The 55355-nt window shown below is 69.9% G+C and carries 53 protein-coding genes, 1 tRNA gene, 1 other RNA gene and 1 pseudogene (1 of these 56 running past the window's edge); 32 read left to right on the forward strand and 24 right to left on the reverse strand.

Annotation, left to right across the window (positions count from 1 at the left end; all coding sequences use genetic code 11):
• The 3 genes from ACI3KX_RS03500 to ACI3KX_RS03510 form a co-directional block, all read left to right on the forward strand.
• Positions 1-945: ABC transporter ATP-binding protein (locus tag ACI3KX_RS03500; protein ID WP_404907746.1), on the forward strand; the 945-nt coding region annotated here is incomplete at its 5' end.
• Positions 921-2486 carry a hypothetical protein gene (locus tag ACI3KX_RS03505; protein WP_404907747.1) on the forward strand — a complete coding sequence of 522 codons (1566 nt, stop codon included), beginning with the start codon at positions 921-923 and terminating at the stop codon, positions 2484-2486. The genes ACI3KX_RS03500 and ACI3KX_RS03505, both read left to right, overlap by 25 nt.
• A gap of 75 nt (positions 2487-2561) precedes the next feature.
• Positions 2562-2828, forward strand: coding sequence for a DUF3039 domain-containing protein (locus ACI3KX_RS03510; protein ID WP_163617487.1), 267 nt, complete (start codon positions 2562-2564; stop codon positions 2826-2828).
• Here ACI3KX_RS03510 and ACI3KX_RS03515 read toward each other — a convergent pair.
• Positions 2814-4208, reverse strand: a complete 1395-nt coding sequence (locus tag ACI3KX_RS03515) for a nicotinate phosphoribosyltransferase (RefSeq protein WP_404907751.1) — start codon at positions 4206-4208, stop codon at positions 2814-2816. The genes ACI3KX_RS03510 and ACI3KX_RS03515 overlap by 15 nt on opposite strands.
• 41 nt (positions 4209-4249) lie before the next feature.
• Here ACI3KX_RS03515 and murI point away from each other — a divergent pair, with 41 nt between their 5' ends.
• From murI to ACI3KX_RS03535, 4 genes are all read left to right on the forward strand, one after another.
• A complete protein-coding gene (gene murI, locus ACI3KX_RS03520; RefSeq protein WP_363357102.1) occupies positions 4250-5077 on the forward strand; it encodes a glutamate racemase in 828 nt (275 codons plus the stop codon).
• Positions 5078-5103: 26 nt separating this feature from the next.
• A complete protein-coding gene (rph, locus tag ACI3KX_RS03525; RefSeq protein WP_404907752.1) occupies positions 5104-5859 on the forward strand; it encodes a ribonuclease PH in 756 nt (251 codons plus the stop codon).
• Positions 5860-5942: 83 nt separating this feature from the next.
• The gene (gene rdgB, locus ACI3KX_RS03530; RefSeq protein WP_404907894.1) at positions 5943-6545 is read left to right on the forward strand and encodes an RdgB/HAM1 family non-canonical purine NTP pyrophosphatase; all 603 of its coding nucleotides are present in this window, start codon (positions 5943-5945) and stop codon (positions 6543-6545) included.
• A 93-nt stretch (positions 6546-6638) separates the two neighbouring features.
• Positions 6639-7550, forward strand: coding sequence for a cation diffusion facilitator family transporter (locus tag ACI3KX_RS03535; protein WP_404907755.1), 912 nt, complete (start codon positions 6639-6641; stop codon positions 7548-7550).
• A 65-nt stretch (positions 7551-7615) separates the two neighbouring features.
• Here ACI3KX_RS03535 and ligD read toward each other — a convergent pair whose 3' ends face one another.
• Positions 7616-10459 (reverse strand): non-homologous end-joining DNA ligase, encoded by a 2844-nt coding sequence (gene ligD / locus ACI3KX_RS03540; protein WP_404907756.1) that lies wholly within the window; start codon positions 10457-10459, stop codon positions 7616-7618.
• A 71-nt stretch (positions 10460-10530) separates the two neighbouring features.
• Here ligD and ACI3KX_RS03545 point away from each other — a divergent pair, with 71 nt between their 5' ends.
• A complete protein-coding gene (locus ACI3KX_RS03545) occupies positions 10531-11457 on the forward strand; it encodes a Ku protein (protein WP_349427165.1) in 927 nt (308 codons plus the stop codon).
• Between the two features lie 27 nt (positions 11458-11484).
• On the opposite strand, the gene ACI3KX_RS03550 is transcribed toward ACI3KX_RS03545, so the two are convergent.
• From ACI3KX_RS03550 to ACI3KX_RS03560, 3 genes are all read right to left on the reverse strand, one after another.
• Positions 11485-12270 (reverse strand): VTT domain-containing protein, encoded by a 786-nt coding sequence (locus tag ACI3KX_RS03550; RefSeq protein WP_349427166.1) that lies wholly within the window; start codon positions 12268-12270, stop codon positions 11485-11487.
• Positions 12271-12314: 44 nt separating this feature from the next.
• Positions 12315-12396, reverse strand: a tRNA-Leu gene (locus tag ACI3KX_RS03555).
• A gap of 70 nt (positions 12397-12466) precedes the next feature.
• On the reverse strand, positions 12467-12673 hold the full coding sequence (locus ACI3KX_RS03560) for a PLDc N-terminal domain-containing protein (RefSeq protein ID WP_349427167.1): 207 nt from the start codon (positions 12671-12673) through the stop codon (positions 12467-12469).
• Between the two features lie 105 nt (positions 12674-12778).
• Here ACI3KX_RS03560 and ACI3KX_RS03565 point away from each other — a divergent pair, with 105 nt between their 5' ends.
• From ACI3KX_RS03565 to ACI3KX_RS03600, 8 genes are all read left to right on the forward strand, one after another.
• Complete coding sequence (locus ACI3KX_RS03565; protein ID WP_404907760.1) at positions 12779-13927, forward strand: CpaF family protein; 1149 nt, start codon at positions 12779-12781, stop codon at positions 13925-13927.
• The gene (locus ACI3KX_RS03570; protein WP_363357107.1) at positions 13924-14784 is read left to right on the forward strand and encodes a type II secretion system F family protein; all 861 of its coding nucleotides are present in this window, start codon (positions 13924-13926) and stop codon (positions 14782-14784) included. Before ACI3KX_RS03565 ends, ACI3KX_RS03570 begins: the two co-directional genes overlap by 4 nt.
• Positions 14781-15710 (forward strand): type II secretion system F family protein, encoded by a 930-nt coding sequence (locus tag ACI3KX_RS03575; RefSeq protein ID WP_404907762.1) that lies wholly within the window; start codon positions 14781-14783, stop codon positions 15708-15710. The genes ACI3KX_RS03570 and ACI3KX_RS03575 overlap by 4 nt, the downstream gene beginning before the upstream one ends.
• 31 nt (positions 15711-15741) lie before the next feature.
• The gene (locus ACI3KX_RS03580) at positions 15742-15930 is read left to right on the forward strand and encodes a hypothetical protein (RefSeq protein ID WP_349428945.1); all 189 of its coding nucleotides are present in this window, start codon (positions 15742-15744) and stop codon (positions 15928-15930) included.
• A 28-nt stretch (positions 15931-15958) separates the two neighbouring features.
• On the forward strand, positions 15959-16369 hold the full coding sequence (locus ACI3KX_RS03585) for a TadE/TadG family type IV pilus assembly protein (RefSeq protein WP_349428946.1): 411 nt from the start codon (positions 15959-15961) through the stop codon (positions 16367-16369).
• A gap of 52 nt (positions 16370-16421) precedes the next feature.
• On the forward strand, positions 16422-16892 hold the full coding sequence (locus ACI3KX_RS03590; RefSeq protein ID WP_404907764.1) for a TadE family protein: 471 nt from the start codon (positions 16422-16424) through the stop codon (positions 16890-16892).
• Entirely contained in the window at positions 16889-17335 is a 447-nt protein-coding gene (locus tag ACI3KX_RS03595) for a pilus assembly protein TadG-related protein (RefSeq protein WP_404907766.1), read from the forward strand. The genes ACI3KX_RS03590 and ACI3KX_RS03595 overlap by 4 nt, the downstream gene beginning before the upstream one ends.
• A 209-nt stretch (positions 17336-17544) precedes the next feature.
• The gene (locus tag ACI3KX_RS03600; protein WP_404907768.1) at positions 17545-18369 is read left to right on the forward strand and encodes a serine protein kinase RIO; all 825 of its coding nucleotides are present in this window, start codon (positions 17545-17547) and stop codon (positions 18367-18369) included.
• Between the two features lie 63 nt (positions 18370-18432).
• On the opposite strand, the gene ACI3KX_RS03605 is transcribed toward ACI3KX_RS03600, so the two are convergent.
• Positions 18433-22275: a S8 family serine peptidase gene (locus tag ACI3KX_RS03605; protein ID WP_404907770.1), complete on the reverse strand. Its 3843-nt coding sequence runs from the start codon at positions 22273-22275 to the stop codon at positions 18433-18435.
• Between the two features lie 121 nt (positions 22276-22396).
• On the opposite strand from ACI3KX_RS03605, the gene ACI3KX_RS03610 reads away from it, so the two are divergent.
• The gene (locus tag ACI3KX_RS03610) at positions 22397-23371 is read left to right on the forward strand and encodes a transcriptional regulator TrmB (protein ID WP_349427175.1); all 975 of its coding nucleotides are present in this window, start codon (positions 22397-22399) and stop codon (positions 23369-23371) included.
• Between the two features lie 21 nt (positions 23372-23392).
• Here ACI3KX_RS03610 and ACI3KX_RS03615 read toward each other — a convergent pair whose 3' ends face one another.
• Positions 23393-23725, reverse strand: coding sequence for a hypothetical protein (locus ACI3KX_RS03615; RefSeq protein WP_404907773.1), 333 nt, complete (start codon positions 23723-23725; stop codon positions 23393-23395).
• The gene (locus ACI3KX_RS03620; protein WP_363357113.1) at positions 23722-25053 is read right to left on the reverse strand and encodes an MFS transporter; all 1332 of its coding nucleotides are present in this window, start codon (positions 25051-25053) and stop codon (positions 23722-23724) included. Before ACI3KX_RS03620 ends, ACI3KX_RS03615 begins: the two co-directional genes overlap by 4 nt.
• A gap of 25 nt (positions 25054-25078) precedes the next feature.
• Between ACI3KX_RS03620 and prfB the strand changes: the two genes are divergently transcribed.
• From prfB to smpB, 4 genes are all read left to right on the forward strand, one after another.
• Positions 25079-26188, forward strand: a complete 1110-nt coding sequence (gene prfB, locus ACI3KX_RS03625; RefSeq protein WP_404907775.1) for a peptide chain release factor 2 — start codon at positions 25079-25081, stop codon at positions 26186-26188.
• A gap of 122 nt (positions 26189-26310) precedes the next feature.
• Positions 26311-27459 (forward strand): cell division ATP-binding protein FtsE, encoded by a 1149-nt coding sequence (ftsE, locus tag ACI3KX_RS03630; protein ID WP_363357114.1) that lies wholly within the window; start codon positions 26311-26313, stop codon positions 27457-27459.
• The gene (gene ftsX / locus ACI3KX_RS03635; RefSeq protein ID WP_349427179.1) at positions 27456-28370 is read left to right on the forward strand and encodes a permease-like cell division protein FtsX; all 915 of its coding nucleotides are present in this window, start codon (positions 27456-27458) and stop codon (positions 28368-28370) included. Before ftsE ends, ftsX begins: the two co-directional genes overlap by 4 nt.
• A 79-nt stretch (positions 28371-28449) precedes the next feature.
• On the forward strand, positions 28450-28926 hold the full coding sequence (smpB, locus tag ACI3KX_RS03640; RefSeq protein WP_045296901.1) for an SsrA-binding protein SmpB: 477 nt from the start codon (positions 28450-28452) through the stop codon (positions 28924-28926).
• Between the two features lie 8 nt (positions 28927-28934).
• On the opposite strand, the gene ACI3KX_RS03645 is transcribed toward smpB, so the two are convergent.
• The 3 genes from ACI3KX_RS03645 to ACI3KX_RS03655 form a co-directional block, all read right to left on the reverse strand.
• Positions 28935-30413: an MFS transporter gene (locus ACI3KX_RS03645; protein WP_404907780.1), complete on the reverse strand. Its 1479-nt coding sequence runs from the start codon at positions 30411-30413 to the stop codon at positions 28935-28937.
• Positions 30414-30492: 79 nt separating this feature from the next.
• On the reverse strand, positions 30493-31761 hold the full coding sequence (locus tag ACI3KX_RS03650; protein WP_404907782.1) for a M20/M25/M40 family metallo-hydrolase: 1269 nt from the start codon (positions 31759-31761) through the stop codon (positions 30493-30495).
• A 101-nt stretch (positions 31762-31862) separates the two neighbouring features.
• Positions 31863-32540 carry an SIMPL domain-containing protein gene (locus ACI3KX_RS03655; RefSeq protein ID WP_404907784.1) on the reverse strand — a complete coding sequence of 226 codons (678 nt, stop codon included), beginning with the start codon at positions 32538-32540 and terminating at the stop codon, positions 31863-31865.
• Positions 32541-32714: 174 nt separating this feature from the next.
• Between ACI3KX_RS03655 and ACI3KX_RS03660 the strand changes: the two are divergent.
• The 3 genes and pseudogenes from ACI3KX_RS03660 to ssrA all read left to right on the forward strand — a co-directional run.
• Positions 32715-33182: pseudogene (locus tag ACI3KX_RS03660) on the forward strand (SRPBCC family protein); the annotation flags it as partial.
• A 260-nt stretch (positions 33183-33442) separates the two neighbouring features.
• Complete coding sequence (locus tag ACI3KX_RS03665) at positions 33443-34921, forward strand: phytoene desaturase family protein (RefSeq protein WP_404907786.1); 1479 nt, start codon at positions 33443-33445, stop codon at positions 34919-34921.
• Between the two features lie 171 nt (positions 34922-35092).
• Positions 35093-35463, forward strand: a transfer-messenger RNA (tmRNA) gene (ssrA, locus tag ACI3KX_RS03670).
• 269 nt (positions 35464-35732) lie between these two features.
• Here ssrA and ACI3KX_RS03675 read toward each other — a convergent pair.
• On the reverse strand, positions 35733-35993 hold the full coding sequence (locus tag ACI3KX_RS03675) for a hypothetical protein (protein WP_404907788.1): 261 nt from the start codon (positions 35991-35993) through the stop codon (positions 35733-35735).
• Positions 35994-36631: 638 nt separating this feature from the next.
• Between ACI3KX_RS03675 and ACI3KX_RS03680 the strand changes: the two genes are divergently transcribed.
• Entirely contained in the window at positions 36632-37453 is an 822-nt protein-coding gene (locus ACI3KX_RS03680) for an aquaporin (protein WP_349427193.1), read from the forward strand.
• A 56-nt stretch (positions 37454-37509) separates the two neighbouring features.
• Here ACI3KX_RS03680 and ACI3KX_RS03685 read toward each other — a convergent pair whose 3' ends face one another.
• From ACI3KX_RS03685 to ACI3KX_RS03695, 3 genes are all read right to left on the reverse strand, one after another.
• Positions 37510-39180, reverse strand: a complete 1671-nt coding sequence (locus ACI3KX_RS03685) for an alkaline phosphatase D family protein (RefSeq protein ID WP_349427194.1) — start codon at positions 39178-39180, stop codon at positions 37510-37512.
• Between the two features lie 127 nt (positions 39181-39307).
• Positions 39308-40093, reverse strand: coding sequence for a PKD domain-containing protein (locus ACI3KX_RS03690; protein WP_363357122.1), 786 nt, complete (start codon positions 40091-40093; stop codon positions 39308-39310).
• A 195-nt stretch (positions 40094-40288) separates the two neighbouring features.
• On the reverse strand, positions 40289-41425 hold the full coding sequence (locus tag ACI3KX_RS03695) for an epoxide hydrolase family protein (protein WP_404907791.1): 1137 nt from the start codon (positions 41423-41425) through the stop codon (positions 40289-40291).
• Between the two features lie 63 nt (positions 41426-41488).
• Here ACI3KX_RS03695 and ACI3KX_RS03700 point away from each other — a divergent pair, with 63 nt between their 5' ends.
• The gene (locus ACI3KX_RS03700) at positions 41489-42457 is read left to right on the forward strand and encodes a helix-turn-helix transcriptional regulator (protein WP_404907793.1); all 969 of its coding nucleotides are present in this window, start codon (positions 41489-41491) and stop codon (positions 42455-42457) included.
• Between the two features lie 685 nt (positions 42458-43142).
• Positions 43143-43871: an alpha/beta hydrolase gene (locus ACI3KX_RS03705; protein WP_363357126.1), complete on the forward strand. Its 729-nt coding sequence runs from the start codon at positions 43143-43145 to the stop codon at positions 43869-43871.
• A gap of 45 nt (positions 43872-43916) precedes the next feature.
• Here ACI3KX_RS03705 and ACI3KX_RS03710 read toward each other — a convergent pair whose 3' ends face one another.
• The 4 genes from ACI3KX_RS03710 to ACI3KX_RS03725 are packed head-to-tail and all read right to left on the reverse strand — an operon-like array spanning position 43917 to position 47493.
• Positions 43917-44534, reverse strand: a complete 618-nt coding sequence (locus ACI3KX_RS03710; protein WP_349427199.1) for a response regulator transcription factor — start codon at positions 44532-44534, stop codon at positions 43917-43919.
• Positions 44531-45727 carry a sensor histidine kinase gene (locus tag ACI3KX_RS03715; RefSeq protein WP_404907796.1) on the reverse strand — a complete coding sequence of 399 codons (1197 nt, stop codon included), beginning with the start codon at positions 45725-45727 and terminating at the stop codon, positions 44531-44533. The genes ACI3KX_RS03710 and ACI3KX_RS03715 overlap by 4 nt, the downstream gene beginning before the upstream one ends.
• 15 nt (positions 45728-45742) lie before the next feature.
• Complete coding sequence (locus ACI3KX_RS03720) at positions 45743-46531, reverse strand: ABC transporter permease (RefSeq protein WP_404907798.1); 789 nt, start codon at positions 46529-46531, stop codon at positions 45743-45745.
• On the reverse strand, positions 46528-47493 hold the full coding sequence (locus tag ACI3KX_RS03725) for an ABC transporter ATP-binding protein (protein WP_404907800.1): 966 nt from the start codon (positions 47491-47493) through the stop codon (positions 46528-46530). The genes ACI3KX_RS03720 and ACI3KX_RS03725 overlap by 4 nt, the downstream gene beginning before the upstream one ends.
• 225 nt (positions 47494-47718) lie before the next feature.
• Between ACI3KX_RS03725 and ACI3KX_RS03730 the strand changes: the two genes are divergently transcribed.
• Positions 47719-48453 (forward strand): hemerythrin domain-containing protein, encoded by a 735-nt coding sequence (locus tag ACI3KX_RS03730; protein WP_349427203.1) that lies wholly within the window; start codon positions 47719-47721, stop codon positions 48451-48453.
• Between the two features lie 5 nt (positions 48454-48458).
• The gene (locus ACI3KX_RS03735; protein ID WP_404907897.1) at positions 48459-48989 is read left to right on the forward strand and encodes an SRPBCC family protein; all 531 of its coding nucleotides are present in this window, start codon (positions 48459-48461) and stop codon (positions 48987-48989) included.
• On the opposite strand, the gene ACI3KX_RS03740 is transcribed toward ACI3KX_RS03735, so the two are convergent.
• From ACI3KX_RS03740 to ACI3KX_RS03760, 5 genes are all read right to left on the reverse strand, one after another.
• The gene (locus ACI3KX_RS03740) at positions 48961-50160 is read right to left on the reverse strand and encodes a saccharopine dehydrogenase family protein (RefSeq protein ID WP_404907803.1); all 1200 of its coding nucleotides are present in this window, start codon (positions 50158-50160) and stop codon (positions 48961-48963) included. The two genes, ACI3KX_RS03735 and ACI3KX_RS03740, sit on opposite strands and share 29 nt — an antisense overlap.
• A 105-nt stretch (positions 50161-50265) precedes the next feature.
• Positions 50266-50787 carry a DUF1697 domain-containing protein gene (locus ACI3KX_RS03745; protein ID WP_404907804.1) on the reverse strand — a complete coding sequence of 174 codons (522 nt, stop codon included), beginning with the start codon at positions 50785-50787 and terminating at the stop codon, positions 50266-50268.
• Between the two features lie 101 nt (positions 50788-50888).
• Complete coding sequence (locus tag ACI3KX_RS03750) at positions 50889-51629, reverse strand: SDR family NAD(P)-dependent oxidoreductase (RefSeq protein WP_363357133.1); 741 nt, start codon at positions 51627-51629, stop codon at positions 50889-50891.
• A 17-nt stretch (positions 51630-51646) separates the two neighbouring features.
• Positions 51647-52579 (reverse strand): alpha/beta fold hydrolase, encoded by a 933-nt coding sequence (locus ACI3KX_RS03755; protein WP_404907806.1) that lies wholly within the window; start codon positions 52577-52579, stop codon positions 51647-51649.
• Positions 52580-52644: 65 nt separating this feature from the next.
• Entirely contained in the window at positions 52645-53385 is a 741-nt protein-coding gene (locus ACI3KX_RS03760) for an alpha/beta fold hydrolase (RefSeq protein WP_404907809.1), read from the reverse strand.
• 179 nt (positions 53386-53564) lie between these two features.
• Here ACI3KX_RS03760 and ACI3KX_RS03765 point away from each other — a divergent pair, with 179 nt between their 5' ends.
• The 3 genes in view from ACI3KX_RS03765 to ACI3KX_RS03775 are tightly spaced (at most 23 nt apart) and all read left to right on the forward strand, a layout consistent with a single transcriptional unit that may run on beyond the window.
• Positions 53565-54359, forward strand: coding sequence for an SDR family oxidoreductase (locus ACI3KX_RS03765; RefSeq protein WP_404907811.1), 795 nt, complete (start codon positions 53565-53567; stop codon positions 54357-54359).
• Positions 54360-54382: 23 nt separating this feature from the next.
• Complete coding sequence (locus ACI3KX_RS03770; protein WP_349427211.1) at positions 54383-55291, forward strand: RNA polymerase sigma-70 factor; 909 nt, start codon at positions 54383-54385, stop codon at positions 55289-55291.
• Positions 55288-55355 carry the beginning of a hypothetical protein gene (locus ACI3KX_RS03775; RefSeq protein ID WP_349427213.1) on the forward strand. Its footprint extends 352 nt past the window's final position, so 68 of the gene's 420 nt are visible here — the first part of the coding sequence; the start codon lies at positions 55288-55290; its stop codon lies off the right edge, out of view. The genes ACI3KX_RS03770 and ACI3KX_RS03775 overlap by 4 nt, the downstream gene beginning before the upstream one ends.

Below are 55355 nucleotides of genomic sequence, written 5' to 3' on the forward strand. Positions count from 1 at the left end.
GCCCCGGTGGCGATCGCGCCCGCGGCGCCTGCCCCCGTGGCTCCCGAGCCGGTGGCCGAGCCCGAGGTCGAGCCGACACGGACGCTGCTTCCCGCGCACGCCGCGGCGGACACCACGTCTGCCGTCGACGGGGCGCCGGCCGCGGCATCCGTCCTCCTCGACACGCCGCCAGTTCCCGCGGCCGCCGGCGATGCGCTCGTCCTCCGCGGCGTCACAAAGCGCTTCGGCAGCACCCACGCGGTCGACGGCATCGACCTCACCGTCCCCGCCGGCACGTTCTACGGCCTCGTGGGGCCGAACGGAGCAGGCAAGACCACCACGCTCTCGATGATCGCCGGTCTGCTCGAACCGGATCGCGGCACGATCCACATCGGCGGAGTGGATGCCGCGGCCAAGCCGCTGGCCGTCAAGCGACTGATGGGGGTGCTGCCGGATCGACTGCGCACGTTCGACCGGCTGACGGGGCGTCAGCTCCTCTACTACTACGGGGTGCTGCGGAAGCTGCCTCCCGCGGTCGTCGAGAGTCGCACGGCCGACCTCGCACGCGCATTCGACCTCGAGGACGCCCTCGGCCGCAGCGTGTCGGACTATTCCGCCGGCATGCTCAAGAAGGTCATGCTCGCCGGCGCACTCATCCACTCTCCGCGCCTGCTCGTCCTGGACGAGCCGTTCGAGGCCGTCGACCCGGTCTCGAGCGCGATCATCCTGGACATCCTCTCGACGTACGTCGCCCACGGCGGCACGGTGATCCTGTCCAGCCACGGCATGGACCTCGTCGAGCGCGTCTGCACGCGTGTGGCGGTCATCGTCGCCGGCCAGGTGCTCGCCGAGGGCACCGTCGCCGAGGTGCGCGGCGAGCTGACGCTGGAGCAGCGTTTCGTCGAACTCGCCGGAGGCCTCAGCGACGTGGAGGGTCTCGAGTGGCTGCACACGTTCTCCGACTGAGGATCGCACTGCTGTTCGGCGCACTCCGCGGGGACGCGGGGCACGTCGTCCGCGTGGTGGGCGCGCTGCTGCTCCTGGTCGCGGCGACGGTCGCGGCCTGCTGGGGACTCCTGACGCTGCGGGATGCCGCCACCGAGGAGGCGCTGGCCGTCACCGTCCTCGGCGGCTCGGCGGTCACCCTGGGCTTCGCGCTCGCCCCGCTCTTCGGAGCCGTCGACGATCCGCTGGATCCGCGGCGGTTCGCGCTGTTCGGTCTGCCGCGCGGCGGTCTCGCCTTCGTGCTCGCCGTCGCCGGACTCATCAGCGTGCCGATCCTGGTCCTCCTCGCCGTGGCGGTCTGCGCCGCGATCGTGTGGGCAGACCACGGCGTGCCCGTCGCCGTCGGAGTCGTGAGCGTGCTCCTCGGCGTCCTGACCTGCGCACTGCTGGCGCGCGTGTGCATGGCGCTGGCGTCCCTGTTCCTGCGCGACCGGCGTTCGCGTGAGCTGTCGGGCGTGTTCGTGCTCGTGGTGCTCGTGGTGGTCGTCCCGGTCGGGGTGTTCCTCGCGTCGCTCGAATGGCAGGGCACCGTGCCGACACAGCTTCTCGAGGCCGTGGACGCGCTGGCGCTCACACCGCTCGGCGCCGCGTGGGCACTTCCGGGGATGGCGGCGGTCGGCGGCGACGTGTGGATGCCGGCTCTCATCGCCGTCGGGACGGTGGTCGTGCTGGCGCTGCTGTGGGCGTGGGCCGTCAGACGGCTCCTGACCACGACCGAGCGGCCCACGACCGGCCGCGCGCGCGGCGGCCTCGGATGGTTCGGCGTGGCACCGGGGACGCCCGGCGGCGCGATCGCGGCGCGCAGTCTCATGTACTGGTTCGGCGATCGCCGGTACGTGGTCAACGGCCTGGTGATCCCGTTCGCGGCGGCCATCACCGTCGTGCCGCTGCTCATCGCCGGTGTGCCGCCCGAGCTCGTGGCGCTCGTGCCGGTGCCGTTCGCCGCGCTCTTCCTCGGCTGGCTGCCGCACGACGACGTCGCGTACGACTCCACGGCGGTGTGGATGCACATCGCGAGCGGCGTGCGGGGTGTGTCGGACCGCGTCGGTCGCCTGGTGCCCGTGCTGCTCGTGGGCGTGCCGCTGCTGGCGGTGGCCATCCCGGTGGCGACCTCGCTGCACGGGCGATGGGCGGTGCTGCCGGCTCTCACCGGCGTCTGCGCCGCGCTCTTCCTGTCGGGTCTCGGCCTGTCGAGCATCTCGTCGGTCGTCGCTCCCTACGCGGTGTCGCGCCCCGGCGAGAGCCCCTTCCAGCAGCCGCAGCGCACGACCGCTGTGGGTGCGCTGGCGCAGGGCTCGGTGATGCTCGGGGCCCTGGTTCTCTCGGCGCCGGTGCTCTGGTGCGGCTGGCTCGCCCTCCATGGCGACCCGGAGGCCACCGACATGGCGCTGTGGGGCGGCCTTGCCATCGGGTTCGGCGTGCTCGTCGTCGGCGTCACCGTCGGCTCGATCGCGTTCGAGCGTCGTGGTGGACGGCTGATGGAGTTCGCCGAGTCGACCTGACGCCGGCCCGTTCGACGAACTCCGAGTCGCCAGGACCGGCCCGGCGGGGGTCGGCCCCGACTACACTGGCAGACCATGAGCACCCCGCTGGACAGCCCTGATCAGGGCGGCATCGCGACCCTCGATCGCGAGCTCGAAGAGCTCCTCAAAGAAGAGAACATCGAACCGGGTGACCACGAGCGCTTCTCGCACTACGTCAAGAAGGACAAGATCCTCGAGTCGGCGATCACCGGCAAGCCGGTGCGGGCACTGTGCGGCAAGAAGTGGACGCCGGGTCGCGATCCCGAGAAGTTCCCGGTCTGCCCGACCTGCAAAGAGATCTACGAGTCACTCGGCGCCTGACGCCACAGTCGGCTGAGCGATCGCCGCGGCTTCGGACGCGTCGGCGTAGACCGTCGGGATGGCCGGGTCGGAGCGACTGAGCGCGAGAGCGCGCACCGGAAGCTCCTCGCGCACCCGGGCGTGATGTGCACGGGCGGCCTCGACGCCGGCCGTCCCTTCGAACGCGGCATCCGGTTCGCCGTCGGTCACCAGCGGAACCTGCAGCGCACGCGCCGCCGGGTGCGACGCGGCGGTGTCGAGCGCTTCGAAGCCATCCGACACGACGATGAGCTCGCTCGTGGCCGTGCCTTCGTCCAGCGTGCGGAACGCCGCCTTGCGGCCGCCCTTCGATCCCTTGTCGGTCGAGGCCTTCGCCACGCCGACCCACCCGCCGTCGGAGTCCTGACGCGCGACGAGCTTGTAGACCATGCCGGCGGTCGGCGTGCCGGACCCCGTCACCACCGACGTGCCCACGCCGTACGCATCGACGGGGGAGGCCGCGAGCGCGGCGATCGCGTACTCGTCGAGATCGCTGGTCACCGTGATCCGGGTGCCGGTCGCGCCCAGCTCGTCGAGCTGCGCGCGCACCTCGGCGGCCACCGTGGGCAGATCGCCCGAGTCGATGCGCACGCCGCCGAGGCCGGTCCCCGCGATCCGCACGGCCGTCTCCACACCGCGGCGGATGTCATAGGTGTCGACGAGGAGCGTCGTGCCGACTCCCAGCGCATCGATCTGCGCGCGGAAGGCGTCCTCTTCGGTGTCGTGCAGGAGTGTCCACGAGTGCGCGGCGGTGCCCATCGTGGGGATGCCCCAGCGGCGTCCTGCCTCGAGGTTCGAGGTCGCGGCGAACCCGACGATGTATGCCGCGCGGGCCGCGGCGACGGCCGACCTCTCGCCCGCCCGCCGGGAGCCCATCTCGGCAAGGGGCCGGTCGCCGGCGGCGACGCTCATGCGGGCGGCGGCGGTGGCGATGGCGGAGTCGTGGTTGAGCACGCTCAGCGCCAGTGTCTCGAGCACGACGGCCTCGGCGAACGTGCCCTCGACGGTGAGGATGGGGGAGCCCGGGAAGTAGAGCTCACCCTCGCGATAGCCGGTGATCGAGCCGGTGAACCGGTAGCCCTCCAGGAAGTCGAGGGTGGCGGCATCCACCACCTTCTCGTCGCGCAGGAACCGCAGTTCTTCGTGGTCGAAGCGGAAATCGCGGATCAGCGACAGCAGCCTGCCCGTGCCGGCGACCACGCCGAACCGTCGTCCGGCCGACAGTCGCCGGCCGAACAGCTCGAAGACGCAGCGGCGCTCGGCGGTGCCGTCGCGCAGGGCCGCGTCGACCATCGTGAGCTCGTAGCGGTCGGTCAGCAGGGCGGTCGAGGCGCCCCCTCGCGAAGCGTGCCCGTGGGTCATGCGGGCCAGCCTAGTGAGCGCCTGGCGTAGGCTGGGGCATCGTGAACGACGCGCCGATCGGAATCTTCGACTCCGGAGTCGGCGGTCTCACCGTCGCACGGGCCGTCTCGGCGCTGCTTCCCCAGGAGTCGATCCTCTACATCGGCGACACGGCGCGTTCGCCGTACGGCCCGAAGCCGATCGCGGATGTCCGCCGCTACGCGCTCGAGGTGCTCGACGAGCTGGTGGCGCAGGGCGTGAAGATGCTCGTCATCGCCTGCAACACCGCGTCGGCTGCCATGCTGCGCGACGCCCGCGAGCGGTACGACGTGCCGGTCGTCGAGGTGATCAACCCCGCGGTGCGCACCGCGATGTCGACGACCCGCAACGGCCGTGTCGGCGTCATCGGCACGGCCGGCACGATCTCGTCGGGGGCGTACCAGGACATGCTCGGCGTCAACGAGCAGCTGACGGTGTTCGCCCAGGCGTGCCCCCGTTTCGTGGAGTTCGTCGAGGCCGGCGTCACCGGCTCGCCCGAGGTGCTCGCGGTCGCCGAGGAGTACCTCGCACCGCTCCGCCACGCCGGCGTCGACACCCTCGTCCTCGGCTGCACGCACTACCCGTTCCTCGAGGGCGCGATCAGCTACGTGATGGGACCCGACGTCAGTCTCGTGTCGAGCGACACCGAGACCGCGAAGGACGTCTACCGTCAGCTGGTCTCCCGTGACCTGCTCGCGGGTCCGGATGCCGAGCCCCAGCACGTCTACGAAGCCACCGGCGCGTCCGCCGACGAGTTCCTGCGCCTCGCGCACCGGCTGATGGGCCGCGAGGTCAGCTCCGTGCGACTGGTCCAGACCGGCGCCATCGATCTGCCGACCCGCCTCGGCTGAGGCATCCGTACCGTCAGAGGAGAGAAATGACCGATATCACCCGTGCCGACGGCCGCACCGTCGACCAGCTGCGTCCCGTCACGATCGAGCGGGGCTGGTCGAGCCAGGCCGAGGGTTCGGCGCTCATCTCGTTCGGGAACACGAAGGTGCTCTGCACGGCGTCGTTCACGAACGGCGTGCCGCGATGGCTCAACGGCAAGGGCAAGGGCTGGATCACCGCCGAGTACGCGATGCTGCCGCGCGCCACGAACGACCGCAACGACCGCGAGAGCGTCAAGGGCAAGATCGGCGGCCGCACCCACGAGATCTCCCGGCTGATCGGCCGCGCGCTCCGCGCCGTCGTCGACACGAAGGCACTCGGTGAGAACACCATCGTCATCGACTGCGACGTCCTGCAGGCCGACGGCGGAACGCGCACGGCCGCGATCACCGGCGCGTACGTCGCGCTCGCCGACGCCATCGAGTGGGGCCGCCGCAAGAAGTTCATCGGCCAGAAGGCGCAGGTGCTCTTCGACTCGGTGTCGGCCGTGTCGGTCGGCATCATCGACGGCGAGCCGATGCTGGACCTGGCCTACGTCGAGGATGTCCGCGCCGAGACCGACATGAACATCGTGGTGACCGGTCGTGGACTGTTCGTCGAGGTGCAGGGCACCGCCGAGGGTGCGCCGTTCGACAAGCGGGAGCTCGACGCCCTCCTCGAACTCGGCGTCAACGGCTGCGCGGATCTGCGCGCCCACCAGCTCGCCGCGCTCGGCGAGGGAACGGCCGAGGGCGCGGCGTGACCGCTCACCCCGACGACATGGCGGAGGCGATCGCCGAGGTGGAGGCGGAGACGGCGGCCGCGGGTACCGACGTCGCCGGAGCCCTGAGCCAGATCGTGCTCGCGACCCACAACCGTCACAAGGTCGAGGAGTTCCAGGCGATCGTGGCGGCCACGCGCCCGGACCTCGTCGTGGTCGCCTACGACGGCCCCGAGCCGGTCGAGGACGGCGTCACCTTCGCCGAGAACGCGCTGATCAAGGCCCGCGCGGCGGCCGAGCACACGGGCCTTCCCGCGCTCGCGGACGATTCCGGCATCTGCGTCGACGTGCTCGGCGGTGCGCCCGGCGTGTTCTCCGCCTACTGGGCAGGGCACGCGAAGGATGCCGCGGCGAACCTCAACCTGCTGCTGGACCAGCTCTCCGACATCCGGGATCCGCACCGCACGGCGCAGTTCGTCTCGACGATCGCGTTCGTCGTGCCCGGCGACGCGTCACGCGAGAGCGTCGTGGAGGGCGTATGGCCCGGACGCCTCGCCACGGCGGCATCGGGTGAGGGCGGCTTCGGCTACGACCCGATCTTCATCCCGGACGGCCAGGAGGCCGACACCGAGCGGACCGTCGGCGAGTGGACTTCGCTCGAGAAGAACACCGCATCCCACCGCGCACGCGCGTTCGAGGCGCTCGCACCGCTGCTCGCGGAGCTGTGAGCCGCGCCAGGGCGGGCTGCGACTGAGAATCACGATCATTCCCGACTAGCCGGAACGGCGGCCGGCGCCGCCGCTCGGGCTTAGCCTGGGCGCATGCACGATCACGCGCCGACCGGGATCCGCGGGGCCGGCAACCGCCGTCTCCTCGGCGTCTCGCTCGCGATCACCTCCACCGTGATGGTGGTGCAGATCGTCGGCGCGGCGCTGTCGGGATCCCTCGCGCTCTTCGCGGACGCGGCTCACATGTTCACGGATGCCGCAGCCCTCGTGATCGCGCTCGTCGCGAGCACCGTCGCCGCCCGCCCGGCCAACGACCGCCGAACGTTCGGCTATCAGCGCGCCGAGGTGTTCGGCGCCCTGGTCAACGCGATCATCCTCATCGTGCTCTCGGCGTGGGTCGCGTTCGAAGGCATCTCGCGACTGCTGGACCCCGGCGAGGCCGAGATCGCCGGCGGTCTGATGCTGGCGATCGCCGTCGTCGGGCTCGTCGCGAACGCTGTCGCCATGTGGCTGCTCAGCGCGGCGCAGCGGCACAGCATCAACGTCCGCGGTGCCTATCTGGAGGTGCTCGGCGATCTCTTCGGCTCGGCCGCCGTGATCGTCGCAGCGATCGTCGTCATCACGACGGGGTGGGATCAGGCCGACGCGATCGCGTCGCTGCTCATCGCGGCGATGATCGTGCCGCGCGCGATCGGGCTGCTCCGCGAAGTCGTGTCGGTGCTCGCCGAATCGGCCCCCGAGGGCACGCATGTCACCGAGATCCGCGACCACATCCTCGCCACCCCGGGTGTCGTCGCCGTGCACGACGTCCACGTGTGGCAGCTGACCCGCGGCGCGCCGGTGTTCACCGCCCACGTCGTGGTGGAAGACGCGGCCCTCGCCGACGGCCGGGCGGCCGGGATCCTCAGCGGGCTGCAGAGCTGTCTGTCGCAGCATTTCGACGTCGAGCACTCCACGTTCCAGCTCGAGCCCGCCGGTCACGTCGAGCACGACGCGCACGCCTGAGCGCTCCTCATCATCTCGCCGGCGCCTGTCCAGAGCCCGGCAACCCGCTCAGCGACAGGAGGCGCTCAGTCCTCGCGCCGCACCTCGTCGGGGCTCTTGTCGGGGCGGAGGCCGCGCCACCTCGGGTGGCGGAGGATGCCGCCGGGGGTGAACTCGCCGTACTCGACTTCGCCGACGAGCGCCGGCCGGACCCACAGGGCATCGCGGGCATCGAGCGGCGGCACGCCCACGAGCGGATTGGCGTCGGTGCGCAGCGGCAGCAGCTTCTTCATGAGGGTCGCGAGGGTCGAGTCGCTGAAGCCGGAGCCGACGCGACCCGCATAGCGCAGGCCCGCCTCGTCCGGGATGCCGAGCAGCAAAGACCCGAAGGTGTTCCTGCGAGCGCCTTTCCCGGGGCGGATGCCCGCGATCACCACCTCCTGCGTGCGGGTGATCTTGACCTTCAGCCATGACTCGGACCTGCCTCCGCGCAGGTACCGCGAGCCGGGATCCTTGACGACGATCCCCTCGAGTCGCAGTTGGATGCTCGTGTCGAGCGCCGCATCGACGTCGTCGAAAACCGGCGGGATAACGATCGCGTCGACGGATGCCGCCGCCACCGCTTCGAGCACGTCGCGCCGTTCGCGCAGCGGAAGGTCGGCGAGGTCGTCGCCGTCGTGCGAGAGGACGTCGAACAGGTAGTAGCGCACGGGCGTCCGTCGGGCTTCTCGGGCGATGTCGCCCGCGCGCTCGAGGTTCATCCGGGTCTGCAGCAGTGGAAAGCTGGGACGACCATCGGGCTCGAGCGCGACCAGCTCGCCATCGAGCACTGCGAGCTCGTCGCCGAGGCCGGCGTCCACCGCCGTCAGCTCGGGATACCGATGGGTCACCTCGTTGCCGCTGCGCGCGAAGAGCCGCAGCCGCTGACCGTCCCACACACCGACGGCGCGGATCCCGTCCCATTTCATCTCGACCCAGGTCTCGCCGGTGCCGTCTTTCGCAGCCCACGCACGGGCCGCCGCACGAGCCGTTCCCGGAGTCGCGGACGAGGCGAGCATCGGTCGGAGGTCGGCCATCGGGACTGTCGACACACCCTGCGAAACGTCATTGAACTTCCGGTTCACACGGGACTGAGGCAGGGAATCGGGGCCTGACCGGGGTTCGATGCTGGTGTGTGAACCGGAACTCACCTGGGGTTCGGTGGTGGTGTGTGAACCGGAATTCACGTGGGGTTCGGTGGTGGTGTGTGAACCGGAATTCACGTGGGGTTCGGTGGTGGTGTGTGAACCGGAATTCACGTGGGGTTCGGTGGTGGTGTGTGAACCGGAATTCACCTGGGGTTCGGTGGTGGTGTGTGAACCGGAACTCACGTCGGGTTCGGTGGTGGTGTGTGAACCGGAACTCACATGCCCTTTTCGGGGAGGCTCCTCGCCTCGGCGCGGGGACCGGGACGCCGCTCGCTGCGCCGGGCTGTGGGGCTCGTCGGCTTGGGGAGTGGGCTCCACGACCGTGCCGTCCGGCTGCGGCCGGCCGTCGGCATCCGTCTTCATCCGGTGCAGCAGCCAGCTCGACTTCTCGCCCTCGCCCTCGGTGCGGATGAGCGCGAGACGCACGCGTCCGAGCGGCCCGCCCGGCCGCCCCTCGAGGGTCGCGATGATCTCGTCCTCGCGCCACTTCTCGAGGTCGTAGCGGCCGTCGTCCCAGATCGTCACGGTGCCGCCACCGTACTCATCCGCGGGGATCGTGCCCTCGAAGCTCGCGTACTCCATCGGGTGATCCTCGGTCATGACGGCGAGGTTGTTCCGCTTGTACGAATGCGGGACACCGCGGGGGACCGCCCAGCTCACCAGCACGCCGTCGCGCTCGAGCCGGAAGTCCCAGTGCAGGCGGCTCGCGTGATGCTCCTGGATCACGAAGCGCGGCCGATCACTCGACGGGGTGGACCCCAGCGGATTGGCGGGCACCGGCTCGGGGGTGCGCTGCGCGCTGCGCTTGGAGATGTAGGCCGACAGGGGTCCGGACTCGGCCTCGCGCCCGCCGGCGTGGAAGCCGAGCGCCGCCATCGGATCGCCGATGGACTCGATCCGCTCGAGCACCTCCGTGAAATCGAGGTGGCGCAGCTGCGGGTCGGCGAGCTCGTCCCACGTACGCGGCGCGGCGACCGTGGGGTGTGCGCGGCCGCGCAGCGAGTACGGCGCGATCGTCGTCTTCGACCCGTTGTTCTGGCTCCAGTCGATGAGCACCTTGCCGTGGCGCTCGCTCTTCTTCATGCTGCTGACGACGAGGTCGCGGTGATCCGCCTCGATCGCGCGGGCGAGTTCGTTCGCGAGCGCGGACGCCTGCTCGGTCGACTGGCCGGGCGGCAGCGCGGTGTACAGGTGGATGCCCTTGCTGCCGCTGGTCACCGGGTACGGCTCGAGTCCCATGCCGACCAGGATGCCGCGTGCCCAGCCGGCGACCACGGCGCACTCCGGCAGGCCCACGCCGGGGCCGGGATCGAGGTCGAGCACGAGGCGGTCGGCGGGCCCACGTCCGCCGTCGGGCGCGAAGCGCCACTGCGGCACGTGCAGCTCGAGGCTCGCCACCTGCGCGAGGTAGACGAGCGTCGGGATGTCGCCGACCAGCGGATACTCCTTGGTGCCGGTGGAGTGGGGGATCGGCATCCGCTTCACCCACGACGGAGCACCGCGCTCGAGGTCCTTCGCGAAGAAGACCATGCCGGGGTCCTCCTCGGTGCCGACGCCGTCCGGCCAGCGCTTGCGGGTCACGGGACGCCCGATGACATGGGGGATCAGCACCTCGCCGATGCGCGAGTAGTAGTCGATGACCTCGCCCTTGGTGGTGCCCGTCTCGGGATAGAGCACCTTGTCGAGGTTGGTGATGCGCAGGCGCCGGCCGCCGATGCGCACGAGCTGCTCCTCTCCCGCCATGGCCACAGAGTATCGGCGACGAGAGGCGCAAGGGGTGGCCCGGTGTCGGCGCACTGGTGTTCACTGGTGTGGTGAGAGCGATCTGGAAGGGTGCACTGACGTTCGGACTCGTCAACGTGCCGGTGAAGGTGTACTCGGCGACAGAGGACCACGACGTCTCTCTGCATCAGGTGCACAACAAGGACGGCGGTCGCATCCGCTACCAACGGGTGTGCGAGGTCGACGGCGAGGTGGTGCCGTACTCCGACATCGACAAGGCGTACGACGACGGCGAGAAGACGGTCGTGCTCACCAAGGACGACTTGGCGTCGCTCCCAGCGGAGAAGAGCCGCGAGATCGATGTCGTCGAGTTCGTGCCGAGCGAGCAGATCGACCTCCTGACGCTCGATCGCGCGTACTACCTCGAACCGGATTCCGCGTCGCCGAAGGCGTATGTGCTGCTGCGCAAGACGCTGGAGCAGACCGACCGGACCGCGATCGTCCGGTTCTCGCTGCGACAGAAGACCCGGCTGGCGGCCTTGCGCGTGCGCGGCGAGGTCCTCGTGCTGCAGACCCTGCTCTGGGCCGACGAGGTTCGCGAAGCGGCGTTCCCGGCGCTGGATGAGAGCGTGCGGATCTCGGCCAAGGAACTCGAGCTGTCGGCATCCCTCGTCGAGAGCTTCTCGAGCGACTTCGACCCCGAGGAGTTCACCGACGAGTACCAGCAGGAGCTGCGCACCCTGATCGAGGCGAAGCTCGAGAAGGGCGACGCGCTGGACACCACCGAGACCTTCGGCGAGCAGGAGGAAGAAGAGGCAGGCGGCGAGGTCATCGACCTCATGGCGGCGCTGCGTGCCAGCGTTGAGAAGTCCCGTGCGGCTCGCGAAGGCGGCGGATCGAAGGCGTCGGACAAGAAGGATGCCGGGGCCGACGACGAGCCGGCGGCGAAAGCACCCGCCAAGAAGCCCGCGGCGAAGTCGTCCGCGAAGAAGCCCGCCGCCAAGAAGAAGGCCTCCTGACGGTCCGAGTCGCGGGTAGCCTCCGGGTCAGGCCTTCGGGGCGCCATCCTCGTGGTGCTCGGGGCCGCGATCGAACACCTCGGGATCGAGCACGAGCGCCTCGGCCTCGCTGTGGTCGGTGACGACGTCCTCACCCGCCGCGGCGGCCTTCTTCGCCTTGCTGCGCTCGCGGAAGTAGTGCCACAGCGTCACAAGCGCCGTGCCGCCGACCGCGGCGAGCAGGATCAGGTCGATGTAGTTCTCGACGAAGGTGGCGACCGGCGGGATGAACCCGATGGCGTAGCCGAACATCGTGAGGCCGAAGCCCCACAGCACCGCGCCGATGAAGTTGTAGAGCGTGTACTTCCACTTGTTCATGTGCCCGACGCCCGCGGCGACCGGGGCGAAGGTGCGCACGATCGGCACGAAGCGGGCCAGGATGATGGTGAGTCCGCCGAACCGCTCGAAGAACGCGTTCGTGCGCTCGACGTTCTTGACGCTGAACAGACCGGATTCCTTCTTCTCGAAGACCGCCGGGCCGCCCTTGTGACCGATGTAGTAGCCCACCTCCCCGCCGAGGAATGCGGCAAGACCGATCAACAGCGCCACCCACCACACGCTGATGCCGAACACGCCGTTCGGCGCATACGACTGCGGATGCGACAGCAGGCCTGAGATGACGAGGAGCGTGTCGCCGGGGAGAAGGAATCCGATGAGCAGGCCCGTCTCGGCGAAGACGATGAAGCACACGGCGACGAGCGCCCAGGGGCCCGCCCATTCGATGATGGCGGCCGGATCCAGCCAGGGGATCAGCGCGGAAGGAACAGCGTGCACGGTGGTTTCCCGTCGTCAGTCGGCGGAGGATGCGAGAACTCGCGTGCGGAAGGTGGGACTTGAACCCACACGCCCGAAGGCACAGGAACCTAAATCCTGCGTGTCTGCCGATTTCACCACTCCCGCAAGTGGCTCTCAGTCTACTGAGGGGACCGGGAGTCGGCTGTGGGGCTGACCCCCCGTTTCGCGGAGGAGATCAGCGGCGGATGCCGAACAGGAAGTAGCTCGCCGGTCCGATCCAGTTCACGAGGATCGCGGGGATCCACGCCGCCTTCGGTCCGCGCACGTCGTCCGCGTCGCGGTGGGAGAGATCCCAGAACGCCAGGAACGCGAACGCCACCTGCACGAGGCCCAGAACGCCCAGGCCCGCCTTCGCCGCCGGGGCCAGTTCCGTCTTGGTCATCATCGTCGTCCTTTCATCGGTGCCTCCATCCTGCCCCTCGGTCGCGGCGACCGCATCTGTGGATAACTTTCGGCTGGCTCCGGGCCGAATTGCGAGGATGCTGAAGTGACCTCCTCGAGCGCTCCCGTCGCGACCCTCGTGGCCGAGCGGGTGCGCGAGAGACTGCGCGCCGAACGGTCGGATCCGACCCGCGACCCGGAGTTCGCGGCGCAGGTCGCGCGCGCCGAGGTGCGCCGGCACAACGACTTCGCCCTGGCGCGCGGGCTGGCGCCGGTCGACGACGAGACGGCCTGCGTGCGGGAGGTGCTCGCCGCCGTCGCCGGGTTCGGGCCGCTGCAGGCGTACCTCGACGATCCGACCGTCGAGGAGGTCTGGATCAATGCTCCTGATCGCATCTTCGTCGCGCGGGCGGGAGTCGCAGAGCGGGTGCCGCTGATGCTGACCGACACCGCCGTGCGAGACCTCGTCGAGCGGATGCTGCAGTCCAGTGGTCGGCGCGTCGATCTGAGCCAGCCCTTCGTCGACGCCTCGCTGCCCGATGGCAGCCGCCTGCACGTCGTCATCCCCGACATCACGCGGCGCCACTGGGCGGTCAACATCCGCAAGTTCCTGCCGGCGTACCGCGACCTCGGTCGCCTGGTCGCCGCGGGATCGATCGCTCCCCGGGCCGCCGCACTGCTGCGCGATGCGATGATCGCCGGGCAGTCGGTCCTCGTCTCGGGTGCGACGCACGCGGGCAAGACGACGCTGCTGGGCGCGCTCATCGCGGCGTGCCCGCCGGAGCATCGCATCGTGACGGTGGAGGAGACGTTCGAGCTCGCCGTCGCGGCACCCGACCTCGTCTCGCTGCAGGGACGCCAGCCCAGCCTCGAAGGGACGGGCGAAGTCACGCTGCGGCGTCTCGTCAAAGAGGCGCTTCGCATGCGTCCCGACCGTCTGGTCGTCGGAGAGGTGCGCGACGCCGAGGCGCTCGACCTCCTGCTGGCGCTCAACACCGGCGTGCCTGGTGCGGCGACCATCCACGCGAACTCGGCGCGCGAGGCGCTCGGCAAGCTGGCCGCGCTGCCGCTGCTCGCGGGGCGCAACATCGACGCGAGCTTCGTGCAGCCGGCGGTCGCGGCATCCGTCCACCTCGTCGCGCACTGCGAGCGGGACGCCGGGGGAGCGCGGCGCGTCGTGGAGATCGTGGCACCGACCGGTGTGGCGGACTCCGTCATCACGGCTCGCACGCTCTACCGGGCGGACGCCCTGTGACGTTCGTCTGGGGTGCGGTGCTGGCAGCCGGGGTCCTGCTGGTGCTGTCACCGTGGCTGTGGCCCGCGGACTTCCGCCGTCGCCCCGGCACGGCCCGCCGCGGCCGGATCGCCCGCCTGCTCGAAGACGCGGGGATGCCCCGCACCTCGGTCGCCTCGGTCGCGGTGGTGGCGGGTGTGTGCGCTGTGGTCGCGGCCGCGATCGCGTGGCTCGTGGCACCGGTGGCCGCGCTGGCCCTCGTTGCGGCGGTCGCGGGAGCGATCGCCCCGTTCGCGTGGCTGCGTGCGCGGCGTTCGAAGCTCCTGCGCACGCGGCGCGGGCTCTGGCCCGACGTGTGCGATCTGCTCATCGCTTCGGTGCGGGCGGGGATGTCGCTTCCTGACGCGGTGGCGAGCCTCGCCGATTCCGCACCCGCCGAGCTGCGGCCGGCATTCGCGGGGTTCGCCCGCGACATGTCGGCGTCGGGTCACTTCGACTCCAGCATCCAGCGGCTCAAGATCAGCCTCGCCGATCCCGTCGCCGACCGCATCGTCGAAACGCTGCGGATGGCACGGCAGGTGGGTGGCACCGAGCTCACCTCGGTGCTGCGGGCGCTTGCCGGCTCGGTGCGCGCGGACGCGGCCCTGCGTGCCGAAGTCGAATCGCGGCAGTCGTGGATCCGCGGAGCGGCGGTGCTCGGTGTGGTCGCACCCTGGGTGATCCTGGCCCTGCTGGCGATGCGTCCGGAGGGAGCCCGCGCGTACGGCAGCCCCGGCGGCATCGTGCTGATCCTTGTCGGTGCGGCGGTGTCTCTGGTCGCGTACCGGCTCATGATCCGGCTGGGGCGCCTTCCCGAACCGCGGAGGTGGTTCGGGTGATCGCCACCGGGATGAGCGACCTCGCCTTCGCCGTCGTGCTCGGCACCGCCCTCGGGGTGGGCGTGTGCCTGCTGATCTCGCTCGCGCCGCGATGGGGCGCGCCGAGCCTGGCCCGACGGATCGCGCCGTACATCCGCGATGTGACAGACCCACGCGGTCTCGATGTCGTGGCCCCGGGTGGCGGATCTCCACTCGCCTGGTCCGCGTTCGCGCGCGGGCGGTTTGCGCGTCTGGCCGGCGGTGACGCAATCCTGGCACGACGCCTGCACCGCGCAGCCTGGACGATCGATGCCGCACGATTCCGCAGTCGTCAGCTCGGCTGGGCGATCGCGGGCCTCGGGGTCGGCGGCGGTGTCGTGGTCGTCCTGGTGCTCGCCGGACGCGGATCACCCGTCCTCGGCCTCCTGCCGCCCGTCGCGGCGGTCGCGGCCGCGCTCGGCTACGACGCCTGGCTCACTCACGCCGCTCAGGCGCGCGCCGCGCGGATCGAGGAGGAGCTCCCCACGGTGCTGGAGTTCCTCGCGCTCTGCCTGTCGGCAGGCGAGGGCATCCTGGACTCGCTCCGGCGTGTGAGCGAGGTCGGCGCGGGGGAGCTCACCAGCGAGCTGCGCGGTGTCGTGATCGCCGTCGGCACGGGTTCGCCGCTGTCGGAATCGCTGACGCGGCTGGCCGCGGGACTCGAGATCCCGGCGCTGACCCGTGCCATCGACCAGCTCGTCGCCGCCATCGAACGCGGCGCCCCGCTGGCGCATGTGCTTCAGGCGCAGGCGCTCGACGCGCGTGAGGACGCCAAGCGCGCGCTCATCGAACGCGCGGGCCGGAAGGAGATCTACATGCTCATTCCGCTCGTGTTCCTGATCCTGCCGCTGAGCGTCCTGTTCGCGGTGTTCCCCGGGATCTTCATGCTTCGACTCGGACTCGGCTGATCGGCCGGAAGGAGAAATGATGAAAGCACGGATGCAGCGCCTCACGGCTCGGCTTCGCGGCACGTGGGACGACCTCGCGGACGACGAGCGGGGTGACGTGCCCGGGTGGGTCCTGATCACGCTCATGACCGCGGGACTGGTCGTCGTGATCTGGGCCATGGCCGGCCCCGCGCTCGCCGATCTGTTCGAGCAGGCCATCAGCCGCGTCTCCGGGCTCTGACGCCGTGCACCGGTCCGTGGCCAGGACGATGCGGGTCGTGCGCTCGCGGGTCGCCGCGGACGTGTGCGACGACGCCGGTGCGAGCCCGGTGGAGTTCGTCCTCGTCGGCACGCTCCTCACTGTTCTGACACTCGGCGTGCTGCAGTTCGGACTCGCGGTGTACGTGCGCAACGTCGTGCACGACGCGGCCGTCGAGGGCGCCTACCACGCCGCGCTCGCCGACACGACGCTCGAAGAAGGCGCACGCCGCACGCGCGAGATCGTCAGCCGCACGATCGGCGGCGAGTACGCCGCCGATGTCGCCGTGGGGGAGACGTCGGCACTCGGTCAGGAGACCGTCGAGATCCGCGTCGCCGCGACGCTGCCGCTGATCGGCTTGCTCGGCGCGCCGCGCCTGCTGGAGGTGACGGCGCATGCGCCTGTCGAGTCGTTCGACTGAGGCCCGAGGGGCGGGGTGCCGCCGCGGCGGCACCGTCGATGCGAGGGCCGGTGTGAGGTCGAGCCGCGACGGGCAGAGCCCGCCGACGGCGTCCGATGACTCCGAAGCAGGCTCCGCGGCGCTCGAGTTCATCCTGGTGGGACTGCTGCTCCTCGTGCCCCTGGTGTACCTGGTGGTGTCGCTGGGACTCATCCAAGGTCAGAGCCTCGGCGCCGAGGCCGCGGCCCGCCATGTCGCGCGGGCCGTGTCGACAGCGGTCGACGCGGAGGACGCCCGCGCCCGCGCCGATGCCGTGATCGCCGCCGTCTCCGACGAGTACGGGCTCGACGACGTCGACCTGTCGATCGAGTGCACGCCCGTGGGGACGACCTGCCCGCGCGCCGGCGCGACTCTGCACGTGAGCGTCCGGACGGTGGTGGCGCTGCCGCTCGTGCCGCCGGTGCTCGACCTCGACCGTATCGCGGCTATACCGATAGAGGCGGCGGCCGTGCACAAGGTCTCGCGATTCTGGAGCGAGCGATGAGGGCCGGGCTGCGGGCGTGCGCACGCGATCGCGACCCGCTGGGCGACGACGAGGGCAGCGTGCTGATCCTGACCCTCGGCTACGCGGTGCTCGCGATCGCGGTGATCCTCGTCGGCACCGCCGCGACCAGCCTCTACCTCGCCCAGAAGCAGCTCGACGCGGTGGCGGATGCCGCGGCTCTTGCCGCCGCCGACGGCTTCGAGCTCTCCATCGTCAGCGGTGAGCCCCTCGCGACGCTGACCGATGCCGGTGTGCACCAGGCAGCTGCGGCGATGGTGGGCCAGATCGGAGAGGATGCGCGGCTCGTTTCGGCGGCGACTCCCGACGGCGTCTCGGCGCGTGTCACGGTCGCCGGGCAGTGGCATCCGCCCATCGTCACCGTGTTCGTGCCCGACGGTGTGGCGCTCGAGGCGACCGCGACGAGTCGCACGGCGCTGCGCTAGTCCCACAGGGGTGACCGGTAGGACATCCGAAATCGTGATGGATGCCGGACCCTCGCTCCGCTACAGTGAGGCGAGTCGGTGCCGCGGCACCCCGATCGGAAGGAGGACCACGATGGCTGTCTTCGTCACGCCCTGTGTCCACATCCCTTCCCTCGAGGTCGCCCGCACCCACTGATATCGGCGGCCTCCCACCCTGGAGTGTCCAACCGATGTCATCCGTACGCCTCGACGCGTCCGCATCCGTCCTTCCGCCGGAGCTCGAGCCCGGCGCCGATCAGCGCTGGTCCACCTGGCCGGCTTCTTCACCCACTCAACGCGGCCCCCTGCCGCACCCGCACTGGCTCGTGACCGCATCGGGGGCGTTCGACACCGAGCTCGGCATCGTCAAGACCGGCAAGGAAGCCGACGTGCACCTCATCGAGCGCGCCGTTCCGGGCACAGCCGGAGTCCTCCTCGCAGCCAAGCGGTACCGCACCTCTCACCACAGCGACTTCCACCGTTCGGGCAGCTACGAAGAGGGCCGCACGATGCGCAACACCCGCGACGCCCGCGCGGTGGGCCGCAAATCGGCGTACGGCCGCTCCGTGGCTGCCGGGCACTGGGCGGTCAGCGAGTTCGACGCGCTGTGCCGCGCCTGGCAGGCCGGGGTTCCCGTGCCGTACCCGGTGCAGGTGAGCGACACCGAGGTGCTCATGGAGTTCGTCGGCGACGGCCGCGCTGCGGCGCCCCGGCTCGCTCAGAGCCGGCTGCACGGAGAGGAACTGAGGGATGCCTTCGAGCAGGTCGTCGGCATTCTCGAGGCCTTCGCACGAGCGGGCTTCGCGCACGGCGACCTGTCGCCGTACAACCTGCTCGACCACGAGGGGCACATCGTCGTGATCGACCTGCCGCAGATCGTCGACGTCGTCGCCAACCCGCAGGGGCTCGACTTCCTCTACCGCGACGTCGTGAACGTGTCGACCTGGTTCGCGCGGCGCGGTCTCGACAACGATCCGGAGGACGTGTTCGCTCACCTCGTCGGCGTGATGTGGTGAGCTTCGGCGGACGCACAAGAGGCCCGGTCGCCAAGCGACCGGGCCTCTTGTGCGTGCTCTACGTCAGCGCACGCCCTTGGCGGGAGTCGCCTGGAAGGCCTTCTCGATCTCCTGCGAGAACGTGTTGCCCGCGGCATCCTTCGCCGTCACGCGCAGGTCGACCCAGCCGCCCTTGTCCGACACCGGGATCTGCGCGGTGAACCCGCTGACCCAGGCGCGGCTGGTGACGAAGACGTCGCCGTCGCCCTCGACGGCACCGGTCGGGGCATCCGTCTTCGCCGTCTGCAGCGTGACCGGCACCCACTCGCCGCCCGCGGTGCGGGCCTCGAGTGTCGCGTCGGTGATGGCGCCGGCGGGGGCGGTGCCGGCGACGTGGCCGAGTTCGAGACCGAGCGGGATGCGGGATCCCTTGCGGCGGTCCTCGCCCACGAGGTTGCCGGCGTTGACGTCGACGTCGTAGAAGGCCTGGATCATCGGCAGCAGCCGGTTGGTCCAGTCGCCCAGCTTGCCCTCGGAGCGGAAGGTCCAGTCGCTCACCGTCTTCGTCGATCCCTCGAGGTGCGTCCCGTCGTGCGTCGCGGTGCTCACCACGCGCCATTCCTGCTCGCCGTCGGGGAGGTCCCACACGTTGACGCCCTGGTGCTCGGCCTGCTTGACCAGCTGACCGTCGATGTAGACGTCCGCGGTCTGGTGCACGGTGGAGGGCTCCATCCAGGTGTCGAACGTGCCGGTGTGCTCGGGGTCGCCGCCGTCCGCCCAGCTGGGGATGTTCACCTGCGCGTAGTCCGAGATGCGATACGGAACCCAGTAGCCGGTCGCGACGTACGGGCGAACGATGCCGCCGAAGTACTCGACCTCGAGCCGCTGGCCCGGCTCGTAGGTGCGCAGCTTGTCGCGCATCTCCCAGCGGACGGACTCGACGCCGACGCCCTGGTTCCAGCGCAGATCGTCGGTGTTGACCCACTCCTCGCGCACGGTGCCGCGCTCGGCGCGCATGAAGTAGCCCGAGCCGTACTGCGCACCAGGCACGAAGTCGTACCGGAATTCGCCCATGAGCTCCTTCTGGCCGTGGTACGTCGTGTCGATGCGCGTCAGGTTCTCCGGCGCGTACGCGAGGTCGGTCGGGATCTCGCCGTCGCTGTATCGGGCGATGTCGTAGACCACGTCCGGGTACGAGTCGCCGACGGCCCTCACCGTGACCTTCTTCTTCGCCATGTCGGCGAGGAGCTGACGGCCCTCGACGCCGCTGATCGCGGCGACCGCGATCGGGGCGTCGGTTGTGAAGTCGTCCGAGCCGACCCAGGTGCTCAGGTCGCCGTCCGCGTCATTGAGGAGGATCATCAACTTCGCGCCCGCCGCAGCCGCGTTCGCCGCGGCCTGCCCGGGCGAGACCTGGCCGGACAGGGTCACGACCGCGACCCTGTTCCTGACGTCGATGGCAGCGAACTCGTCGACGGTGCCGGTGCCGGCATCGACCGCCGCCGCTTTGATCTCGCCGTCCAGGAACGTGGATCCGACCTGCAGGATCACGTCGAGCGGCTTCTTGCCCGCCGTTACCGCGAGCATCGGCTCCCAGAGCCGCCAGCGCGTCGTGAGGGAGAACTCGGCGTCGTCGACCTTCATGGGCTGCGCCCACATCTCGTCTGTGAGCACCGGCATGATCGCGCTCGCCGAGAAGTCGTCGGCGTGGAAGTCCATGCGGCCGAAGGACTGCTCGAGGTCGTCACGGCCCGCGTCGACCGTGACCTCCTTCGCGTGGCGGGCGTCCAGGGCGACTGTCGCGTCCTTCGTGAGGGTCAGCTTGGGGTCGCCGGCGAGCACGGTTGCCATGGTGTCGGCGGTGCGGTTGATCTCCATATAGGACATCACCGTGTAGTCGCCCTTCATGAGGCGCAGCGTCGTCTCGCCTTCGACGAGAACCGGCTCGGCCCACTGCGCGGCGGCATCCCACAGCAGTGCGTAGACGCTGACGGGCTGGCCGTCGAAGCCGGTGGCCGTGATGGTGAGGTCGTAGCGCTCGGCCTCGGCGATCGTGCCGAGCGCGGTCCGCGTGACGGCCTCGCCGTCGACCGAGCCGGTCAGCGCGCCCGAAAGCTGCGTGCCTGCGGGCACCTTGGCCGGGTCCACCGTCATCGTGACCGCTGCGGTGCCTCCGGCGGGGATGGTGAGGCTGTCGGTGTCGATCGTCAGAGCGTCGAACGCGATGCCGTCCGACAGCGGACCGGGGTCCCCGCCACCGCCCGGCGTCGTGTCGGTCAGCGTCGCCTCGAGAGCGACGCTGATCTCGGCATCCGTGCGGTTGGTGTACTCGACGGTGCGCTCGACGGGGGTCGGCTCCTCGCCCCACATGAGCATGCCGAAGTCGCCCGAACCAGAGGCGACGACCGGCGCGTTGAGCGCGGCGTCGACGTCGATGACACCGGTGCCGCCCTGGTACGAGGTGTAGCCGAGGTCGGTCGCGGTGCTCGCGAGCGCCGCCTTCAGCTGCGCGGTCGTGAGCTCGGGGTTCGCGCCGAGCAGGATCGCCGCGGCGCCCGCGACGTGCGGTGTGGCCATCGAAGTGCCGCTCATGGTGATGTACGAGCCCTCACCGCCGCTGTCGGCGGAACGCGCAGCCGTGACCTCGCTGCCGGGACCGGTGACGTTCGGCTTCAGCGCCCCCGAGCGTGAGAGGGGGCCCTGGCTCGTGAAGTAGGAGAGGTCGCCCGACGGGTCGTCCACCGATCCGACGGTGAACGCCTGCTCGGCGGAGCCCGGGGCGCCGATGGACTCGGGGGAACCGGCGTTGCCCGCGGCGACCACGAACAGCGCGCCGGTCTCCTCGGCGATCTGGTTGAGCGACTCGGCCATCAGGTCCTTGCCGTCGGACGGCGACTGCGAACCCAGGCTCATCGACACGATCGGAGCGTTCTGGCCCGCCCACTCCATCGCCTCGATGATCCACGAGTCCTGGCCATAGCCGTCCGCGCCGAGCACCTTGCCGATGAGCAGGTCGGCGCCGTCGGCGACACCGCGGTGGGTGCCCTCCGACGCGGCGCCGGTGCCCGCGATCGTGGAGGCGACGTGCGTGCCGTGGCCGTTGGGGTCCGAGGCGACCTCCTCGCCGGGCACGAAGCTCGTCGAGCCGTCGAGGATGTGGCCCTGCAGGTCGGGATGGGTGTCGTCGATGCCGGTGTCGAGCACGGCGACCGTGACGCCCTCACCGGTGTAGCCCTGGGCCCACGCGGCAGGGGTGTCGATGTAGGGAACGCTCGAGTCGAGCGTGGAGCGCACCTTGCCGTCGAGGTGGATGGCCTCGATGCCGTCGGCGAGAGTCGGCGTGGCCGCGAACGCGCGGGCCGAGGACGCGGTGAGCGACTGCCACGCGGCCGCGGCGTCGTCGTGGCCGAGCGTCGCCGCCGCGCCGCCGATGCTCTCGAGCGGCGCGGTGACCTCCAGGCCGGGGACAGGTGCCGCGAACGAGCGCGCAGCCGCGGCGTCGTGCTCGACGATGACCGGGGTGGCGTCCATCGAGGCGTCGTCGTAGCCGTACTCGATCAGCAGCGACACGTTGAACAGGTCCTCGTCGAGGGCGCCCGAGGCGAGATAGGGCATCGCGCCCTGGGGCACGACGTGCAGGTCGTCGCCCACTTCGTACGTCTGCACGCCGGCGCCGTCGACAGCCGTGTCGACGGAGACGGTGTGGGTGCCGTCCGACATATCCGTAACGGTGACGCGGTCACCGGTGATGAGGGTGACGGTATGTGCCTGGCCGGCCGTCGCTCCGGCGGAGGGTGCGGCGGGCGGTGTGGGGGTGGCCGCCGCCGGCATCGTCGCAAGGCCGATGCCTGCGATCCCGATCGCCAGACCGCTGGTGGCGGCGACGATCGGGCGCAGGCGGCGGCCGATGGGCTGGGTTCGTGACATGCGCGAGCCTCTCGGTGTGGGGATCCGTGTCCCCCCACCTTCGCCGTCCACTCGCCTAAAGTGGGTGGCGGAGAGACGCCATGGCCTGCATCCGCCACGCTCGGCGGGTGACGATGAGCGCATGGGGGAGAACACCGTGCTCGATGCGCTCGGCCTCGATTCGGCCCACACCGCGGTCTATCGGAGCGTGCTCCAGCAGCCCTCGGCGTCGATGACCGAGATCGCCGCGGCGCTCAGCATGTCGCTCCCGCGCGTGCGGCCGATGGTGATCGAGCTGGAGCGCCTCGGGCTGCTCGCGCGCCAGGCATCGAGCAGTGACCGGTTCGTGGCGTCCCCACCCTCCATCTCGCTGCGTCCGCTGCTGCTCGAGCGCGAGCGGGGGCTGACTCGCGCGCACGAGGCGCTGGTCGAATTGAGCGATCTGTACCGTCGCTCGGTAGAACAGCGCAGCGTGGCGGACGTGGTGGATGTCGTCATCGGCGACGACGCCGTGCGGCAGCGGGTGGCGCAGCTGCAGGCCGCCTCGATCGACCAGGTGCGCGTGCTGGTGCTGCACGAGATCGCGCTGGTGAGCGGCGAGGACAACGTCGAGGAGGACCGGGCGCTCGCGCGAGGCGTGCGCTACCGCGTCATCGTCGAGAGCGCCGTACTGGAACGGCCGGGCTTCCTGACCGCTGCGCGCGAGATGGCGCAGATCGGCGAGGAGATCCGGGTGCTGCCCACCCTGCCGACGCGGATGTTCATCGCCGACGACCAGATGGCGCTGGTGCCGATGCACTCGCAGGGCGCGGACGAGGGTTTCGGTGCCCTGCTCATCCACCCGAGCGGCCTGCTCGACCTGGTGACCTCGATCTTCGAGGACTACTGGCGGGCGGCCACGGAGTTCCTGCCGATCGCCGCGACGCCGACGACGGAGGAGGTGGACCGCGATCTGCTGCGCCTTCTCCTGCTGGGAGTGACGGATGCCGCGGCCGCGTCGCAGCTCGGCATCTCGCTGCGGACTGTGCAGCGCCGGGTCGCCGAGCTCATGGACACCGCCGGCGTCACCACGCGCATGCAGCTGGGCGCGGAGGCCGTGCGCAGATCCTGGGTCTGACGCGGAACCGCGCCGACGTCGCTACCAGCCGAGAGTGTTGAACCACTCTCGACGGCGGCGGATCACGGCATCCGGCTCGCCGTCGTCCGACGTGTCGTGGGGGACCAGCCTGCTGTCCCCGTCGAGCTCGACGAACCGATGACACACCGGGCAGAGCGCGCGACCGTCGGGGAATCCGTCGGCGAGGGTGGCCGCGGGCGTGCCGCGCTCGCCGGAGCCCGGGCAGCGCGCCGGGTCGGCTCCGGCATCCGTCCACATGATCGTGCGGTGCCGGTGCAGCCCCGCGTGGCCGAGCGGACGCGTGCAGCGACGGCCGGCGCTGCGGCTGCGGCAGAACCGCACGACATCGGTCATGGGCGCGTCCGGGGCACGTACCGCGGCACCCAGCGCACGAAGGCGAATGCGCCGACGAGTCCGATCACACCCATGGCTCCGGTTGCGACGGCCAGCGACGCCGCCGCGGCGATGGCCGACACGAGCAGCGGCGCGACCGCCCCGCCGGCGTCGGTGAGCGTGCGCCACGAGCCGAGGAACGCCGCCGGGTCGGAACGCGGGGCGACGTCGGCGCCGAGGGTGAGCAGGATCCCGCTCGACAACCCGTTGCCGACGCCGAGGACGGCGGCGAACATGGCGAACCACATCGCCGCCTGCGGCAGATCGTGGGTGAAAGCGAGGGCGATGAACCCCGCGCCCATCAGGATCATGGCCGGCAGGGCGGCCCACAGGCGCCCGAAGCGGTCCATGACCTGGCCGCTGGCATAGAACAGCGCGAAGTCGATCGCACCCGAGATGCCCACGACGAGGGCGATGGTCTGCGCGTCGAGCCCGAGCGAGACTCCCCACAGCGGGAGCACGACCTGCCGCGCCGAGCGCACGGCGGAGAGGGATGCCGCGGCCAGGCCGAGTGTCGACAGCACGCGGCGATGGCGCCACATCGTCCGCAGCACGCCGGTGCCCGGATCGGACCCATCGCTCGGCGCCGTCGTCGATGGCGACCCCTGAGCGCGGCGGAGGGGAATCGACCCGGTGACGGGCTCGCCGGTGTCTTCTGCGGCGACGGCGTCGTCCTCGGCGGTCGAGGGCTCGAGGAACTGCGTCTCGGGGTCAGGACCGAAGACCACCAGCAGCACCGTGGCCACCAGGCACCCGCCGAAGAACCAGATCGTGGCGTGCTCGTCGCCGAAGACCGCGAGGAGGCCGGCGGCGATGAACGGGCCGACGAACATGCCCAGCCGGAACGTGCCGCCGAGCAGCGACAGCGCGCGGGCGCGGAACGACAGCGGCACACGCGTCGTCATGAACGAGTGGCGCGCCAGGCCGAATGCCGCCGCGCAGAAGCCGATGAGGAACACGGCGATGGCGAAGATGCCGAGCGACGGCGCGAGCGCCATGCCCACGATTCCGGCGAGCGAGACCAGGCCGGCGATCGCCATGGTGAGCCGTTCTCCGATGCGGGCGACCGCCCAGCCGGCGGGGATGTTGCCGCACAGCTGGCCGACGACGAGCGCCGAGGCCACGAGGGCGGCGGTCGCGACATCCGCCCCGAGCTGGGCGGCGATGACCGGGATGAGCGGGATGACGGCGCCCTCGCCGAGCGCGAAGAGCACGGTCGGGCCGTAGACCATGGGGCCGAAGCGCCACAGCACGTCCCGTGCGGTGGGGGAGTCGGCGCGATCGCTCATCGCTTCCACGTTAGTCTGGAGTGTCATGCTCGACTTCGATCCCTCCGCCGATATCCAGGCCATGCGCTCCACGTTCGCCGACATCAAGGCCGTGGTCGACGTCGAGGCACTCACGAAAGACATCGCGCGTCTCAGCGAGGAGGCCGGCGCCCCCAATCTGTGGGACGACGTCGAGAAGGCGCAGAAGGTCACCAGCGCCCTCAGCCACCGTCAGTCCGAGCTCAAGCGCGTCAACGATGTCGAGCAGCGCCTCGACGACCTCGACGTCCTCGTCGAGCTCGCCAACGAGATGGACGACGAGGATGCCGCCGAAGAGGCGCGTCGCGAGATCGCCGAGCTCGAAGACATCGTCAGCCAGCTCGAGGTGCAGACGCTCCTCGACGGCGAATACGACGAACGGTCCGCGGTCGTCACGATCCGCTCGGGCGCGGGCGGCGACGACGCCACCGACTTCGCGGAGATGCTGCTGCGCATGTATCTGCGCTGGGCCGAGCGCCACAAGTACCCGGTGAAGGTCATGGACACGTCCTACGCCGAGGGCGCCGGCATCAAGTCGGCGACGTTCGAGATCGACGCCCCCTACGCCTACGGCACGCTCTCCGTCGAGGCCGGCACGCATCGCCTCGCGCGCATCAGCCCGTTCGGCTCGGCCGACAAGCGGCAGACGAGCTTCGCGGCCGTCGAGGTCATCCCGGTGATGGAAGAGGCCGTCGAGGTCGACATCCCCGAGGGCGACCTGCGGGTCGACGTGTTCCGCTCGTCCGGCCCCGGTGGGCAGTCGGTCAACACGACTGACTCGGCCGTGCGCCTCACGCACATCCCGTCGGGCATCGTCGTGTCGATGCAGAACGAGAAGTCGCAGATTCAGAACCGCGCCGCGGCCATGCGCGTGCTGCAGACCCGCCTGCTCCTGCTGCAGCGGGAGAAGGAAGCCGCCAAGAAGAAGGAGCTCGCGGGCACGATCACCGCGAGCTGGGGCGACCAGATGCGCTCGTACTTCCTCTACGGCCAGCAGCTGGTCAAGGATCTCCGCACCGGCCACGAGGTCGGCAACCCCGCCATCGTCTTCGACGGCGATCTCGACGGCTTCATCTCGGCCGGCATCCGCTGGCGCAAGCGCAAGGACGACGACTGACCCGGAGCGCGTGATGCTTCGCCCCGCATCGCCCGGTCGCTCGCGACTCCGGGAAGACGGATGCCGCGGCCGCGAGTGTCGCTGGACACCGTGACGGGGCTGCCACATAGGCTCGTTAGGCCATGATCCGGTTCGAGAACGTCACGAAGCGCTTTCGCGGCACTTCCAAACCTGCCCTGAGCGATGTCGATTTCGAGGTGCTGCGCGGGGAGTTCGTCTTCCTCGTCGGCGCCTCCGGATCCGGCAAGTCCTCCTGCCTGCGCCTGATCCTCCGCGAGGAGACGCCGTCCGAGGGCCGAGTAGTGGTGCTCGGCCGCGACCTGCGCACGCTGTCGAACCGCAAGGTGCCGTATTTCCGCCGGCACATCGGCGCCGTGTTCCAGGATTTCCGGCTGCTGCCGACGAAGACCGTCTTCCAGAACGTGGCGTTCACGCTGCAGGTCATCGGCTCGTCTCGCGCGTTCATCCAGCAGGCCGTCCCCGAAGTGCTCGCCCTCGTCGGCCTCGCCGGCAAGGAGAAGAGGTTCCCGCACGAGCTGTCGGGCGGTGAGCAGCAGCGCGTCGCCATCGCCCGCGCGCTCGTGAACCGGCCGCAGATCCTGCTCGCCGACGAGCCGACCGGAAACCTCGACCCCGGGACGTCCATCGACATCATGCAGCTGCTCGCCCGCATCAACGCCGGCGGCACGACCGTCGTCATGGCCACGCACGAGGCCGGGTTCGTCGACCAGATGCAGCGTCGTGTGATCGAGCTGCGCCACGGCGAGATCGTCCGCGACGAACGTCACGGCGGGTACGGCGACCGGTCGGGGCTGCCGAGCCTGGCGCCGGAGCCCGAGCGCGGGGCCGCCGCGGTCGCCGCCCTCACCGCGGTGCTCGAGGTGCAGCGCGAGGCCGCGATCGCCGCCGCCGCAGGCCTGGATCCCACCGCCGTGCCGATGGACGACGACGAGATCGTGACGCCGGAGACGGACGCGGTGTCGCCGGGCGTCGCCGCGGCGGCAGCCGCTGCCGCCGAGGCCGCCACCGCTGCCGCACTCGCCGCCGACGAGCTGAGGAAGGCCGAGGCGCTCGAGCAGTCGGTCGATGAACCCGTCGTGCCCGAGGAGTCGGAGGCGGCGGCATCCGTCGCGCCGGCATCGGCGCCCGCGCACACCCAGTCGATCCCGGTCATCGACCTCGAGCAGATCGAGGTCGCGGAACTAGGCCTCGCCGATCGGCTCGGCCTCGGTGAGACCGACCCCGATGACGAAGTGGGGCCCACCTCATGAGGTTCGGACTCATCATGTCGGAGGCCTTCACCGGCCTGCGACGCAACCTCTCGATGGTCGTGTCGGTGGTGCTCGTCACCTTCGTCTCGCTGACGTTCGTCGGCGCGGCGATCCTCATGCAGATGCAGATCGGCACGATGCGCGACTTCTGGGTCGAGCGGGCGCAGGTCGCCGTCTACATGTGCACGACCATCTCGACCCCGGCCACGTGCTCGAACGGCGAGGCGACGCCCGAACAGGTGGAGGAGGTGCGGGCGAAGCTGGAGGGCAGCGCGCTGGCGCCGCTGATCCGCGACCTGACGTTCCTCGACCACCAGCAGGCCTATGACGAGCTGCTGCAGATCGCCGGCGAGGAGAACGCCAGCGTCATCACCGCCGACCAGGTCAACGAGACGTTCCGCATCACGCTGGTCGATCCCGAACAGTCGGATGTCATCATCGAGGCGTTCAGCGGGATGCAGGGGGTGGAGCTGGTCAACGATCAGATGCAGTACCTCGATCCGCTGTTCTCCGCGCTGACGATCGCGACCTACATCGCCGTCGGCATCGCGGTGCTCATGCTCATCGCGGCGGTGCTGCTGATCGCCACGACGATCCGCCTGTCCGCCTATGCCCGAAGGCGGGAGCTCGGCATCATGCGACTCGTCGGGGCATCCAACCGGTTCATCCAGACCCCGTTCATCCTCGAGGGCGTGTTCGCGGCGCTGCTCGGGTCGATCCTCGCAAGTGCGGCGGTCATCGCGGGGGTGCATTTCGGCGTCGACCAGTACCTGCGCAACCGTGTGGACTTCGTGACGACGTGGGTCGGCATCGGAGATGCCTGGCTCGTGGTGCCTGTCCTGATCCTGGTCGGCGTGCTGCTCGCGGCGCTCTCGGCCGGCTTCGCCATCCGGAGATGGCTGCGCGCGTGATCGCGCGCCTCCTCGCGGGGGTAGACTGAAAGGCTGCCGTGCGCCAGACGGCTGCTGTACGGCATAGCGAGGAGACATCATGCCCAGGGAACGCGGGGAGAAGGTCGTGGCGACCAATCGTCGCGCGCGCCACGAGTACGCGATCGAGAAGACGTACGAGGCCGGCCTCGTGCTGACCGGCACCGAGGTCAAGTCGCTCCGCGAGGGGCGCGCGAACCTCTCGGACGGCTACGCGTACATCGACAACGGCGAGGCGTACCTCGACGCCGTGCACATCCCGGAGTACTCGCAGGGGCACTGGACGAACCACTCCTCCAAGCGCACGCGCAAGCTGCTCCTCCACAAGGAGGAGATCGTCAAGCTCTCGCACGCCATCTCGGCGGGCGGATACACGCTGATCCCGCTGAAGCTCTACTTCTCGGACGGTCGCGCGAAGGTCGAGATCGCGGTCGCGAAGGGCAAGCGCGAGTTCGAGAAGCGCCAGACGATCCGCGAGCGCGAAGACAAGCGCGAAGCCGAGCGCGCGATGCGCTCGCGCAACCGCCTCGGCGAGTAGCCCGAGCCCTACCGCACCACGGGCGCGGCGGCATCCGTCTCGTCGTGCGAAGCCCGATCGCTGAACGCCGTCTTCGGCACGAAGCACAGCAGCACGGCGGCGGCCAGTGCCGTCACGCCGCACACCACCCATACGGTGAAGTAGCCCGAGAGCGACCCGGCCGTGCCTTCGGTGGCCGCACCCGTCGCGCCCTGCAGCAGCGCGATGCCGAACACGCATGAGGCGATCGCCCCGCCGACGGTCTTGACCGAGTTGGTGAGGCCGGTCGCGACACCGGTCTGCGTCGGCGGAGCAGCGGATGCCGCGGCCGCCGGCAGCGCCGCGACCAGGGCGCCCGAGCCGAGGCCGACGATCAGCATGTTGACGATGACCTGCGTATACGTCGCGTGGAACGGCAGGAACATGAGGAACCCGATGCCGACGAGCGTCGCCGCCCCGATGAGGGTGAGTCGCGGAGCGGTGAGCCGCGAGATGAGCGGGTATAGCAGGGCGCCGGTGATCATGGCGATGAGGTAGAAGCCGATGATGAGCGAGGTCTGGAAGCCCGTCGTTCCGAGGCCGTAGCCGTAGACGTCGGGATCCGTGCGCGCGAAGGTGGACAGCGGCGCCTGCGCGCCGAGCACGCTCACCCCGAAGAGGCCTGCGGTGAGGAACACCGGCCCGAGCGCGGGGGAGCGGAACATCCGCACATCGATGAGCGGGTCGTCCTGTCGCAGCTCCCAGAGCGTGAACGGGACGACGAGCAGCACGCCCAGCGCGGTCACCAGCCATGCCACCAGGTCGGCGGGTCCGTTGAGGCGCAGCAGGCTGAGGCCGCCCGTGAACGCGACGAGCGCGAGCGAGATGAGCACGAGGCCGACGTTGTCGAGGCGGCCGCCGGTGGGCTCGGGCGATTCCTTCACCCCGAACAGGATCACGAAGAAGCAGGCCACCACGAGCAGCGCTGGAACGAGGAGCACGATCCACAGGGGGAGGGTGTCGATGAGCATGCCGCCGACGAGCGCGCCGATGATGGCGCCGGTCTCGAGTGCTGCGACGAGGAACCCGGCCGCCCGGGCGGTGATGGTCGCGCGGCCCTCCATGCGGCGGGAGCGTGACCAGATGAGGGCGATCTCGAGCGGGAGCCAGACGACGTAGAAGCCCTGGATGGCCCAGGCCGCGAGGAAGATCGCGAACGAGTCGGTGAACGGCAGGACGAGGGATGCGGCAGCCGTGATCGCCGTCGAGATCACCAGCATGCGCTTGTGCCCGACCATGTCGCCGAGCTTCGCGAACGCCGGCACGACGAGCGCCGACAGCATGAGCTGCGTGCCCTCGAGCCAGTTGACGTCCGCGTCGTGCACACCGAGGTGGCGGGCGATGTCGGTGAGCATTGGCGTGTAGTAGCCCTGGATCACGCCGCTCGTGAACTCGACGAACGCGAGGAAGCCGACGACGCTCGCCAGCGTGCCGATCGTGACGCGTGAGGACATCGCGCTGCGCGCCATCCGTGCTCCTTGCCTCTGGGCCCCAGACCCTCCTGAGCTCGCCGCCCCGATCCTCGAGCTCGTCGAGGGGCGGCTGCGATCACTCTAGGCGCTGCAGGAGCGTGCGATGGAACAGTTCGCCTCGCTCGAGCGCCGCGATCTCGACGCGTTCATCGACGCCGTGGATCGACGCACGCTGCGCCTTGCTCATCTCGAGCGGCGCGAACCGGTAGACCGCGGGCGAGAAACGATGGAAGTGTCGCGAATCGGTCGCCGCCATCATCACGTACGGAACCGTCGCGGCATCCGGATGCGAAACCTTCACCGCGGCGGCGATCAGCGCGAACTGCGGGTTCTCGGTCGACGACTCCGGCGACGGCCCGTCGCCCTCGAGCACCTCGACCTCGACGTGGCGGTCGGCGATGCGCCGGCGCACGCGTTTCACGGTGCTCGGCACCGATTCGCCCAGTGCGATGCGCAGGTTGAGCGTCGCCGACGCCTGCGAGGGCAGCACGTTCGCCGCGGTCCCACCCGACTGCATGGTCGCCGCGATCGTGGTCCGTACGAGCGCGGCCGGCTCACCGCCCATCGCGGTGAACACACGCGCAGTGAGCCGCGGCGTCGCCGCCAGGAGGCGATACAGGCGACGAGGGATGCCGTCGGCCCGCGTCGCGAAGAGCTCGAGCATCCGCGTGACCGCCGCCGGTGTACGCGCCGGGAACGTGGCGGGAGCGAGGCGCTCGACCGCCCGGGCGATGCGCCGGACCGCAGTGCGGGCCGGGGGAGCGGACGCGTGCCCGCCTTCGCCGCGGGCGCTGAGCCGGAGCGTCAGGACACCTTTCTCGCCGACGCCGACCATCGCCGCGCGTCCGCGCACGAACGGGAGCGGTGCGTCCACGACCGCGCCGCCCTCGTCGAGGACGAGCCAGGGCTCGACGCCGCGGTCCCGCAGTGTCTCGGCGATGACGCGAGCGGCGCCGCCGAAGGTCTCCTCGTCGCCCCCGAACGACAGGTACACGTCGCGGGCGGGCGTGAAGCCTGCCGCGAGCAGGTTCTCGACGGCATCCATCAGCACGACCAGCGGCCCCTTGTCGTCGAGCGCCCCGCGACCGAAGACCCAGCCGTCCTCGATGCGCCCCTCGAACGGCGGATGCGTCCATGCGTCGCTCTCGTCGACGGGCACGACGTCGAAGTGCGCCATGAGGACGGTCGGCCGTTCGGGCACGTGTCCGCGCCAGCGGTACAGGATGCCGAGCTCGCCGATGCGCTCCCGCTCGAGATGCTCGTGCGCGAGCGGGTAGAGCTCGACGAGCAGGTCGGCGAAAGCGTCGAACGGCCTCTGTCCGCGATCGGCACGCTCAGCAGACACCGTGGGCAGCCGGATCATCCGGGACAGCCGCTGCGCGATCCCGTCCCGTACGGCCTGGGGCCGCTGAGTACCGTTCGCCGAGCCCGTGGATCGGACCTCGCTCATCGTGCGGCGAAGCGGGCCTCGACGGCCGCGGAGATCACGATGTCCTCCGGCTGCAGCTGCACCGCGGGCGCGCCCCCGGCGGAGTCGCCCGCGAACGACGCCTTGGCCATCGGCATGCGGGGACCGGGTGCCACCTCGGGCCGGTCCTGGCGGCTGAGCAGACCGAGGTCGGCGATCTCGAGCGGCGTGACGTCCGACAAGCCGAGCGCTCCGGCGTAAGCGGCCGCACGTGTCACGGCGACGCCGACCGCCTCGGTGGCGACATCCCGTTCAGTCCGCGCCCGTGTCTCGGGCGTGAGCTTCCACTCGATCCAGCCGAGTTGCACGCCCTCACGCTCGGCCACCTCTCCGGCCCACCACGAGAGCACGGCGAAGTCGGTGAACGTGACGGAGAAGTCGACGGTGGCGTAGTGGACGGGGGCGAGACGCCTGCCCTCGTTGTTCCAGGGGCGCTCGGACCACACCGAGACGCGCTGACTCGTCCACTCCGTGACGGTGTCGGCCGTCTTACGGGCGGCGAGATCGTCGCGCACCGGCTCGGTCAGTGCCGCCATGCGCTCTACGACGGCGCCGCGCTCGGGACCCTCGGCGCGAATGGTGAGGTGCGCAATTGCGCGTTCGGGGGCGATGCGGGTCTCATGCTCCCCGCGGACCGTGATGACGACGTCGCTCATGACGCCGACTCTACGTGACCGGATCGGCGGGGCCGAGGCATCCGTCTCCCGCCCACTCGACGGACAGACGGGCGGCCTGCCACAGGCCGGGCCGCAACGCAACCCGCTCCAGCGCGCCGGACGCGCGGTCTAGCGTCGAACGCATCGATAGAGCCCGAGATCGAGGGGGAGTCCATGTCTCGCAACGTGAGGGTGCTGCACTGCACACCCGAGGACGTGTTCGAGGTGCTGAGCGACGGGTGGCTGTATCCGTCCTGGGTCGTCGGGGCGTCGCGCATGCGCGAGGTCGACGAGACCTGGCCCATGGCGGGCGCCGAACTGCACCATTCCTTCGGCGTCTGGCCGGCACTCATCGACGACAAGACCGTCGTCGAAGAGTTCATCCCGTCGCGGATGATGGTGATGCGGGCGCGCGGCTGGCCGATCGGCGAGGCGCGCGTGACCATCGACGTCAAGCCGCGCGGACACGAGTGCGTCGTGCGCATCCAGGAAGAGGCGATCGCCGGTCCGGGACGCTTCGTCCCGCAGCAGGTGCTCGATGTCCCGCTGCACTGGCGCAACAACGAGACTCTGCACCGGCTCGCCTACCTGGCAGAAGGCCGTGCCGCCCACCGCCTCGGAGCGACGACGGCTGAGAAGGAGATGGCGGACAGCGGCGAAGAGAGCGATTCGGATGCCAAAGCCCGGCGCCACGGCGCGACCCCGGCGAGCACCGACCCTGCCGATGCTGCCAAACTGCAGGGAGACCAACTGGCCGACGCCGCGACGGGCGGGGACCGAACGGAGGACGCGATGTCGAAGCGCAGCCCGGAACCCGGCAGCAGTGCTGCGGAGGCAGCATCCGCTCCGCCGAAGCCGCCGCGCAATCGCGCCACGTCCGCCGGAGGCGGGGCGCCCTCACCGTGAACACTCGCCGCAAGCGCGGCAGCAGCGACCTCGACGCCGTCGTCGTCGGGTCGGGCCCCAACGGTCTCGCCGCCGCCGTCACCCTCGCTCGCGCCGGGCTGCGGGTGCGGGTGTACGAACGCGCCGACCGGCCAGGAGGAGGCGCCGCCACGCGCGAGCTGACACTCCCCGGCTTCCACCATGACGTCTGCTCGGCCGTGCACCCCATGGCGTTCGAGTCGCGGTTCTTCCGCGAGTTCGGTCTGCGGGAGCGGGTGGAGTTCGTCACGCCGGACGTGTCGTTCGCGCATCCGCTGGACGAACGCCATGCCGGTGTCGCCTACCTCGACCTCGGTCGAACGGCGGAGGCGCTCGGTCCCGACGCTGTTGCCTATGCGCAGCTGCTCCGTCCGCTGGTGGAGCGGTCGACCCGGGTCGCCGAATTCACGGGATCGCCCCTCGTGCGGGTGCCCACCGACATCCCGACGGCGCTCTCCTTCGGCCTGCGTGCGCTCGAGCAGGGGAGCCCTGCGTGGAACCTGCGCTTTCGCCAAGACGTCGCCCCCGCGATGCTCACGGGCGTCGCCGCGCACACGATCCTGCCGCAGCCGAGCGTCGCCGCCGCGGGCGCGGGGCTGGCGCTCACCGCTTATGCGCACGCGCGAGGCTGGCCGATCCCGATCGGCGGCAGCCAGGCGATCATCGACGCGATGGTCGACGACCTGCGTGCTCACGGCGGCGAGCTGGTCGTCGACCACGAGGTGACCGCCCTCGAGGCGCTGCCCGACGCCACGGTCACTCTCCTCGACGTGACACCCAAGGCGCTGATCCGACTGGCGGGCGACGCGATGCCCGCGCGCTACCGCCGCGCGCTCCAGCGCTTCCGGTACGGCGACGGGGTCGCGAAGGTCGACTTCGCGCTCAGCGAGCCCGTGCCGTGGACGCACCCCGAGCTGTGTCGCGCCGGCACGGTGCACGTCGGTGGCACCCGGGCGGAGGTGGCGGATGCCGAGAACCAGGTCAACCGCGGCCGCCTACCTGAGCGCCCCTACGTCCTGGTGTCGCAGCCGTCGCTGTTCGACTCCACCCGCGCGCCCGCCGGCAAGCACACGCTGTGGACCTACACCCACGTGCCCGCCGGCAGCGCGGTCGACCGCCGGGAAGCGGTCACCGCGCAGATCGAGCGGTTCGCGCCCGGCTTCCGCGACACGATCCTCGCGACCAGTTCGCGTTCGGCGCGTGAGGTCGAGCAGCACAACCCGAACTATCCGGGCGGCGACATCGCGGCGGGAGCACCGAACTTCTGGCAGCTGATCGATCGCCCGGTGCTGAGTCCCGACCCGTGGCGCACCCCGATCCCAGGCGTCTACCTCGCGTCGGCGTCCGTGGCGCCTGGTCCCGGTGTCACCGGCCTGCCCGGGTGGTTCGCGGCGCTGAGTGCGCTGCGCCACGACTTCGGAACCCGGGCGCTTCCCAACCTCTCTCCGAGAGGTTGAGCCCCGCCGGCAGGGTTCCCGCTGTCAAACGGGGACGGATGCCGCGGCGCCGTGAGTGCGGGAATGGCGTGGGGGCGGCATCCGTTGTATCCTGATGTGCTCGGAAGCTTCGGCTCCCGAGGATTGGCAACTCCACAGTGTGACAGCGGCCCTTCGCAAGAAGGAACCCACGGGGATGATCGGTTTCGACATCGCCTGTGAATCTGCGAGAAGCGGGCCGAGGATGCAGGGTTATCTCGTGAACGCTCCCTGCAAACCAATAACTGCCGAAAAGAAGCAGTCCGCGTTCGCCCTCGCTGCCTGAGCAGCGAGCCCGACGCCGTCAATCCGTGACTGATCCCGTCACGGGTATTGGCGTCATCTAGGGATCTTGCTGCGTGACGTCGCCTGAGCGTCACGCGGGACTCTTTTCAGGATGGGCTTGTCGACTTAGGTGTCTGTGACAAAGGTCGGAGCCGAGTAGAACGCTCGCACAGACTGCGCCCGGAGAATCCGCAGTTACTCAGCGATGGACGGGGGTTCGATTCCCCCCATCTCCACAGCCGTTGTCACCGAAACAGGGCCTCGACTTCCGCGTAATTACGCGGGTGTCGAGGCCTTCGTTCGTTGTCTGCGGGCCGGCTCCACACCGAATCGCCCACAAATTTCTGGCGCATATACGTTGAAATGCGTGTCCGAAAGACGCTAGTCGTCGATCTGGCTTCGGTGCCCGAGCGCGGGTCCCAGTCGGTCGTTGAGCGAGCGAAGCGAGACGAAACGCCCAGTCAGCTCTCCCAGAGGCGGCCGACATCGGCGTTCCACCCGCCCTGATTCATCCGCTCGGCGACGTCGGCGAGGTCGTCGTCGAACAGGTTGGCGTACGTGTCGAGCGAAGCGCGCCGACGGTGATGCGTGCCTCGCCCGGATCGGTATACGAGCCGTTCGACCGCGAGACCTCGGTGTGCGCGAGGGAGAGCTCGGCTTCTTTCCTGGTCCGGAAGCCCTTCTTATCCACCTGCTTCTGCTGGTCATCACGCCAGCGGACGCGATACCGCCGTCCGGCTTCGATCTCGTACGCAGTGATGCTTCCCATGAATCACCTCGCGGCCAGAGCAGCGCCGGGGACCGACCTCGAGCGGCCGATACCAGCGGGGCCGGTGCGTCGTGTCGATAAGTGCCGGCACATGCAGTTGTCGACGAACGGGCACCAGGGTGGTTGAGGGTGACTCGAGTCGTCGAAATCCTCGAAATTCTGGGGATTCTCGGTTGGCTGAGAAGCCAGCGAACGATGCGAACTTGAGACTCCGCGAACTTTTCGCGGAATCGCCTGAAAGGGGCAGACGTCGCATCCTCGGAGACGCTCTTGACGCGTTAGAAAGCCAGCCAATATCTTCAGACATCTGCTCAGCTGAGCCGACTGGCTGTCTCGACGCAGTTTCTTCACACGCGAAGGGTGAAGTCCATGGGTTCGCTGATCGCCGCATTCACACCGTGACGAGTGCGCCCGTCGGCGAGCCGGCCCCCTCCCGCCCGCGCGGGGTGGGCCACGCGCCGTCGTGTTGCAGACCGCACCGGCGACCCAGCGGCGCATCATCCACGGCGACCCGGTGCGCGATCTCGTCGCCGTACAAACGGGACAGCGCGGCCACGCGACCCGCCACCGGGCGGTCTCGATGGCTCCCGGCGTCCAACATCGCCCGTCGCCGTTTGATCTGACCGAAGGAGCTCGAAATGACGCAAGATTCGCAGGCAGCAACCCGGGGCCGTTTCGAGCGGTGGTTCGAGATCGAGGTCGTTCAACCGATGAACGACTTCCAGGACCGCAGGCAGGAATGGCGGCGCCTCGTCTCTGAGTTCGTCGGCACTTTCTTTCTCGTGCTGGTCGCCGCCGGCGCCGGCATGATGGGGCAGGCGTTCCCTGACACCATCGACCGAGGCGCGGCGGTCGTCGCTCCAGGACTGATGGTGCTGGCGATCATCCTGTTCATGGGCAAGGTCTCCGGCGCGCATCTCAACCCGGCCGTCACGCTGGCGTTCTCGTTGCGTGGAGACTTCCCGTGGAGTCGGGTGCCCGGCTACATCCTGGTGCAGCTGGCGGGCGCGGCCGTCGCGTCGTGGTTCCTCTCCGCCGTCATCGGAGTGTCGTCGTCGTACGGCTCCAACTACCCTGCCGACGGCTACTCGGACTGGTCCGCCCTCACGATGGAAGTGGTCCTGACGTTCGGACTCGTCAGCGTCATCCTCGGCACCGCGTCGGGGGCGCAGAACATCGGCATCATCGGCGCTGTGGGAGTTGGCGCGTACATCGCCCTCGCGGGCCTGTGGGGCAGCCCGATCTCGGGCGCGTCGATGAACCCCGCGCGCACGTTCGGGCCCGACCTCGCGTCCTTGGACTTCACCGGCTACTGGATCTACGTCGCCGGTCCCATCATCGGCGCCGTCATCGCGGTCGGCATGGCGTTCGTGCTGCGGGGCTACGGCGGTGGACGTGCAGGATCGGGAGCCGCGCAGGGCGCCCTCCGCACCCAGGTCGCCAACCCCGACAAGGCCTGACCTCGGCATCCAGGGGGGAATCTGGGACGTAAGCAGGGCGGCGAAGAGTCGTTCGCTCAGGACGACACTTCGGAGTCTCTCTTCGTCGGCACCGTGATGGATGCCACCTCTTCGAGACGAGGATGCAAGTCGTCTCCGTCCTCGACCACACCCTTGTGCCAGGTCGCGGTGAGTCCATCGGGCGCGTCCTGCAGCAGCGCGAGGTTGTTGTCGAACCACGGACCCTTCACTGTCTTCCAGCGGAAGGGCGGGTCGGGAACCTTCGCCGAATACGCGGCTGCGGCACCCAGCGGCGTCGCTGCGCCGTACGACATCAACACGGAGAACCAACGCAGGAAGCGGGGCAAGGGGTTCCGCACCGGTGAGCACACCGCCTGCACGATGCGGCTGCCTGTCTGGCGCTCGACCTCGGCCAGGTACGAGAAGTGCACATCACCGGACAGGAACATCACCGTCCGCGGCGACGGACCGCGGGCGCCGTCTGCCAGCTCCGTCGCGATCCCGGCAACCGCCTGAAAGCTGTTCTGGAACGCCGCCCAGTGTTCCAGGTCGAAGGCCCGCCGCAGTCGTTCCCCGACCCACGCGGCCAGTCGGCCCCATGCGCCCTGTGCGATCGCCTCATCCCACGCCTCGACATGGTGCAAGCCCAACGGCAAGAGGAACGGGAGCGAGGTCGCGATCAGGACGTCGCGGAATCCGCCCTGCATATGGTCGTCGAACCACGCGAGCTCTTGACCGTTCAGCAGCCCCCGAGCCGACGGCGTGAGATCTCTCGCGGCGCGTGAATCCAGGACGATCAGACGCGTTCCATCGAAGTCTCGGGAGTAGCTCCAGCGGTAGCTGTTGGGATCCTTGTCGCAGCGGTCGGCGAACTCGTCCAACGCGGCACTGAGGTCGGAGGAGCCGGCGTCGGGGCTCCCACTGACCTGCTGCCACATCTCGTCAGTGGCACGTTCGCGGGGGGACAAGTTGCCGAGGTGCTGGTACACCCAGTACGACGCCAGGCCGGCGACGATGCGTTCGTGCCACCACGTGGTGGCTTCCATTTTCCTCTTCCAATCGAGCGAGGCGTTCCAGTCGTCGCGGATGTCGTGGTCATCGAAGATCATCGCGCTCGGCACACAGGAGAGCAGCCACCGATTCGCGTCATCCGACCATGCCAATCGGTAGAGGTGGGCGTACTCTTCGAAGTCTTTGAGCTCTTTGCCCGGTTCGTCATGAATGTCGCGGCGGCCGCGGATGAATTCCTGCATCTCCTTCGTAGTCGAGTCGGCGTACACCTGATCGCCGAGGAAGAGCAGCAGATCCGGTCGGACCTCGCGGCCGTCGGCCACCGCGAGTGCGAAAGCGCGCATTGAGTCGACACCATGGGTCCGATTGCCTGACCGGTCGTGGGAGACGCTGGTACGGCATGATCCGTAGGCGATCCGCGACCGTTGCCCAGGCATGCGTGTCGCGATAACCGATGCTGGATAGTCGGAGCGTGCGTCCGGCCACACCGAAACCCCGTCGATCTCGATCCCGTACGGCGAGACACTGCCGGGCTCGAGCCGGTCGACTTCGACGAGGGCGAAATGGTGGCCGTGCACGGCGAAGCTGCGGGCTTGCCACGATCGGCCTTCGGCGTGCACGCTCACCAGGCAGTCCGCTTGCGTCTCCACCCAGATGCTGGCCGACGTCTCATCGACGTAGCGCAGCATCGGCCCCAACACCAGCGGGGAATCCATGAGCCCGTTCTACCGCGGAATGCGCCGCAGCGGCCAGGGGTGTCCGCAGTCCCGACTGTGCCCTGTCGGAACAAGCAGACGGGGTCACCCGCGCGAGCGCTGCACCCTGATCATCGATCGGCGTGCGTCACCTTCGGTCGCCCCCGGCCGGCGTGCCGGCCGTGTCGGCGGGGCGTTGCGCGGGAGTGTCAGCGGTTCCGCCGGTTGTCGCGGAGACGGCGCCGGCACCCAGCAGGGTTCCCAGGATGCCGACGCCCGCGGCTGCGTCGAGGATCTTGGTGGCCATGAGGGCCGAGATCACTCCGACGCCGAAGAGCACGATGACCAGCCGGCCCCAGTTCTTCACGACGAAGGGGATCACGAGCGCCGGCGCGGGCGCCGACGCCGCGACGGGCGGCTGGATTGTCACTTGCTTGGGCTCGAGTTCGGTTTCCGTCCCGCCAGCGTCGGTCACCGTCGCACGGACCTTGTACGTACCGTCCTCGGCGAACGTGGCGAGGATGGTCCGGCCGCCGTCGATCTCTTCGATGGTCGCCCCTTGCACGTCCCATGAGACGGTGGCGCCGTCGGCGAGGTCCTCGACCGTGAACATCACCGCCGTGTCCTTGTGGGCCACATTGCTGCCGATGATGGCGGGCCCGACATGGATGCCTCTCTCCACCGCAGCGCCCGAGTCAATGGCGACTGGCGGAGCGCCCGGGGTGGTGGCGAGCTTCTCGATGGTTCGGAGAGCGTCGCGGTGGTAGAGCCAGGCGAAGACCAGCGCGAGGACGATCACGACGATGGCGCCGAGCAGCAGGCCGATGGCGAGGTAGTAGTTCGACAGCGCCACGTCCACCGCGCCCGTGGCGGGGTCGCCCGGCGTGGAACTCGGTGCCGGGTCGCCTTCGGCGGCGAGGATGCGGATCAACATACGGGACCCCATTTCCCAGTTGCGCTGAGCATGCACCCGCAAGTGCGCGCCGTCAATCGCATGCCGCAAAAGGCGACATGGCCCTGGCGGCAACCTGAGGACGTGGCGGTCGTCGTCGGAGGGTGAAGACCGCGCCTGGCAAACGGTCAAGGTCGGGCCGGCGGGCCCTCGCAGTCCGCCGGCCGTGTCTTGGAATCACGACATCCCGTGGAGGAAGCCGCGGATGTCGTCTGCAAGCAGTTGGGGCTCTTCCATCGCCGGGAAGTGGCCGCCATCGGCGTGGTCGGTCCAGTGGCCGACCGCGTTCCAGGGGTCCATAGCGCGGCGGATGAGCGGATGCGTGTCGAAGACCACCCATCCGGACGGCACTCCGGCGGCCATCGTGATTGCGAGCTCGGAATGCTCGGCCTCGTAGTAGAACTGCGCGCTCGACGCGCCGCTGCGCGTGAACCAGTACAGGCCGATGTTGGTGAGGAGTTGGTCGCGATCGACGACGGGTCCCCGGTGGCCACCGGGGGTCCTGGTCTTGAACTTCTCGCCGATCCAAGCGAGGAGACCGACGGGCGAATCGGTGAGCGCCGGGCCGATCGTGTCGGGCCGATGGTTGTGCATCTCGAGGTAGCCGCGTTCAGCCGCGCTCTCCAGTTTCAGCGCCTCGAGCTGGCCGGCCTCGTCGTCGGACAGGCCTTCCGGGGAGGGGAACTTGACGCCGACCAACCCGAGCACGGCACGATCTACGCCGAGGTGCATGCCGATGATGCGCTCGGGGTAGAGAGCCGCAAGGCGGCCGGCGATGCCGGACCCGATATCGGTGCCATGCACCGCGAACCTCTCGTAGCCGAGCCGTGTCATGACCTCGGCGTAGGCATCCGTCGTCCGTGCCAGTTCCCAGCCGCTCGCCGACAGCGGAGTCGAGAAACCGAATCCGGGCGGCGACGGGATGACCACATGGAACGCGTTCGTCAGCAGCGGGATGAGCCGCTGGTATTCGACGAACGAGCCCGGCCAGCCGTGGTTGAGCATCAGCGGAGTGGCCCCCGGGTTCGCTGATCGCACGTGCACGACGTGGAACGTCTGGCCCTCGAAGACGGTCGTGAACTGTTCGTACTCGTTGAGCTTCGCCTCCTGCGCTCTCCAGTCGAATCCATCACGCCAGTAGTCGGCGAGCTCCTTCAGATATGCCAACGGGATGCCGCGGCTGAAGTCGTCGCGTTCGCCGCGGCCCGGCGTGGGGACGGGCCAGCGCGTGCGCGCGAGTCGGTCGTGCAGGTCGTCGAGGTCGTGCTGCGGGATCTCGATGCGGAACGGTGTGAGCGCGGTGAGGTTGTTCATGACTTCGACGATTCCAAGCGATGCGGCAGGTTAGCTTCCGCAATCTCCGGAATGATCGAGGACATGCTGGAGACATCGGCCCGCTTGCTCGAAGTGCTGTCGCTGCTCCAGCTCAAGCGCGACTGGACGAGCTCGGAGCTCGCCGCCCGGCTCGAGGTGAGCACGCGAACGGTGCGTTCCGACATCGGAAAGCTGCGATCGCTCGGATATCCCGTGGATGCTCGTCCCGGCGTCGCCGGCGGGTATCGGCTGGCCGCCGGGACGGCGATGCCGCCGTTGCTGCTCGACGACGACGAGGCCGTCGCGGTCGCGGTGGGACTGGGTGCGGTTGCGACCTGGAGGCTCGGCGTCGAAGAGACATCGTTGACCGCGCTCGCCAAGCTCGAGCAGGTGATGCCCTCACGCCTGCGTCGACGCGTCGACGCAGTCCGGGAGGCGACCAGTGTCGTCCCGGGAACGGAACCGCGACCCGACCTCTCGGTGCTGAGCGCGGTCGCCTCCGCCATCCGCGGCCACGAACGGCTCCGATTCGGCTACACCACGCACGGCGGCAACGAAAGGGCGCGCCACACCGAGCCGCAACGGCTCGTGAGCTGGGGACCGGTCTGGTATCTGTTCGCGTGGGACCTCGAGCGCAACGACTGGCGGGTTTTCCGGGTCGATCGCATCGTTCCGCACCCGCCGACGGGCGTGCGATTCCGTCCGCGCATGATCGCGGAGGAGGATCTGGTCCAGCACGTCGTCAGACGCATCGTCCAGGCGAGCTGGCGCTACCGCGCGCGGGTCTTGGTCCACGCTCCGGCCGCCACGGTCGTCGCTGCGCTTCGCATCCCGGTCGACGTCGAGGTGGTCGATGAGTCCACGTGCCGGGTCGAGCTGGGGTCGGATGACCCCGACGCGCTCGCACTGCGGATGGCGCAACTCGGTGCCGACATCGAGGTGATCGAGGGCGACGAGCTGAAGCTGGCTTTCGAGCGCCTCGCAGCGAGGTTCGGTCGCGCAGCCGGCAGCGCTTCCTCGGCCAGAACCTGATATCCCCAGCCAGGCACCACCTCTGGTGGCCTCGCGCGGTCATCCCTATGTTGGGTGTGACGTCGGCGGGTGTTGGTCCGCACATCCCGGAAAGCTCGCCATCCATACGTGAGCGGAGGGTTTCGGCTGATGGAAACACCGATCGAGAGCATGACGGCTTCCGTGCCGTCATGGGGCGCGAAGATTGCGTTCGGAGAAAGCTCCACCCTAGGCGGGCGGGAGATCGTCCCGGCGGCCCTGGTCGTGTTCGGCTTCGGCGGCGGCGGAGGCTCCGGTAAATGGCCGCAGCGAGGAGCGATGCCGGAGGGTGAGGGTGAGGGGACCGGGGGCGGTGGCGGAGGCTACGTTCTGCCTATCGGCGCGTATGTGAGTGCTCCGAACGGGGCCAGGTTCCTGCCGAATCCGGTCGCCCTCATCATCGTGAGTGTGCCACTCGTGTCTGCCGCTGGCTGGGCACTGGCGCGAGTCATCACCGCGGCAAGGTCGGGCCGCGGTTGAGTCTGCCGTGCCGACGGCGTGATCGCGGCCACATGCGCCGGATCGCTCGACGGCCCGGGATCTCCGCCCAGCCCTAGTGGTGCGGTCGTCGCGGCCCTATTGTGACCATTGCGTCGGGCGTCTGGGCGCACTCCCACCCGTCGGAAGCGTCGCCCGCCGTTGCGGCGCCGCGTGATTGGAAGCCGCAATGCCAGAGAGCACCCCGACCATCGTTCTCGTCCACGGCGCCTGGGCCGACTCCTCGAGTTGGAACGCCGTCATCCCCACCCTTCAGTCCGAGGGTTACACGGTATTCGCTCCACCCAACGAACTCCGCGGACTCGCGAGCGACTCGGCCTACGTGGCCTCATTCCTCGCGCAGCGCACATCAGGTCCTGTCGTGCTCGTCGGTCACTCCTATGGTGGGGCTGTCATCACGAACGCAGGAGTAGCCGGCGATGTCCGCGCGCTGGTGTACGTCGACGCGTTCATCCCCGACGAGGGGGAGACGGTCCTGGGGATTCTGGAGGGATCCGGGTCGGCGCTCGCCGTGGCCGACCCGACGACGGTGCTCGACCTTGCGGGATACCCCGGCGCGCCCGAGGGCGCAGCGGATGCCTGGCTCAAGCCCGACGTTGTTCACGCCTCGTTCGCACAGGACCTGCCGGAGCGCGACCGGTGGCTCATCGTGGCGACCCAGCGTCCGGCATCCATCGTCGCGAATGTCACGCCCTCGGGCCCCGCGGCCTGGAAGTCGATCCCGAGCTGGGCGGTGCTCGGCACGGAAGACAAGGTCATCCCTATCGAGACGAAGCGCCGGATGGCTGCGCGAGCGGGCTCCACCGTGACCGAGGTCGAGGCCTCGCACGTCTCGATGATCTCGCACCCCCAGGTCACGCTCGACGCGATTCACGCGGCGGTCGCCGCGGTGAGGTGACCTTCGCCCGCAACTGCTCGACCTCCTTCGATAACGGCGCTGGGTTCACAGCCAGCCGTTGTCGGTCGCGATCCGGACGGCTTCGGCCCGCGAGCCCGCACCGAGCTTGCCGATGGCCGCCGACAGGTGGTTGCGCACGGTGCCCTCACTGAGGAACGTCGCCGCCGCGATCGCGGCCGATGACCCGCCCCCGGCGGCGGCTGCGAGGACCTCAGTCTCCCTCTCGGTGAGCGGGGAAGCTCCGATGCTGAGGCTGGCAGCGGCCAGCGTCGGATCGACCACTCGCAGTCCCGCGGAGACCCGCCGGATGGCATCCACCAGCCGGTCGGCCGAGGCGTCCTTCACCATGAATCCGACGGCGCCGGCCTCCATGGCGCGCCGCAGATACCCGGGCCTGCCGAAGGTCGTCAAGACGATGACCTTCGCCGCGGGGTCGGCGGCCACGATCGCCGCGGTGGCGTCGATGCCGTCCTTGCAGTCGGCTGCACCGGGCATCTGCACGTCCATGAGTACGACGTCGGGATCGACTTCGGCGGCTCGGCGTACCGCCTCGGGCGCGCTGTTGGCCAGAGCGACGACCTCCAGGTCGCGCTCGGTGCGCAGCAGCGCGGCGAGGGCCTCGGCGATGATCGCCTGGTCGTCGGCGATGAGCACCCTGATCATGGCACCCTCCGGTTCGGCTGGGGCGTTGGGGCGAGGTCGGCGCGTACGGACGTGCCGCCGCCGGGGACGGCCGCTATCTCGAACGCACCGCCGGCGGCGGCGACGCGTTCGGCGAGTCCGGTCAGCCCGTGCCCCGACCGGCCCTTACCCGGCCCGACCCCGTCGTCGCGCACCTCGACGCTGTGCTCGTCGACGTCGATGATGCACCGCGTGGCCTCCGCGTGCCTGACGACGTTGGTGACGGACTCGCGGACCACGAACCCGAACAGCTCGCTGACCGCATCGGACAACGTCGGCAGCGCCACCGGCGTTAGGGCTTCGAGGCCTGCGGCCAGCAGCACCGAGCGCGCGCTGGCGATCTCGGTGGCGAGCCGGATCTCGGCCATTCCCGACACGGTGGCGCGGACGTCGCTGAGAGCCTGGCGGGCGATCGCCTCGACGGCGGCCATCTCCTCCTTCGCCGCGGCGGGCTCCGTGTCGGCGAGGCGGGCCGCCAGCGACGACTTGATCGTGATGGCGGTGAGGGAGTGGCCGAGGATGTCGTGCAGGTCGCGGCTGATACGGGCGCGTTCGGCGGCCACCGTGAGCAGCTCCACCCTGGCCTGGCTGCGCTCCAGCATGCGCCTGACCCGGCTGCTCTCCATCCAGCCTGCGATCCCGAGCCCCACGCCGATTGAGAGCGCGGCGATGAGGACCGGCATCCACAGCTGGCCGAGCAGCCCGGCCAGGCTGAGAGCGAGCGCCCAGCCGATCAGGGCGAAGCGGGCCTGGTGCCACGGGATGAGGCTGGCCATCAAGATAGCGGGGTATGCCCCGAAGCTGGCGAACTCCCACCCCCACAGCAGCGCCCCGATGACCACGAAGCCGGTGAAGCCGGCGACGTAGGACCAACGGAGCCAGAGCGGGGCGTCGGCCGTCCACGCCGCGCCGACGTAGGCCACGGCGAAGACGACCAGATAGCTGGTCCGCAGGACGAGCCCGACCGGATCCACGCCATCGGAGATCGTCGGGATCGCGAAGACCAGGAAGACGATGCCGGCCAGGTAGGTCAGGAACAGGTTCGGCCGCACCCGATGCCAGCGATTCGGCAGGTCGGTCGGCCCGCCGGGGAGCGCCCACGGTGCGGCATCGGGATCGTCGCCCGGCCCGAAGGGCGCGGGCTGGAACAGGCCGTTGAGGACCGATCGAGCCATGGCGCCTCCTCGTGCTCAGCGCTTGCTGGTGGCCGCGGCTCGACGATAGCCGAGTGCGCCGAGGACTGTCAGGACGATCGACCATGCCAGCAGCACCCAGATCGCTCCCCAGGGGAACTCCGCGTTCGGCAGGAAGGGGAAGCGGCCGAGCTCACCCAGCCAGTAGGTGGGCAGGGCGGGCGCCACCGCCTCCATGACCGGCGGCATGGTGTCCACCGGGAACCACAGGCCGCCGAGCAGCGAAAGGGCGAGGAGCAGCATGGTCGTCACGCCCTGGACCGCCTCCGCCTTGACCCACACCCCGACGACCATGCCGAGCACCGTCATCGGCAGGAGACCGATCCAGATCAGGCCCAGCGAAGCAAGCCACTGGCCAGCGGTGGCGGTGACCCCGCCGAGCAATGCGCCGGCGACGAAGACGAGCAGCAGCGCGGGAAGGACGAGGAGCATGATCACGGCCGCACGCGCCCACAGGAAGAGCCGTGGCGGGACGCTCGTGATCATCAGCTGCCGGAACCAGCCGGACCGACGCTCGAGCGCGAGCTGGGCGCCCCCGCTCATCGCGGCGCCGAGGCTGCCGTATGCGGCCATCGAGACCATGATCATCGCCGAGGCGAGCCCGGCGTCGGACTCGCCGCCGTAGATGGCGGAGAACACGAGATACAGCGTGACCGGCATGATGACGGTGAAAACCACGAAGCTGACGTTCTTCGCTGTGAGCAGCGCACTATGCACCGCGTAGTGCAGTGCCGGTGGCAGCCCACCCGATCGGGGCGTCGGGCGCTGGTCGGTGAGAGTGGTCATGAGAGTGCTCCTTGCGTGGCGTCGGAGAGGGTGGTGAGCGAGAGGAAGGCATCCTCGAGCGTGGCGGCGGTGACCTCGAGGTCGCGGGCGCGATGATCGCGGAGGAGGGCGCGCAGGGTGCGATCCGAGTCCGTGGTGTGCAGGTGCCAACGGGCGCCGACCCGCACGATCGCCACGACGCCGGGCAGCGCGCGCAGGACAGCCGAGTCGATACCGGCGGCGGCGAGCGTGATGGTGCGCCCGGCGACGCGCGACCGGATCTGGTCACCTGTCCCCTCGGCCACGACCCGGCCCTCGGCGAGCACGACGATGTGGTGAGCGAAGTCGTCGGCTTCGTCGAGGTAGTGGGTGGTGAACAGGACCGTCCGCCCGGCGTCGGCGAACTCGCGCATCGAACGCCAGAAGTTGCGGCGTGCTTCGACATCCATCCCGACGGTGGGCTCGTCGAGGATCAGCAGGTCGGGGTCGGGCAGCAGTGCCAGCGCGTAGCGCAGTCGCTGAGCCTGGCCGCCGGAGAGCCGGTCCGTCCGCGTCTTGAGAAATCCGCCGAGGTCGGCCCGATCGACGACCTCGCCCACGGCGAGCGGCTGGGCGTGCAGACCGGACATCAGCTCGAGGACGTCGATCACCCGGGTGTCGGCGAGCAGCGCGCCGGCCTGGAGCATCGCCCCGACCTGACCCGAACGAACCGCAGCGATCGGGTCGCGGCCGAAGACCGTGGCGGATCCGGCGTCGGGTCTCGCCAAACCGAGGATCAGCTCGGTCGTGGTGGATTTGCCGGCGCCGTTGGGGCCGAGGAGGGCGACGATCTCACCGCGCTCGACGCGCAGGGTGAGTTCGTCCACCGCCCGCACGGCCGCGTACGACTTCGTCAGTCTCGTCAGCTCGACGGCAGCGACGTGGTCGTGCGCACCGGCCGCTGCGCGGGGCGGGGCCGGATGGGTGAGGTGCATCTCGTTCATGTCACCAGCCTTGCCCTGGCCGTGTCCCCGTGCCTCGGCCTGGTGTCACGACCTCACGATGACATCTGTCACCGAGCCAGCGCCTGATAAGCCCGTCGGGCCGGATGCCGCATGCGATCGCCTCGGGGTGATGTGCTGGGCCGCCGGCGGGTGTATCGTGCGGCTGTCTGCGCCCCTCGTTGCTGGCGAGCCCCGGCGTCGGCGGGGGACAACTGGGGGTACGACATGGCTGCCAAACTGCCGTCGTCAGGAGCGTTGCCTGAGGGGCAGCACGCGGGCTGTGACACGTCGGGCCTGATCCTCGTGCACCGCATCCTGCGCTGGCTCTATCGAGAGCTGCCGCTGCTGATCCGCGAGGTGGATGCCGGGGATGTCGAACGTGCGGCGATCGTCGGCCGGTACGCGCATCTCGATTTCTACGCGCTGCACATGCATCACGAGACCGAGGACATCGCGTTGTGGGACCGGCTCACGACGCGGGATCCGGGGTGCACGCTGCATGTCGACCAGATGCGCGCCCAGCACGCCGAGGTCGCCGCGCAGCTCGCCCGCATCGAGCCGCAGCTGGCGCCCTGGGTCGCCACCGCCGATCCCGGTCTTCGGGACGCGTTCGCTGGTGACATCGAGACGCTGCGCGACACTCTGGGGGCGCATCTCCAGCAGGAGGAGGACGACATCATGCCGGTCGCCGGGGCCGTGATGTCGCAGCAGGAGTGGGATTGGATGGAGAAGCACACGCGCGAGACGCTGTCCGCCCACCGCAAGGAGCTCGGCAAGGACGTCATGGCGCTGCAGGTCGGGCTGCTGATCGCGAGCGTGCCGGAGGGCGAGCGCGAGGAGTGGATGCGGGAGAACATCCCCGCGCCGATCCGGCTTCTGTATCTCCTGCTGATGAAGCGCAAGTACGAGCAGGCGATGCGGGAGCTGTATCCCGACCGCCCGGTGCCCGAGATGGTGTGACGACCATGTGGCGGCGCGTGAGCCTGGACGTGCGGCTCTCTCATCCTCCCGCGCGGGTGTTTCCGTACCTTGCCGATCCGGCGCGCTGGCCGGAGTTCGCACCGGCAGTGGAGTTCCGACAGCGGATCGGCGAGGGACTGCCGGAGATAGGGAGCCGCTGGTGGGCGGTCGATCGCATCCTCGGTCCCTTCAAGGTGCGCTTCGCCGACGTGCTCGAGGTCATCGAGCCCGAACACCGCGTGGTCTGGCACTCCACGTCGCCGTGGAACTCGCGGGTCGAGTACGTGTGCGTGCCAGAAGGCGAAGGCACGCGCGTTCTCGCCGACTACGCGGGCGACGTCGCGGGCTGGTTGCGTCTGGTGGCTCTGCTGCCGACCTTCGTCCTCAGGCGGATCCTGCTGCGGGACTTCCGCGGGCTGACGCGGGTGCTCGAGGCGGAAGACCGTCGCCTCACCGGCCCGCGCACCCCCGAGCGATCTCTTGCCTGGGGCCGGGTGCCCGCCGGGATCAGCTCAGCGGGGCGACATCCAGCGTGAATCGGTGAGCCCGCAACCGATCCGCCAGCCTCTCGCCCATGGCGACCATCGGCGTCAGCACGCCGGCGCGATCCGGGAGTTCGTCGAGCGCGAGGCTGAGCGCCGCCTCTGCCAGCATGATGCCGGTCCCGCCGTAACCGGGATCGAACGGGGCCGCGACGCGGGCGCGCACCGGCTCGCCTTCGACGGGGTAGACGTCGACATCGAGGGCGAAGCGGCCCTGCTCGACGGCATTCCCACCCGGACCGGTGCCCGGTGCCGGAAGCACGCGATCGAGGATCGCCCGGGTCGGCGCGAACGACATGGCGCCCACGAACGCCGCCGTCCCGAGAACGAGCGCCCCCGCCGCAGCAAAGCCGGCGACGCCACGACCCGTCGTCACGACTTCGCGATACCGCATGGGCTGGCCGTAGCTCCAGCCCGTCAGGTAGTTGCTGCGCTGGACGATCTGCTGGTTGTAGGCGCCCATGACGAACGGCGCCTGCCACGTGCCGCGTTCCTTGCCCCACCCGTTGCCTGCGTGACCCGGCAGGCGGACGGTCGGACCGGGGGTGAGGGCGTAGGGGTTCGCGATGAGGCGCCGGACGGAGGCATCCGTCTTCGCCTCTCTCATCTGCTGACGAAGCGAGTCGATCGTCCCGCCGCTGATGCCGCCGCGCAGCGACCGCACCCGCAGCGTGGCAGCGACGATCGGCACACCGCCGACGGCTGCATGGGCGAGGCCGACGCCGAGGTCGGAGGGGATCGAGTCGAAGCCGCACGAATGGACGATCCTCGCGCCGCTCTTCTGCGCGACGTCGTGGTTGCGCTGGATGCTGCGCGCGACGAAGATGCTCTCGCCCGACAGGTCCGCGTACGAGGTGCCCGCCCGAGCGCACGCGGCGGCGACCTCCGTGCCGTAGCGCAGGTAGGGTCCGACCGTCGTCGCGACGACGGATGTCGACGCTGCCAGCCGAGCGACCGCGGTCTCGTCCGTCGTGTCCACCTCGATGATCGGCCAGTCGACGCCCAGTTCACGGCGAACGTCTTCCAGGCGGGAGCGCGATCGGCCGGCGAGTGCGACCCGCACGCCATCGGGCGCCGATCCTGCCAGGTGCCGCGCCACGAACCTGCCGACGAAACCCGTGGCACCGAGCAGGACGATGTCGTAGTCGCGGACGTTCTCGCTCATGTGACGCGAGCCTAGGTGCGCGAGGCCCGCGCCGACACCGGGTTGCGCACGACGGACCGACCGCCTAGGACGGCGCAACGGGATGCCGTGCCGTGCGACGGGGCCTCACGAACCGAAGCGGGCAACCAGCCGGATCAGCGTCGGCAGCCCCCGAGAAGTCGCCCGCTTTCCGGTGAGGTTCTCGAGCACGGGGGTCGCGTGGCCTTCGCCCTCGACCTCGTTGCGGACGAGAGCCCACCCCTGCCCGGCGTCGACGATGGAGCAGCGATACTCCGCCGCGAGGCTCGCCACGCGTGCATCGTGCGGGTCGATGCGGGTGCCGCTGTGCAGCGTGAACTCGAATCGGCGCGGTTCCGGCGTGCCGCCGTGCTCGTCGACGACCGCTCCCAGTTCGGACAGCGGGATCCAGAGAATCTCCCGCGCATGGCCCGACCGCGCCGCGACCGCGTCCGCCGCCTGTTCGACCACCGACGCCGGCTCGTCGGAGTCGAACAGGATGGTGCCGTTGCTCTGGAAGGTCTGGACGCCGGGGCATCCGGCGTCGGCGAACCCCGCCACGATGTCGCTCGTCGAGGGATGGCCACGCTGACCCTGATTGACGTTCCGCATGAAGGCGACGCACCGCATGCCCCGAGCGTAGACGGCGACACCGACGGCACAGACGAGAGCCGTTGCGTCACGCAGGTGGCGGCGTGCGCCGTGCAACGCGAGGCTTCAGACAGCGCCGCTCATGAACGCACCTGGTCGGTCGGCCGTACCAGGATCTCGTTGACCGAGATGTGAGTCGGCTGGCTCAGTGCGTACACGACAGCCTCCGCGACATCCTCCGGGGCCAGTGGGCGCATCGACTGGCCGATCTCCGCAGCCGCGGCCCGCATGACGGGATCGGTGATGTGGTCGGTCAGCTCCGTGGCGACGAAGCCTGGCTGGATCACGATCACCCGCACGCCCATTGCGGTCACCTCCTGCCGGAGCGACTCCGAAAACGCGGTGATGCCGAACTTGGTCGCGGCGTAGGCGCCGCTGCCGAGGGACGCCGTGCGGCCCGCCGTCGAAGAGACCTGCACCACCGCGCCCATCGAGGCGATCAGGTGAGGGAGCGCGGCGTGCACGGCGAACATCGAGCCGAGCAGGTTCGTCTGCACCATTCGCACCCATTCGCGGGTGTCGGCGCCGACGATCATGCCGCTCTGCATCAGCCCGGCGTTGTTGACGAGGGCGTCGAGGCGGCCGAACTTCTCGACGACCGCGGCGACGCCATCCGTCACCGACTGCTCGTCGGTGACATCGAGATGCACGGCGAGCATCGCGGCAGGCGCGGACTCGACGAGCTCCTTGAGCCGGTCGACCCGGCGGGCCCCGACGGCGACGTTCACCCCGGCGCGTGAGAGGGCGAGCGCGGTGGCACGACCGATTCCTGAGGAGGCACCGGTGACGAGTGCGACCTTTCCCTGCAGATCCGATGACATTGCTTCTCCTTCGTGGTTCAGGGGGTTCCGGCGCCGTCGCCCGGCGGCTCGGCGACATCGAGGATGGCCTCGGCGAAGGCGTGCGGCGCTTCGGCGGGCAGGTGGTGTCCGGCATCCGGAATCTGTCGATGCTGGCGCGGGCCGGTGAAGAACCGGTCGTGCTGCGATCCGTCGGTCGCGGGGAAGTTGCCGTCGGCGGTGCCGTCGAGCGTGATCGTGGGCACGCTGATCGGCGGCAGCGCGGCGAGGCGGCGCTCGAGGTCGACGTGCTGAGGTGCACCGGGTTCGAGGCCGAGCCGGTGTCGGTACGAGTGGATGACCACGTCCACGTAGTCGGGATTGTCGAACGCTGCGGCGGCGCGGGCCAGGTCGGCGTCGTCGAACGTCCAGGCGGGGGAGTTGCGGCGCCAGATGACGTCGGCGATCCCCCGCGGGTCCTGTGACAGGCCGGCGCGGCCGCGCTCGGTCGCGAAGTACCAGAAGTACCAGAATCCGGCCTCCAGACCGGGCGCGAGCGGGATGCCGGCTGCCGAGATGTCCTGGATCAGATAGCCGTTGACCGACACCAGCCCTCCCACACGCTCGGGCCAGAGCGCGGCGACGACGCAGGCGGCGCGGGCGCCCCAGTCGTAGCCCGCGAGGATGGGCTGCTCCAGCTGGAGGGCGTCGATGAATGCGAGCAGGTCGGCCCCGAGAGCCGCCTGCTGCCCGGAGCGGATGGTGCGTGCCTCGCGGAACGCCGTCGGCCCGTGCCCGCGAAGAGAGGGGGCGAGGACGCGGTAGCCGGCATCCGTCAGCAACGGCACGACGTCCACGTAGCTGTGGATGTCGTACGGGAAGCCGTGGAGCAGCACGACCGGCTCGGCAGCGGGATCACCGGCGTCGATGTAGGCGACGGTGAGCTCGCCGGCGTCGATGGTGCGCAGCGGCGTGCGGAATGCGGTGAGCATGGGTTGCCTCTCGAGTGGGGCGGCGCCCCGGAGACCGGACCGTCGTCCGGGGCGCCGCGGGTCTGTCACGCTGCCGCGGAGAGGCTCGCCACGTAGGCCTTGGCCGCCTCGGCGATCGTCGCGGCGACCGCAGCGGGCTCCGACACCGAGATGGCGTGCGAGGCACCGGCGATCTCGTGGGTGCCTCGTGATGCGGCGCGCTCGGCACCGGCTCGGTGCACGGCGACCGGAATGTTGAGGTCCAGCTCGCCGAAGACATGCCACGACGGGATGTCGCGCCACGCCGGGTGCTCGGTCGGCAGACCCTCCGACAGCGCGGCCTGCGTGACCGGGCGCTGCGTGGCGGCCATCAGCGCGGCGACCTCGGTGGAGACGTCGGCGGCGAACTGGTGGTGGAAGAGCTCCGGACGGATGACGAACTCGTTGCCACCGCTCGAGACCGGGTACGCGGCGAGCGCGTCGCCGAGGGTGCTGCCGGGCGCGCTGTTCGAGAGGTCGAACGCGCTCTGGCCGGTCTCGGGCACGAACGCCCCGACGTAGACGAGGCCGACGACAGCGTCGTTGCCCGCCGCAGCCTCCGTGATGACGAGCCCGGCGTACGAGTGGCCGACGAGGACGATCGGGCCGTCGATCGACGCCAGCACATCACACACGTAGGCGGCGTCGCCGGCCAGGCTGCGCAGCGGGTTCGCGACAGCCACCGCGCGGACGTCGTGCTGCTGCAGCTGGGCGATGACGCCGTTCCACGAGGATGACTCGGCGAACGCGCCGTGGACGAGGACGATGGTGGGCTTCTGCTCGGACATGTCTGTTCCTTTCGAGGGTGGACGAGCGATGTTGTCAGCCAAGACCGGCCGCGGCGGGCAGTTGTGACCGCCGGAAGCGAAATGCGACGAAACAGGGAAACGTGTCACAGATCGCAACGGCGTCCGGTCTCAGCTGGAGACGTGCGCTTCCCGCGCGCGATGAACAGAGAGGGTTCGACATGAGGATCGCTGTCATCGGGGGAACCGGGCTGATCGGCTCACGGGTCGTGGCCGGACTGCGGGCGACCGGGCACGACGTCGTCGTCGTCGCACGGGCGGTCGGCGTGAACTCGTTCACGGGGGAGGGTCTGGCCGACGCGCTCGCCGGAGTCGAGACCATCGTCGACGTGTCGAACTCGTCCTACACCGATGAGGAGGGCGCCCGCGAGTTCTTCAACGGATCGACCCTGAACCTTCTCACCTACGGCGATGCCGCCGGGGTACGGCACCATGTCGTCCTGTCGGTCGTCGGAACCGACCGCCTCGCCCGCTCGGAAGGCGGGTACTTCCAGGCCAAGGCCGAGCAGGAGCGTCTCCTGACGGCCTCGGGCCGTCCGTTCTCGATCGTGCACGCGACGCAGTTCTTCGAGTTCATCCGCAGCATCACGGATGCCGCCACCCGCAGCGGCACCGCACACGTCGCCGATGCACTCATCCAGCCGATGGCCGCCGACGATGTCGCCGCGGCGGTCGCGCGTGCCGCCCTCGCTCGTCCGACCGGTGGGGTCACGGAGCATGCCGGCCCCGAGGTGTTCGAGCTCGGCTACCTCGCCGAGCGCGAGCTGCGGTTCCGCCGCGACGAGCGAGAGGTCGTCGCCGACCCGCTCGCGACGTACTTCGGTGCGCAGCTCGATCGCTGGGAGCTGCTGCCCGGCCACGAAGCGACCATCGCGTCGACCCGATTCCACGACTGGCAGGTGGCTCCGCACGCGGGCGACGACCTCCTTCTGCCGGCCGCTGCGGGCGTACGCTGAGCGCGGCGAGAGGAGCGGCGGGCATGACCGAACAGACGTCGGAGACCGGCGAGCAGATCGACGACATCGTGCAGGCGGTCGCCGTCTTCGACCAGCACCGGCGCCGCATCTTCGGCATCGCGTACCGCATGCTCGGCACGGTGGCCGACGCCGAGGACATCGTTCAAGAGACCTGGATCCGGTGGCAGAACGCGGATCGTGCCGACATCCGCGAGCCCGCCGCGTTCCTCGCGACGGTCGCGACGCGGCTCTCGATCAATGCAACCCAGTCCGCACACGCGCGTCGTGAGACGTACATCGGGCCGTGGCTGCCGGAGCCTGTCAACACCGACGACGACCCGGCTCTCGGCGCCGAACGCGGCGAAGCGCTGCAGTTCGCCATCCTCCTCGTGCTCGAGAAGCTCTCGCCGACCGAACGCGCCGCGTACATCCTGCGGGAGGCGCTCGACTACCCGTACGAGCGCATCGCCGATGTCATCGGCGCCACCGTCGCGAGTGCCCGTCAGCTCGTCAGCCGTGCTCGCAAGCACCTCGCGTCGGCCCGCAAGGCGGAGGTCGCCGCCGCCGAGCAGCGGCGCCTGCTCGAGGCGTTCCTGGTCGCTGCGCAGAAGGGTGACGTGACGGGCCTCGAGCGGCTGTTCGCCGAGGATGTCGTGAGCACCACCGACGGCAACGGCGTCAAGCTGGCGGCCCGCATTCCGGTGGCCGGCCGCAGCCGCGTCGCGAAGTTCGTCGCCGCGTTCTCGAGCCACTTCTGGATCGGCAAGACCGTCGACTGGGTCCATCTCAACGGACAGCCCGCGGCGACGATCTCCGAGGACGGGGTCGTCACCACCGTGGCGATGATCACGGCGTCGGCGGACGGCATCCGTCAGATCCACTGGGTGATGAGCCCGGACAAGCTCGGGCACGTAGCCCAGGTCGGGGCGTGACCAGCCCACGTCGCGCGTCGTGGCTGCACGTCTTCCCGCGGGGTTCGAGGGCGAGCGCCGTGCA

Source organism: Microbacterium sp. ZW CA_36 (assembly GCF_044987475.1).
In the GTDB taxonomy this organism is placed as follows: Bacteria; Actinomycetota; Actinomycetes; order Actinomycetales; family Microbacteriaceae; genus Microbacterium.

Excerpts from the sequence above, each read along its gene's own strand:
- ACI3KX_RS03510 (WP_163617487.1), top strand. The coding sequence starts at position 2,562 with ATGAGCACCCCGCTGGACAGCCCTGATCAGGGCGGCATCGCGACCCTC.
- ACI3KX_RS03515 (WP_404907751.1), bottom strand. The coding sequence starts at position 4,208 with ATGACCCACGGGCACGCTTCGCGAGGGGGCGCCTCGACCGCCCTGCTG.
- rph (WP_404907752.1), top strand. The coding sequence starts at position 5,104 with ATGACCGATATCACCCGTGCCGACGGCCGCACCGTCGACCAGCTGCGT.
- ACI3KX_RS03535 (WP_404907755.1), top strand. The coding sequence starts at position 6,639 with ATGCACGATCACGCGCCGACCGGGATCCGCGGGGCCGGCAACCGCCGT.
- ligD (WP_404907756.1), bottom strand. The coding sequence starts at position 10,459 with ATGGCGGGAGAGGAGCAGCTCGTGCGCATCGGCGGCCGGCGCCTGCGC.
- ACI3KX_RS03560 (WP_349427167.1), bottom strand. The coding sequence starts at position 12,673 with ATGACCAAGACGGAACTGGCCCCGGCGGCGAAGGCGGGCCTGGGCGTT.
- ACI3KX_RS03580 (WP_349428945.1), top strand. The coding sequence starts at position 15,742 with ATGCAGCGCCTCACGGCTCGGCTTCGCGGCACGTGGGACGACCTCGCG.
- ACI3KX_RS03585 (WP_349428946.1), top strand. The coding sequence starts at position 15,959 with ATGCGGGTCGTGCGCTCGCGGGTCGCCGCGGACGTGTGCGACGACGCC.
- ACI3KX_RS03595 (WP_404907766.1), top strand. The coding sequence starts at position 16,889 with ATGAGGGCCGGGCTGCGGGCGTGCGCACGCGATCGCGACCCGCTGGGC.
- ACI3KX_RS03600 (WP_404907768.1), top strand. The coding sequence starts at position 17,545 with ATGTCATCCGTACGCCTCGACGCGTCCGCATCCGTCCTTCCGCCGGAG.
- ACI3KX_RS03605 (WP_404907770.1), bottom strand. The coding sequence starts at position 22,275 with ATGTCACGAACCCAGCCCATCGGCCGCCGCCTGCGCCCGATCGTCGCC.
- ACI3KX_RS03610 (WP_349427175.1), top strand. The coding sequence starts at position 22,397 with ATGGGGGAGAACACCGTGCTCGATGCGCTCGGCCTCGATTCGGCCCAC.
- ACI3KX_RS03615 (WP_404907773.1), bottom strand. The coding sequence starts at position 23,725 with ATGACCGATGTCGTGCGGTTCTGCCGCAGCCGCAGCGCCGGCCGTCGC.
- ACI3KX_RS03620 (WP_363357113.1), bottom strand. The coding sequence starts at position 25,053 with ATGAGCGATCGCGCCGACTCCCCCACCGCACGGGACGTGCTGTGGCGC.
- prfB (WP_404907775.1), top strand. The coding sequence starts at position 25,079 with ATGCTCGACTTCGATCCCTCCGCCGATATCCAGGCCATGCGCTCCACG.
- ftsE (WP_363357114.1), top strand. The coding sequence starts at position 26,311 with ATGATCCGGTTCGAGAACGTCACGAAGCGCTTTCGCGGCACTTCCAAA.
- ftsX (WP_349427179.1), top strand. The coding sequence starts at position 27,456 with ATGAGGTTCGGACTCATCATGTCGGAGGCCTTCACCGGCCTGCGACGC.
- smpB (WP_045296901.1), top strand. The coding sequence starts at position 28,450 with ATGCCCAGGGAACGCGGGGAGAAGGTCGTGGCGACCAATCGTCGCGCG.
- ACI3KX_RS03645 (WP_404907780.1), bottom strand. The coding sequence starts at position 30,413 with ATGGCGCGCAGCGCGATGTCCTCACGCGTCACGATCGGCACGCTGGCG.
- ACI3KX_RS03655 (WP_404907784.1), bottom strand. The coding sequence starts at position 32,540 with ATGAGCGACGTCGTCATCACGGTCCGCGGGGAGCATGAGACCCGCATC.
- ACI3KX_RS03675 (WP_404907788.1), bottom strand. The coding sequence starts at position 35,993 with ATGGGAAGCATCACTGCGTACGAGATCGAAGCCGGACGGCGGTATCGC.
- ACI3KX_RS03680 (WP_349427193.1), top strand. The coding sequence starts at position 36,632 with ATGACGCAAGATTCGCAGGCAGCAACCCGGGGCCGTTTCGAGCGGTGG.
- ACI3KX_RS03685 (WP_349427194.1), bottom strand. The coding sequence starts at position 39,180 with ATGGATTCCCCGCTGGTGTTGGGGCCGATGCTGCGCTACGTCGATGAG.
- ACI3KX_RS03690 (WP_363357122.1), bottom strand. The coding sequence starts at position 40,093 with ATGTTGATCCGCATCCTCGCCGCCGAAGGCGACCCGGCACCGAGTTCC.
- ACI3KX_RS03695 (WP_404907791.1), bottom strand. The coding sequence starts at position 41,425 with ATGAACAACCTCACCGCGCTCACACCGTTCCGCATCGAGATCCCGCAG.
- ACI3KX_RS03700 (WP_404907793.1), top strand. The coding sequence starts at position 41,489 with ATGCTGGAGACATCGGCCCGCTTGCTCGAAGTGCTGTCGCTGCTCCAG.
- ACI3KX_RS03705 (WP_363357126.1), top strand. The coding sequence starts at position 43,143 with ATGCCAGAGAGCACCCCGACCATCGTTCTCGTCCACGGCGCCTGGGCC.
- ACI3KX_RS03710 (WP_349427199.1), bottom strand. The coding sequence starts at position 44,534 with ATGATCAGGGTGCTCATCGCCGACGACCAGGCGATCATCGCCGAGGCC.
- ACI3KX_RS03715 (WP_404907796.1), bottom strand. The coding sequence starts at position 45,727 with ATGGCTCGATCGGTCCTCAACGGCCTGTTCCAGCCCGCGCCCTTCGGG.
- ACI3KX_RS03720 (WP_404907798.1), bottom strand. The coding sequence starts at position 46,531 with ATGACCACTCTCACCGACCAGCGCCCGACGCCCCGATCGGGTGGGCTG.
- ACI3KX_RS03725 (WP_404907800.1), bottom strand. The coding sequence starts at position 47,493 with ATGAACGAGATGCACCTCACCCATCCGGCCCCGCCCCGCGCAGCGGCC.
- ACI3KX_RS03730 (WP_349427203.1), top strand. The coding sequence starts at position 47,719 with ATGGCTGCCAAACTGCCGTCGTCAGGAGCGTTGCCTGAGGGGCAGCAC.
- ACI3KX_RS03735 (WP_404907897.1), top strand. The coding sequence starts at position 48,459 with ATGTGGCGGCGCGTGAGCCTGGACGTGCGGCTCTCTCATCCTCCCGCG.
- ACI3KX_RS03740 (WP_404907803.1), bottom strand. The coding sequence starts at position 50,160 with ATGAGCGAGAACGTCCGCGACTACGACATCGTCCTGCTCGGTGCCACG.
- ACI3KX_RS03745 (WP_404907804.1), bottom strand. The coding sequence starts at position 50,787 with ATGCGGTGCGTCGCCTTCATGCGGAACGTCAATCAGGGTCAGCGTGGC.
- ACI3KX_RS03750 (WP_363357133.1), bottom strand. The coding sequence starts at position 51,629 with ATGTCATCGGATCTGCAGGGAAAGGTCGCACTCGTCACCGGTGCCTCC.
- ACI3KX_RS03755 (WP_404907806.1), bottom strand. The coding sequence starts at position 52,579 with ATGCTCACCGCATTCCGCACGCCGCTGCGCACCATCGACGCCGGCGAG.
- ACI3KX_RS03760 (WP_404907809.1), bottom strand. The coding sequence starts at position 53,385 with ATGTCCGAGCAGAAGCCCACCATCGTCCTCGTCCACGGCGCGTTCGCC.
- ACI3KX_RS03765 (WP_404907811.1), top strand. The coding sequence starts at position 53,565 with ATGAGGATCGCTGTCATCGGGGGAACCGGGCTGATCGGCTCACGGGTC.
- ACI3KX_RS03770 (WP_349427211.1), top strand. The coding sequence starts at position 54,383 with ATGACCGAACAGACGTCGGAGACCGGCGAGCAGATCGACGACATCGTG.